The 40,680-nt window shown below is 69.4% G+C and carries 38 protein-coding genes; 29 read left to right on the forward strand and 9 right to left on the reverse strand.

The features are described 5' to 3' along the window. The first annotated feature begins 85 nt into the window (after positions 1 to 85). The 7 genes from hemL (at position 86) to ccsB (ending at position 7,905) form a co-directional block, all read left to right on the forward strand. Positions 86 to 1,402 (forward strand): glutamate-1-semialdehyde 2,1-aminomutase, encoded by a 1,317-nt coding sequence (gene hemL / locus C1J00_RS05320; RefSeq protein WP_102907895.1) that lies wholly within the window; start codon positions 86 to 88, stop codon positions 1,400 to 1,402. A gap of 38 nt (positions 1,403 to 1,440) precedes the next feature. Beyond that, positions 1,441 to 2,088 (forward strand): histidine phosphatase family protein, encoded by a 648-nt coding sequence (locus C1J00_RS05325; RefSeq protein ID WP_102907896.1) that lies wholly within the window; start codon positions 1,441 to 1,443, stop codon positions 2,086 to 2,088. A gap of 195 nt (positions 2,089 to 2,283) precedes the next feature. Beyond that, positions 2,284 to 3,582: a polysaccharide deacetylase family protein gene (locus tag C1J00_RS05330; RefSeq protein WP_102907865.1), complete on the forward strand. Its 1,299-nt coding sequence runs from the start codon at positions 2,284 to 2,286 to the stop codon at positions 3,580 to 3,582. Positions 3,583 to 3,648: 66 nt separating this feature from the next. Then, complete coding sequence (locus C1J00_RS05335; protein WP_102907866.1) at positions 3,649 to 4,296, forward strand: TlpA family protein disulfide reductase; 648 nt, start codon at positions 3,649 to 3,651, stop codon at positions 4,294 to 4,296. A 13-nt stretch (positions 4,297 to 4,309) separates the two neighbouring features. Continuing rightward, positions 4,310 to 5,080, forward strand: a complete 771-nt coding sequence (locus C1J00_RS05340) for a cytochrome c biogenesis CcdA family protein (RefSeq protein ID WP_102907867.1) — start codon at positions 4,310 to 4,312, stop codon at positions 5,078 to 5,080. A 3-nt stretch (positions 5,081 to 5,083) separates the two neighbouring features. After that, on the forward strand, positions 5,084 to 6,829 hold the full coding sequence (gene resB / locus C1J00_RS05345) for a cytochrome c biogenesis protein ResB (RefSeq protein WP_102907868.1): 1,746 nt from the start codon (positions 5,084 to 5,086) through the stop codon (positions 6,827 to 6,829). Beyond that, complete coding sequence (ccsB, locus tag C1J00_RS05350) at positions 6,826 to 7,905, forward strand: c-type cytochrome biogenesis protein CcsB (RefSeq protein ID WP_102907869.1); 1,080 nt, start codon at positions 6,826 to 6,828, stop codon at positions 7,903 to 7,905. Before resB ends, ccsB begins: the two co-directional genes overlap by 4 nt. A 22-nt stretch (positions 7,906 to 7,927) precedes the next feature. Here the strand turns inward: ccsB and C1J00_RS05355 are convergent, their stop codons facing one another. Next, entirely contained in the window at positions 7,928 to 9,325 is a 1,398-nt protein-coding gene (locus tag C1J00_RS05355) for a condensation domain-containing protein (protein WP_102907870.1), read from the reverse strand. Positions 9,326 to 9,459: 134 nt separating this feature from the next. Beyond that, on the reverse strand, positions 9,460 to 9,918 hold the full coding sequence (locus tag C1J00_RS05360; protein ID WP_102907871.1) for a nucleoside deaminase: 459 nt from the start codon (positions 9,916 to 9,918) through the stop codon (positions 9,460 to 9,462). Between the two features lie 78 nt (positions 9,919 to 9,996). On the opposite strand from C1J00_RS05360, the gene C1J00_RS46415 reads away from it, so the two are divergent. The 4 genes from C1J00_RS46415 to C1J00_RS44590 all read left to right on the forward strand — a co-directional run bounded on the left by C1J00_RS46415 (position 9,997) and on the right by C1J00_RS44590 (position 17,945). After that, positions 9,997 to 10,263 carry a hypothetical protein gene (locus C1J00_RS46415; protein WP_245936217.1) on the forward strand — a complete coding sequence of 89 codons (267 nt, stop codon included), beginning with the start codon at positions 9,997 to 9,999 and terminating at the stop codon, positions 10,261 to 10,263. A 26-nt stretch (positions 10,264 to 10,289) separates the two neighbouring features. Continuing rightward, positions 10,290 to 10,520 carry a hypothetical protein gene (locus C1J00_RS46420; protein ID WP_245936218.1) on the forward strand — a complete coding sequence of 77 codons (231 nt, stop codon included), beginning with the start codon at positions 10,290 to 10,292 and terminating at the stop codon, positions 10,518 to 10,520. Positions 10,521 to 11,284: 764 nt separating this feature from the next. Beyond that, positions 11,285 to 17,410 carry a DNRLRE domain-containing protein gene (locus tag C1J00_RS05370; RefSeq protein ID WP_102907872.1) on the forward strand — a complete coding sequence of 2,042 codons (6,126 nt, stop codon included), beginning with the start codon at positions 11,285 to 11,287 and terminating at the stop codon, positions 17,408 to 17,410. A 91-nt stretch (positions 17,411 to 17,501) separates the two neighbouring features. Then, the gene (locus C1J00_RS44590) at positions 17,502 to 17,945 is read left to right on the forward strand and encodes a hypothetical protein (protein WP_146046138.1); all 444 of its coding nucleotides are present in this window, start codon (positions 17,502 to 17,504) and stop codon (positions 17,943 to 17,945) included. A gap of 122 nt (positions 17,946 to 18,067) precedes the next feature. Here C1J00_RS44590 and C1J00_RS05380 read toward each other — a convergent pair whose 3' ends face one another. Beyond that, the gene (locus C1J00_RS05380; RefSeq protein WP_102907874.1) at positions 18,068 to 18,832 is read right to left on the reverse strand and encodes a MerR family transcriptional regulator; all 765 of its coding nucleotides are present in this window, start codon (positions 18,830 to 18,832) and stop codon (positions 18,068 to 18,070) included. 273 nt (positions 18,833 to 19,105) lie between these two features. Between C1J00_RS05380 and C1J00_RS05385 the strand changes: the two genes are divergently transcribed. Next, positions 19,106 to 19,519, forward strand: coding sequence for a DUF6281 family protein (locus C1J00_RS05385; RefSeq protein ID WP_102907875.1), 414 nt, complete (start codon positions 19,106 to 19,108; stop codon positions 19,517 to 19,519). 17 nt (positions 19,520 to 19,536) lie between these two features. Here C1J00_RS05385 and C1J00_RS47850 read toward each other — a convergent pair whose 3' ends face one another. Continuing rightward, on the reverse strand, positions 19,537 to 20,142 hold the full coding sequence (locus C1J00_RS47850; RefSeq protein ID WP_102907876.1) for a DUF7848 domain-containing protein: 606 nt from the start codon (positions 20,140 to 20,142) through the stop codon (positions 19,537 to 19,539). A 104-nt stretch (positions 20,143 to 20,246) separates the two neighbouring features. Between C1J00_RS47850 and C1J00_RS05395 the strand changes: the two genes are divergently transcribed. Then, complete coding sequence (locus tag C1J00_RS05395) at positions 20,247 to 21,209, forward strand: helix-turn-helix domain-containing protein (protein ID WP_180989421.1); 963 nt, start codon at positions 20,247 to 20,249, stop codon at positions 21,207 to 21,209. Further along, complete coding sequence (locus C1J00_RS46430) at positions 21,157 to 21,267, forward strand: DUF397 domain-containing protein (RefSeq protein WP_237305141.1); 111 nt, start codon at positions 21,157 to 21,159, stop codon at positions 21,265 to 21,267. Before C1J00_RS05395 ends, C1J00_RS46430 begins: the two co-directional genes overlap by 53 nt. A 9-nt stretch (positions 21,268 to 21,276) precedes the next feature. On the opposite strand, the gene C1J00_RS05405 is transcribed toward C1J00_RS46430, so the two are convergent. Both C1J00_RS05405 and C1J00_RS05410 read right to left on the reverse strand, forming a co-directional pair. After that, on the reverse strand, positions 21,277 to 21,792 hold the full coding sequence (locus tag C1J00_RS05405; protein WP_102907879.1) for a DinB family protein: 516 nt from the start codon (positions 21,790 to 21,792) through the stop codon (positions 21,277 to 21,279). 63 nt (positions 21,793 to 21,855) lie between these two features. Further along, a complete protein-coding gene (locus C1J00_RS05410; RefSeq protein ID WP_102907880.1) occupies positions 21,856 to 22,185 on the reverse strand; it encodes a PLD nuclease N-terminal domain-containing protein in 330 nt (109 codons plus the stop codon). Between the two features lie 66 nt (positions 22,186 to 22,251). Here C1J00_RS05410 and C1J00_RS05415 point away from each other — a divergent pair, with 66 nt between their 5' ends. Both C1J00_RS05415 and mqnP read left to right on the forward strand, forming a co-directional pair. After that, positions 22,252 to 23,703, forward strand: coding sequence for a menaquinone biosynthesis decarboxylase (locus tag C1J00_RS05415; RefSeq protein WP_102907881.1), 1,452 nt, complete (start codon positions 22,252 to 22,254; stop codon positions 23,701 to 23,703). Continuing rightward, complete coding sequence (gene mqnP, locus C1J00_RS05420; protein ID WP_102907882.1) at positions 23,700 to 24,602, forward strand: menaquinone biosynthesis prenyltransferase MqnP; 903 nt, start codon at positions 23,700 to 23,702, stop codon at positions 24,600 to 24,602. The genes C1J00_RS05415 and mqnP overlap by 4 nt, the downstream gene beginning before the upstream one ends. Here the strand turns inward: mqnP and C1J00_RS05425 are convergent. Further along, on the reverse strand, positions 24,592 to 25,197 hold the full coding sequence (locus C1J00_RS05425; RefSeq protein WP_102907883.1) for a rhomboid family intramembrane serine protease: 606 nt from the start codon (positions 25,195 to 25,197) through the stop codon (positions 24,592 to 24,594). The genes mqnP and C1J00_RS05425 overlap by 11 nt on opposite strands. Before the next feature lie 115 nt (positions 25,198 to 25,312). Here C1J00_RS05425 and C1J00_RS05430 point away from each other — a divergent pair, with 115 nt between their 5' ends. From C1J00_RS05430 to C1J00_RS05465, 9 genes are all read left to right on the forward strand, one after another. Then, positions 25,313 to 25,975 carry a UbiX family flavin prenyltransferase gene (locus C1J00_RS05430; protein WP_062928462.1) on the forward strand — a complete coding sequence of 221 codons (663 nt, stop codon included), beginning with the start codon at positions 25,313 to 25,315 and terminating at the stop codon, positions 25,973 to 25,975. A 58-nt stretch (positions 25,976 to 26,033) separates the two neighbouring features. Then, positions 26,034 to 26,489: an Lrp/AsnC family transcriptional regulator gene (locus C1J00_RS05435; protein ID WP_031141000.1), complete on the forward strand. Its 456-nt coding sequence runs from the start codon at positions 26,034 to 26,036 to the stop codon at positions 26,487 to 26,489. 46 nt (positions 26,490 to 26,535) lie between these two features. After that, entirely contained in the window at positions 26,536 to 27,699 is a 1,164-nt protein-coding gene (gene mqnE / locus C1J00_RS05440) for an aminofutalosine synthase MqnE (RefSeq protein ID WP_102907884.1), read from the forward strand. Positions 27,700 to 27,793: 94 nt separating this feature from the next. Further along, entirely contained in the window at positions 27,794 to 28,444 is a 651-nt protein-coding gene (locus tag C1J00_RS05445) for a UdgX family uracil-DNA binding protein (protein ID WP_102907885.1), read from the forward strand. 16 nt (positions 28,445 to 28,460) lie between these two features. After that, the gene (locus C1J00_RS05450) at positions 28,461 to 28,985 is read left to right on the forward strand and encodes a GNAT family N-acetyltransferase (protein ID WP_102907886.1); all 525 of its coding nucleotides are present in this window, start codon (positions 28,461 to 28,463) and stop codon (positions 28,983 to 28,985) included. A gap of 91 nt (positions 28,986 to 29,076) precedes the next feature. Beyond that, the gene (locus C1J00_RS05455; protein ID WP_102907887.1) at positions 29,077 to 29,376 is read left to right on the forward strand and encodes a DUF4229 domain-containing protein; all 300 of its coding nucleotides are present in this window, start codon (positions 29,077 to 29,079) and stop codon (positions 29,374 to 29,376) included. Positions 29,377 to 29,516: 140 nt separating this feature from the next. Next, positions 29,517 to 29,618, forward strand: coding sequence for a putative leader peptide (locus C1J00_RS47855; RefSeq protein WP_342751661.1), 102 nt, complete (start codon positions 29,517 to 29,519; stop codon positions 29,616 to 29,618). A 69-nt stretch (positions 29,619 to 29,687) separates the two neighbouring features. Beyond that, complete coding sequence (locus C1J00_RS05460; RefSeq protein ID WP_102907888.1) at positions 29,688 to 31,001, forward strand: dicarboxylate/amino acid:cation symporter; 1,314 nt, start codon at positions 29,688 to 29,690, stop codon at positions 30,999 to 31,001. A gap of 97 nt (positions 31,002 to 31,098) precedes the next feature. Next, the gene (locus C1J00_RS05465; protein ID WP_102907889.1) at positions 31,099 to 31,803 is read left to right on the forward strand and encodes a TetR/AcrR family transcriptional regulator; all 705 of its coding nucleotides are present in this window, start codon (positions 31,099 to 31,101) and stop codon (positions 31,801 to 31,803) included. Here C1J00_RS05465 and C1J00_RS05470 read toward each other — a convergent pair. Together C1J00_RS05470 and C1J00_RS05475 are read right to left on the reverse strand one after the other, a co-directional pair. Next, complete coding sequence (locus C1J00_RS05470; protein WP_102907890.1) at positions 31,791 to 32,642, reverse strand: MaoC family dehydratase; 852 nt, start codon at positions 32,640 to 32,642, stop codon at positions 31,791 to 31,793. The two genes, C1J00_RS05465 and C1J00_RS05470, sit on opposite strands and share 13 nt — an antisense overlap. Beyond that, a complete protein-coding gene (locus tag C1J00_RS05475; RefSeq protein WP_102907891.1) occupies positions 32,642 to 33,946 on the reverse strand; it encodes a 3-oxoacyl-ACP reductase in 1,305 nt (434 codons plus the stop codon). Before C1J00_RS05475 ends, C1J00_RS05470 begins: the two co-directional genes overlap by 1 nt. 176 nt (positions 33,947 to 34,122) lie before the next feature. Here C1J00_RS05475 and C1J00_RS05480 point away from each other — a divergent pair, with 176 nt between their 5' ends. The 4 genes from C1J00_RS05480 to C1J00_RS05495 form a co-directional block, all read left to right on the forward strand. Continuing rightward, positions 34,123 to 35,412, forward strand: a complete 1,290-nt coding sequence (locus C1J00_RS05480; RefSeq protein WP_102907892.1) for an acetyl-CoA C-acetyltransferase — start codon at positions 34,123 to 34,125, stop codon at positions 35,410 to 35,412. 231 nt (positions 35,413 to 35,643) lie between these two features. Next, entirely contained in the window at positions 35,644 to 37,563 is a 1,920-nt protein-coding gene (locus C1J00_RS05485) for an AMP-dependent synthetase/ligase (protein WP_180989422.1), read from the forward strand. A 151-nt stretch (positions 37,564 to 37,714) separates the two neighbouring features. Then, the gene (locus C1J00_RS05490) at positions 37,715 to 38,791 is read left to right on the forward strand and encodes a sugar ABC transporter substrate-binding protein (protein ID WP_180989423.1); all 1,077 of its coding nucleotides are present in this window, start codon (positions 37,715 to 37,717) and stop codon (positions 38,789 to 38,791) included. A 359-nt stretch (positions 38,792 to 39,150) separates the two neighbouring features. After that, the coding region (locus C1J00_RS05495) for an FAD-dependent oxidoreductase (protein ID WP_102907894.1) at positions 39,151 to 40,680 on the forward strand (1,530 nt) is incomplete at its 3' end.

Below are 40,680 nucleotides of genomic sequence, written 5' to 3' on the forward strand. Positions count from 1 at the left end.
CCCGCCCACGCCCCTGGCCTACCCTGAACAGGTCACTGGCACCCGGAGCCCGACAGCGTCGGAGAAGGTCGGAGAGTCGCAGGTCATGAGTGAACTGGCATATCCGTATGAAGCCCCGGCCTCGCAGGCTCTTTTCGACCGTGCGGCGGCCGTCACGCCCGGTGGCGTGAACTCACCGGTGCGGGCCTTCCGGGCCGTCGGCGGCACGCCGCGGTTCATGGTGTCGGGCACCGGCCCCTATCTGACCGATGCCGACGGCAGGGAGTACGTCGACCTCGTGTGCTCCTGGGGGCCCATGATCCTCGGGCACTCCCGCCCCGAGGTCATCGCCGCCGTGCAGGACGCCGTCTCCCGCGGTACGTCCTTCGGTACGCCCGGTGAGGGCGAGGTCGCGCTCGCCGAGGAGATGACCGCCCGGGTCGCGCCGCTGGAGCAGGTGCGGCTGGTGTCCAGCGGGACCGAGGCGACCATGTCCGCGATCCGGCTCGCGCGCGGCTTCACCCGGCGCACCAAGGTGATCAAGTTCGCCGGGTGCTACCACGGGCACGTCGACTCGCTGCTCGCCGCGGCCGGCAGCGGCGTCGCCACCTTCGCGCTGCCCGACACGCCGGGCGTCACCGGCGCCCAGGCCGGCGACACCATCGTCCTGCCCTACAACGACCTCGACGCCGTACGCGAGGCCTTCCGGGCCCACCCGGGCGAGGTCGCCTGCGTGATCACCGAGGCCTCCCCGGGCAACATGGGCGTCGTGCCGCCCGCCGAGGGCTTCAACCAGGGCCTGAAGGACCTCTGCGCCGAGAACGGTGCCCTCTACGTCTCCGACGAGGTCATGACCGGCTTCCGGACCAGCCGCGCCGGGTGGTTCGGGGTCGACGGCGTCGTCCCAGACCTGATGACCTTCGGCAAGGTCATGGGCGGCGGCTTCCCCGCGGCGGCCTTCGGCGGACGCGCGGACGTCATGGCCCACCTCGCCCCGGCCGGGCCCGTCTACCAGGCCGGCACCCTCTCCGGTAACCCCGTCGCCACCGCCGCCGGGCTCGCCCAGCTGCGGCTTCTCGACGACGCCGCGTACGCCAAGGTCGACGCCGTGTCGAAGGAGATCCAGGGGCTCGTCACCGAGGCCCTGACCAAGGAGGGCGTCGCGCACCGGCTGCAGACCGCCTCCAACATGTTCTCCGTGTTCTTCACCGACCGGCCCGTGCGGAACTACGAGGACGCCAAGGCGCAGGAGTCCTTCCGCTTCACCGCGTTCTTCCACTCGCTGCTCGCGGACGGCGTCTACCTGCCGCCGTCCTCCTTCGAGTCCTGGTTCGTGTCCACCGCGCACGACGAGCGGGCCGTGCAGCGGATCGCCGACGCCCTTCCGGCGGCGGCCCGGGCGGCTGCGGAGGCGACGGCGTGAGCGACGTGACGGACAAGGACATCACCGTCGTCCACCTCATGCGGCACGGCGAGGTCGCCAACCCGGACGGCATCCTCTACGGCCGTCTCCCCGGCTACCACCTGTCCGACCTGGGCCGCCGGATGGCCGACCGGGTCGCGGAGCATCTGTCCGGCCGCGACGTGACGCATGTGGTCGCCTCGCCGCTGGAGCGGGCGCAGGAGACGGCCGAGCCGATCGCGAAGGCGCACGGGCTCGGCCTCGCCACGGACGAGCGGCTGATCGAGGCCGACAACATCTTCCAGGGCAAGACGTTCGGCGTCGGTGACGGGGCGCTGCGCAAGCCCGGCAACTGGAAGCATCTGGTGAACCCGTTCCGCCCGTCCTGGGGCGAGCCGTACGTCGACCAGGTCGTCCGCATGACGAGCGCGCTGAGCGCGGCGAAGGACAAGGCCCGCGGACACGAGGCGGTCGTGGTCAGTCACCAGCTGCCCATCTGGATCGTCCGGTCCTACGTCGAACGCCGCCGCCTCTGGCACGACCCGCGCAGGCGCCAGTGCACGCTCGCCTCGCTGACGACCTTCACGTACCAGGGCGACCGGATCGTCTCCGTCGGCTACTCGGAGCCGGCCCGCGACCTGGTCCCGGCTCATCTCCTCGCCGGTGCGAAGCCGGTGAAGGGCCAGGGCAAGGCGTTCGGAGCGTAGGTTCGCGGACCTGCGTGCGGGGGCGCTCGGAAGGTGCGTGAGTGCCGTTCGTTCGCCCCCTTTTGATCGTTTACGACTGCTTCCTGATCGTTTACGACTGCTTCGTTACTGAATCTGCGTATATCGGCGGAACCTCCGCGTTCGCCACGTCCTCTGACTGGGTGACCAGCACGACGTGAACGAATCGGGGATGCCATGCGCGCTCTCTCCCGCAGGGGAATGCTCGGACTCGGCGCGGGAGCCGCCGCCGCTGTCTCGCTCGCCGGATGCGGCGGTCTCACGGGCTCGGACGACTCCGGCCACGCCGACGGTTCCGGCGGCGACTCCGCACAGGGCGGATCGAAGCCGAAACCCGAGCCCACCGCCCGGCCCATCGGCGACGGCTCCACCGCCCACACCGGCAAGCAGCCCCGCCAGCCCGGCAGGCCCGAGCCGCTGGAGCCGGGGCAGACCCCGCCGCAGTTCGTCGTGTTCTCCTGGGACGGCGCCGGCGAGGTCGGCAACGGCCTCTTCCCGCGCTTCCTGGACCTCGCCGAGGAGCACGGCGCCAGCATGACCTTCTTCCTGTCCGGGCTGTACCTGCTGCCCGAGTCGAAGAAGCGCCTGTACGACCCGCCCAACAACCCGCGCGGCGCCTCCGACATCGGCTACCTCACCGACGAGCACGTCAAGGACACGCTGAAGAACGTCCGCCGGGCGTGGCTGGAAGGCCACGAGATCGGCACCCACTTCAACGGGCACTTCTGCGGCGAGTCCCACGGCTCGGTCAAGAACTGGACGCCCCGGCAGTGGCGCAGCGAGATCGACCAGGCGAAGTCCTTCGTCAAGGAGTGGCGCACCAACACCGGCTGGACCGAGCTGCCGTCGCTGCCGTTCGACTACGACAAGGAGCTCGTCGGCGGCCGTACGCCCTGTCTGCTCGGCCGGGACAACCTGCTGCCCACCGCCCGCGAGCTCGGCTGGCGCTACGACGCCTCCTCGCCCGGCGGCCTCCAGGTCTGGCCGCGCAAGCGCCAGGGCATCTGGGACCTGCCCCTCCAGCAGATACCTTTCCCCGGCCGCGGCTTCGAGGTCCTGTCGATGGACTACAACATGCTCGCCAACCAGTCCCTCAACTCCACGAAGGCCCCGGCCCACAACTACCCGGGCTGGCGGAAGCAGTCGGCGCAGGCGTACATCCAGGGATTCAAGCGGGCATACGAGACAAACCGGGCACCTTTCTTCATCGGCAACCACTTCGAGCAGTGGAACGGCGGCATCTACATGGACGCCGTCGAGGAGGCCTTCCAGCACATCGCGCGCGAGAAGGAGAAGGGCGCGGATGTGCGTCTCGTCTCCTTCCGGCAGTTCACCGACTGGCTGGACGTGCAGAAGCCCGAGGTGCTCGGCAAGCTCCGCACGCTCGGGGTCGGGCAGCAGCCGGCCGGTGGCTGGCGGGAGTTCACCGGCCAGACCGCAACCCCCAGCGGAAACGCCTCGCGGAACGCCGCCTGAAATGCGGTTTTCCGCCCGCAAGGGGGGTGGGCGAGACCCCCAGAACGGGCATGCGAAACTTTTCACATGAGTGCCGCCAGCGCCCCCCAGCGTTCGAACCGCACGACCCGTGCCACCGAGCTCGCCCGCCGTGTCCGCCGTAGCGCCGCCCTGACCGCCGGTCTCGCCGCGACCGCGCTGCTCGTCTCCGCGTGCGGCTCCGGCGGTACCTCCGGCGGGGGCGGCAACACCAACTTCGTCACCGGCACCGACGGCATCGCCACGGCCGCCGAGGGCGAGCGCACTCCGGCGCCCGAGCTGTCCGGCAAGACCATCGCCGGCAAGACCCTCGACGTCGCCGACTACAAGGGCAAGGTCGTCGTCCTCAACGTCTGGGGTTCCTGGTGCAACCCCTGCCGCGCCGAGGCCAAGTACTTCGCGAAGGTCTCCAAGGCGTACGCCGGCAAGGGCGTGCAGTTCGTCGGCATCAACACCCGCGACACCTCCACCGGCGCCGCCCTCGCCTTCGAGAAGGACTGGGGGATCACCTACCCCAGCCTCTACGACCCGACCGGCAAGCTGCTGCTGCGCTTCAAGAAGGGCACGCTCAACCCGCAGGCGATCCCCTCCACGCTCATCCTCGACCGCGACGGCAAGATCGCGGCCCGCTCGCTGTCCGCGCTCAGCGAGGAACGGCTGCTGAAGATGCTCAAGCCCGTCGTCGCCGAGAAGTGAGCGGAGAAGTGACGTGAGCGCGCTCACCCTCGCCGCGGTCGCGGACCCCAACGGCACCGTGCTCAACGGCGCGCTGCTGGTGGCCCTGCCCATCGCACTGCTCGGCGGACTCGTCTCCTTCTTCTCGCCCTGCGTGCTGCCGCTCGTGCCCGGCTACCTGTCCTACGTCACCGGAGTCAGCGGCACCGACCTGGCCGAGGCCCGGCGGGGGCGGATGGTCGCCGGAGCCTCGCTGTTCGTGCTCGGCTTCACGGCCGTCTTCGTCTCCGGCGGGGCCTTCTTCGGGTACTTCGGCCAGACGCTCCAGGACCAGCGGGGCGTGCTGACCAAGGTGCTGGGCGTCTTGATGATCCTGATGGGCGTCTTCTTCATGGGCCTGATGCCCTGGCTCACCCAGCGCGAGTTCCGTTTTCACAAGAAGCCGGCGACCGGCCTCGTGGGAGCCCCCGTGCTCGGCGCCCTCTTCGGTATCGGCTGGACGCCCTGTATCGGCCCGACCCTGGCCGCCGTGCAGACACTCGCCTGGCAGCAGGGAACCGCCGGTCGCGGGGCGATACTCACCTTCGCGTACTGTCTGGGCCTGGGCGTGCCCTTCGTGCTCGCCGCGGTCGCCTTCCGCAAAGCCCTCGGAGCCTTCGGCTGGATCAAGCGCCACTACGTCTGGGTGATGCGGGTCGGCGGCACCATGATGATCGTGACCGGTCTGCTCCTGCTGACCGGCGCGTGGGACCGCATCGTGCAGGAGATGCAGGTCTGGTCCGACGGCTTCACTGTGGGGATCTGATCGATGAGCAAGACCACCGCCTCCGACCCGGCCCCCTCCGCCGCCGAGGCCCGCGAGCTGGGTGACGCCGGCTCCCAGCTGTCCACCGCCCCCAAGGAGGACGCGCCCAACCTGCCCGCCCTGGGCGTCGTCGGCTGGGCCCGCTGGTTCTGGCGGCAGCTGACCTCCATGCGGGTCGCGCTGCTGCTGCTCCTGCTGCTGTCCCTCGGCGCGATCCCCGGCTCGCTCATCCCGCAGTCCGGCCAGGACGAGACGAAGGTCGCCGACTTCCGCAAGGCCAACCCCACCCTCGGGGACGTCTACGACAAGCTCGGCCTGTTCCACGTCTACAGCTCGGTGTGGTTCTCCGCGATCTACATCCTGCTGTTCGTCTCCCTCATCGGCTGCATCGTGCCCCGCACCTGGCAGTTCGTCGGCCAGCTGCGCGGCCTGCCGCCCGGCGCGCCCCGGCGGCTGAACCGGCTGCCCGCGCACACCACCTGGCGCACCACGGCCGAACCCGAGCAGGTCCAGCAGGCCGCCCTGGCCCTGCTGAAGAAGCGACGCTTCCGCACCCACCTCACCGGGAACGCCGTCGCCGCCGAGAAGGGCTACCTGCGCGAGGTGGGCAACCTCGCCTTCCACATCGCCCTCATCGTGATGCTGACCGCCTTCGCCTGGGGCCAGCTCTTCAAGTCCGAGGGCAACAAGCTCGTCGTCGAGGGCGACGGCTTCTCCAACACCCTCACCCAGTACGACGACTTCAAGTCCGGCAACCTCTTCACGTCCGACGACCTGGTGCCGTTCAGCTTCAACCTGAAGAAGTTCACCGGAACCTACGAGCGCACCGGCCCCAACAAGGGCACCCCGCGGATCTACCAGGCCGACATCACCTACAGCGCGGGCGCCTACGGCAAGGACGAGAACGACACCGTCAGGGTCAACCACCCCCTGGAGATCGGCGACTCCAAGGTCTACCTCGTCAGCCACGGCTACGCCCCCGTGATCACCGTCCGGGACGCCAAGGGCAAGGTCGTCTTCGACGACGCCGTACCGCTGCTGCCGCTGGACGCCAACGTCACCTCCTCCGGCGTCGTCAAGGTCCTCGACGGCTACCGCAACGCCCAGGGCAAGAAGGAACAGCTCGGCTTCAACGCGTTCTTCGTGCCGACCTTCGGCGGCTCCGCCAGCGGCACGATGCTCTCGCAGTTCCCCGCGCTGGACTCACCGCTGCTCGCGCTGTCCGCCTACCACGGCGACCTGGGGGCCGACTCGGGCATCCCGCAGAGCGTGTACCAGATGGACCGGACCAACATGAAGGAGTTCAAGGACTCCCAGGGCAAGCTGTTCAAGAAGCTGCTGAAGCCCGGCGAGACCATGAAGCTCCCGAACGGCGCCGGTTCGGTCACCTTCGGCAAGGACATCAAGGAGTGGGCCGGCTTCCAGGTCGTCCAGCAGCCCGGCAGCGGCTGGGCCCTCGCCGGTGCCCTCGCCGCGATCGGCGGCCTCGCCGCCTCCCTGTTCATCCAGCGCCGCCGCGTCTGGGTGCGCGCGGTCAGGGGCGCCGACGGCGTCACCGTCGTCGAGATGGCCGGCCTCGGCCGCAGCGAGTCCGCCAAGGTCCCCGAGGAACTGGGCGACCTCGCCGGAGTCCTGTACGAGCAGGCACCGGGCGCGCCCGAACCGGACGACCCCACAGATTCCCCCGACACCGACCTGGAGCCGGGTACCGCAACCCCCGTACCTGCCGAAGGGGCTGAGAAGCAGTGACTCTCGCCGCCGCCACCAACGAAAACCTCGCGAGCATCAGCAATGTGCTGATCTACTCCGCGATGGCCGTCTACACCCTGGCCTTCTTCGCGTACATCGCCGAATGGCTCTTCGGCAGCCGCAGCAAGGTCGCCCGGACCGCCGCCGCGCTCACCACCCAACCGGACGCCCAGAAGACCCCGGCCGTCACCGTGAACAAGGCCGGCGGCACCGCCGTGCTGGAGCGGCCGAAGGTCACCGTGCGGGCCGCGGCCGGCCAGCGCGACGTGCCGGACGGCCCCGGGGCACATGGCGGGGACGAACAGGGCGACCTGTACGGCCGGATCGCCATCTCCCTCACGGTGCTCGCCTTCCTGGTCGAGCTGGGCGGGGTCGTCACCCGCGCCCTGTCGGTGGAGCGCGCCCCCTGGGGCAACATGTACGAGTTCAACATCACGTTCTCCACGGTCGCCGTCGGCGTGTACCTCGGGCTGCTGACGCTGAAGAAGAACGTCCGCTGGCTCGGCCTGTTCCTGATCACCTCGGTCCTGCTCGACCTGGGCCTGGCGGTCACGGTCCTCTACACCGCCAGCGACCAGCTGGTCCCGGCCCTGCACTCGTACTGGCTGTACATCCACGTCTCGACGGCGATCTTCTGCGGCGCGGTCTTCTACGTGGGCGCGGTCGGCACGATCCTGTACCTGTTCAAGGACTCCTACGAGAGCAAGCTCGCGAGCGGCGGCACGCCCGGCACCTTCGCGACGTCCGTCCTGGAGCGGCTGCCCTCCTCCGCCTCCCTCGACAAGTTCTCCTACCGCGTCAACGCGGCCGTCTTCCCGCTGTGGACGTTCACGATCATCGCGGGCGCCATCTGGGCCGGTGACGCCTGGGGCCGCTACTGGGGCTGGGACCCGAAGGAGACCTGGTCCTTCATCACCTGGGTCGCCTACGCCTGCTACCTGCACGCCCGCGCAACCGCCGGCTGGAAGGGCCGCAAGGCCGCCTACCTGGCCCTGATCGCCTTCGGCTGCTGGCTGTTCAACTACTACGGCGTGAACATCTTCGTCTCCGGCAAGCACTCCTACGCGGGCGTGTAACGCGCCTCCCTCGGAGCAGCGGTCAGCCCTGCCGGGCGACGCTCCTGATCACCTCCCGCAGCCGGGTCGCGTACCGGGACAGGTTCTCGTGCGCGATGTCGGTGTCCGGGTAGCGGCAGGCGAACCAAAGGCCCTCGTGGACTCTGTTGACCCAGACGCAGACCCGGTCGCCGTACGAGACCCTGACCAGTCCGTAGACCTTCTGCTCGACCCACTGCTCGGAGCCGGGGATGTCGCGGGCGTCGAGGTAGGACACCAGGGAGTACAGGTCGGGAGACGTGGGGCGGAAGTCCGTTCCGATCAGCCGGAGCACCCGCTCGAGGGGTGTGCGGGCCAGCCGCCGGTTGGCGCGCAGCTCGGCGTGTGCGTTCTCCAGGGCTCCATGGAAGTCCCGGACCCCCGCCAGCGGGATCTCCACCGGTGCCCCGCCGACGTACCAGCCCACGGAGTCCGACCACTGGGACGTCACCCGGGTGTGGAACGGCACGACGGTGCGGAAGACGGGCTCCCCGTCCATCTCGTGGAGGATGAGCGCGGTGGCCGCCAGCACGCCGACCGTGCTGCCGCCGTAGGGGCGGCAGTGCGCCTCGAACGCCTCGGCGTCGTCGGCGTCCACCAGCGGCTCGCACAGCGCCTTCTGCCGGGGCAGTCCGCCGTCGCTGCCCAGGCCGAGATCGATGGGGAAGTTCGGCATCTGCCCGTCGCAGTTCTTGATGAACTCTCGCCAGCGGACCACGATGTCATGGCTTTCGTCGAGCTTGTCCGCGTCCGTCCGTTCGGCCTCGCAGAAGTCGACGTAGCTGGCGACGGGTTCCTCCTCCGGGGAACGGCCCGCCGCGACCGCCGCGTAGAGCTCATGGAGGGCGACGGGGATGTTCTGAAGCGAGTAGGCGTCGACGTTGCTGTGGTCGAAGGCCATGTACACGCTGGTGCTGTCATCCCGGACGACCGCCGCGTAGATGAAGTTGGGCCACCGGAGTGCGTCCGCCACGGTGTCGAACCGCTTCTGGAGATGCTCGGCCAGCGCTGCCGCGTCCGTGAAGTCGCCGATGCGTTCCCGGCGCAGGCGCACGTCCTCGCTGTCGAGCGTGTACCGGGTGATCTCGTCGCCGGGCAGCCCGGACCAGACGAAGCCGCTGCGCAGTGTCTCGTGCCGCAGTGTCCAAGCGTGCAGCGCGCCCTGGAGGACGTCCAGTTCCGCCCGGCCCGGGAGATCGAAACACACGCCGATCCAGGTCGGCACGAACAGCCCGTCCTCACGCACGGACCGGGAGGTCCTGATGTGCGACTCCTGGATGTAGGCCGGAGGTCTGGAGTCCTCCGGGAGGCCCTTCACCGCCGCGGCGGCCGCCGGATCGAGTGTCCACTCCACGAGTCGTCCTGGCCGTACCTCACAGTGCCGGATGTCCGTCAAGCGCACGAGGTGTCTCCGTTCGCGGATGGGGTGTCACGATCACGATGTGCCGTGGGGGTGAACAATCCACACCGGATTCCCCGAAGGGTCAGTCGAACGGATGGCATCCCAGGTGGTGAGCGCTCCGGCAGCCGTTCGGGTCATTCCTCTCGGTCGCCGATGTCCTCGCGCCACAGCTCCGGGCGCTCGGTGACGAAGGCGCGCATCAGTTCGATAATCTCGGGGTCGTCCAACAGAACGATCTCCACGCCGTGTCGCGCCAGCCAGTCGAGCCCTCCCCGGAACGTGGTCGCCTCGCCGATCACCACCCGGGAGATGCCGAACTGCCGCACCAGGCCGGAGCAGTACCAGCACGGCGACAGCGTCGTCACCATCGTCGTGCCCCGGTAGGAGCGCTGCCTCCCGGACGCGCGGAAGGCCGCGGTCTCCGCGTGCAGGGACGGATCGCCGTCCTGGACGCGGCGGTTGCGGCCGCGGCCCAGCAGTGTGCCGTCGGCGCCGTACAGCGCGGCCCCGATCGGGATCCCGCCCTCGGCGAGCCCGGTCCGGGCCTCCTCGAAGGCGGTCGTGAGCCATATGCGTGCCTGTGCCGGGTCCATGCCCTCATCCATGACCGCGCACCCCTTCTCTGTAACCGGGCCCGATCATCGCCGCACGGGCGGCGGTCGGTCCCCCTGGTGTGGAGGAACGGCCATGGCCGCTGCCCGGTTCTGGGGGAGCTGCGGGAGGTCTGCCGGCCGCAGGCGAAGCTGGCGAGCCGCAACGGCGAGCACTGGGCGGGCCGGCTGGACATGCGCAGCATCTCCCTGCGGTTCACCCGGCAGTTGGTGCGCAGGCCCGTCACCCCGGACCAGCTCACCTGGACCATGGGGGTGTGCGGAGTGGCGTCCGGCGCCGGGCTGATGATCCCGGGCCTGAGGGGGCCGTGCTGGCCGTCGTCCTGATGTAGCCCTTCCTCCTCTTCGACTGCGTGGACGGCGAAGTCACCCGATGGAAGGGGCAGAACAGCGCATCCGGCATCTACGTCGACCGTCTCGGCGCCTACCTCGCGGACGCGGCGCTCATGGCCGGGGCCGGTTACCGCGTCGCGGAGTCGGGCGTCGGCGGCCGGCTGTCCGTCGGTGTGGCCATCGCGCTCGAGGGCGTCCTGCTGAAGGTGTCTACCGACGTCGTGGCGTCACCCGGGCCCGGCGCGGGCTGATTACCGCGAGGGAAACCCCTGTATTTCCGCGCGGTCTATCTGGGTCTGGTTGTTTCTCTTACGCGGCGTGGGGTTGGTGTGCCGTGGTGGACGAGCCATACGGCAATAAGCGATCCGAGGGCTGGGAGAGTGAAGTTGAGGGCGGTTCGGGTGCCGTGGGTGAGGAGCGTGATGAGTGCGGCGGAGTGGATGGCTGCGGCGATGGTGTACGTGCAGAAGAGTGGTGCGCGAGGGTTCATGGAGGGCTTTCCGAGAGTCTGCCGTTTGAGCATTTGGTTTCGAGCGGGTGGCGGCGGGCCCGGGTGCGATGTCCCGGCCGGTGGCTGGGACCGGGTGGATCTTATCTGCGACTCGGCGGGGAGGTCGGGCGGGTTGGTACGGCGGACCGGTTTGCCACTGACACGCAGTGCTCGGTTTCGGCCATGAGGATAGGTCTTCTTCAGTCAACCTGGCTGGCGTGTTCTAGTCTCTTTGACTGATTCCGTATTGCTGGAATGCAGAGTTCCGAATTCATGACATTGCGCGTTGTGATCAAGGTCATGCGCATTCCCGGGGGCGAGAGCGACCGAGTTGGGCGTTTGGTGATTTTGGTGACCTTGTGTCCCTGGTTACTTTTCCGTTCGTTCACAGTTTCCTCGCAGGTGAAAGACGGGAATGGATTCGTGAGACCTGATGAAGTGATGCCTTCTCCTGAGGAGAGAGGGCGGGTATGGCATGAGCAAAGCCGGAGTCTGCGATGGATATCGGGCGGGCTGGCGGTTCTCATGTCTGTGACGTTGCTGGAGGGAGCGGCTTCAGCTGCTCCTGCGGCCGATGAGGGCCGTTCAGCCAAGAGCGACAGAGCCAAGGTCAAGGGGGTCTCTGTCGCCAAGGACACCGCGTCGGCAAAGGTCGCTGCCCGGTTGTCGGGCCGGCGGGTGGAGGCGCTGAGCGAGCGCACCGAGACGTCGACGACGTGGGTGAACAAGGACGGCAGTCTGACCACCGAGATGGCAGCGGGACCGGTCCGCTTCAAGCGGGACGGCGCGTGGGTCGATGTGGATGCGGACCTTCGGGCCTCGGGGGACGGAGTGGCTCCGGTGGCCCATCCCAACAAGCTGCGCCTGGCGGGCCGCACCGGTACGCCGGCTAAGTCGCTGAAGGCCGCACGGCAGGCCAAGGCCGTGGACCTGGTGACGCTGGGCGAGGGGGACGAACAGATCGCTCTGCAGTGGAAGGGGGGACTGCCCAAGCCGAAACTGGACGGGACTCGGGCGGAGTACTCCAACGCCGTACCCGGGGCGGATGTCGTGGTGGAGGCGACCAGGACCGGGTTCGAGCAGTATGTCGAGCTGAAGGAGCGGCCCGGATCGGAGGCCTACTCCTACACGCTGCCGCTGAAGGCCAAAGGGTTGAAGGTCAAGCAGCTCAAGGACGGTAGCGTCCTGTTCACCGACAAGAAGAGCAAGAAGCGGGCTGTCATGCCCGCGCCGATGATGTGGGATTCGGCCGTCGACAAGCGCTCCGGTGAGTACACCAATCGGGCCAGGGTCGCTATGAAGGTCGTCAGGGCCAAGGGGGGCGTGGACCTGGTCGTCACCCCGGATGCGAAGTTCCTGGCGAACCCTGACACGCGGTACCCGGTCACCATCGACCCGTCGACGTCATCGTTGTCCAATGTCTTCGACACCTATGTGCAGCAGGGCGAGAGCGTCGACCTGTCCACCGACACTGAGCTGGACTTCGGTAACCCCGGCACCACGAACGCCGACGGCACGCCGCGCACCGCGCAGTCCTTCATCACTTGGAACACCAGCGGCGTCCAGGACGCGCTGGTCTCCAGCGCCAAGCTGTCGCTGTGGAACTTCCACTCCGGCAACACCGACTGCAAGCTCTACCCATGGGAGGTGTGGTCCTCGGGTGCGGCCTCGACATCCAGCCGGTGGACCAACCGCCCGGCGATGACGGCGAAGAAGGCCACCTCGAGCGAGACCCGCGGCAACGCCGGCTGTTCGACACAGCCCGACGGGTGGATCAACGCGGATGTGACCTCGCTGGTGCAGGAGTGGGCAACGGCCAAGACCAGCCGCGGCCACATGGGTCTGCGAGCATCCAGCGAGTCGGTAGCTGCGCAGTGGAAGCGGGTCAACTCCGCCAATGCCGCCACTAACCCGCCCAAGCTGGTAGTGAACTACAACTTCCGGCCCAAGACCGGTACCAAGCAGGAGGCCGGGCCGCCGTTCTTCTCATACAACGGCGCCAATGTCGTGAACACGGCTACGCCCACGTTGAGGGACACCTTCGTCGACGCCGACGGAGACAAAGTCAACGGCACTTTCCAGGTGTATGACGCGGCCAGCAACACCCAGATCGGCAGCAACCTGGTCTCCAAGTTCGTGGCCTCCGGATCCGCCGCGTCCGTGACCGTGCCCTCTGGGGTTTTGGCCAACGGCAAGACGTACAAGTTCCGCACCAGCCCGTATGACGGAACCCACTACAACAACGGCTGGTCGGCATGGAAGACGTTCACAGTCGACACCTCCGCCCCGTCCGCACCGACGAAGATCACCTCGACGGACTACCCGTCCGGGCAGTGGGTCAAGGGCGCCGGCCAGGGAGGGACGTTCACCGTCACTCCGCCCGGAAGTGATCACAACTGGCTGGAGTGGTCCCTGGACGGGGTGACCTGGACCAAGGTCGCCACAGGCGGTTCGGGCACGGCCAAGAACATCACCGTCACCCCACCGCGCAACGGCACACACACCCTGCAGGTCCGCTCGGTGGACAAGGCCGACAACAAGTCCGAGGTGCTGGAGTACATCTTCCACGCCGGCTCGGGCGGATTCATCCAGCCCTCCGAGGGTGAGCGCACCGCACGCCGACTGCCGCTAGTCGCCGAGGCCGAGGCCGCCAAGTATGACAAGGTCTCGTTCTCCTGGCGTCGTTCGGAAGCGGACGCCTGGCTGAAGATCCCGGCGGGTGACGTCACCGCGGACGATACCGCGCTCACTGCCTGGCCGGTTGCGCTGACGCAGGGGAAGAACGCGCCTTTGGTGTGGAATGCCACCAGCACTGTCTCCCCAGGTGGAACGATCCAGATCAAGGCCGACTTCACCGGCCCCAACTCCGCATCCTCCAGCACCGCTCCGCTGACAGCGATCGTGGACCGCAATGCCGACGGCGCGGCAACCACCGACACCGGTCCCGGCTCGCTGAACCTGCTCACCGGCAACTACACCCTGTCCGAGACCGACGCCTCGTTCTTCGACATGTCGGTGAGCCGCACCGCTTCTTCCCGCACACCCGACCAGGGCGCCAAGCAGGAGGGCCAGGCTGCCATCTTCGGCAAGGAGTGGGTGTCGGGCACCGTGGCGGACACGACCGAGTCCGACTTCAACCACCTGCAGAAGATCGCCGACAATGCGGTAGCGGTGGTGACGGCCGAGGGCGACGCTCTCAACTTCACCGCCAACTCCGCCAAGACCGGCTGGATCCCCGAGCCGGGCGCGGAAGACTTGGTCCTCAAGGGCAGCGTGAGCGGCACCTTCACCCTGTCCGACACCGAGGGAACGGTCACCACGTTCACCAAGCCCGCCGGCGGCACCACCTGGCAAGTTTCCAGCACTCTGCTGGACGGCCTGGCGAACTCCGTCACCAAGGTGGTCTCCGAGGCGGTGACCATTGGCGGCAAGGTCCTGGCCCGCCCTAAGCGGATCATCGCACCGACCTCGGCGGCGACCGCGGCAACCTGCGAAGCCACCCCGTCCACCAAGGGCTGCCGGGTGTTGGAATTCACCTACGCGACCTCCACCACCGCCACCGGCACCGAAACCGACACCCAGTTCGGCGACTTCACCGGACAGGTCAAGCAGATCCGGCTCTGGGCAACCGCCCCCGGCGCCGCGGCTGCGACTGCGACTGCCGTGGCCACCTACCGCTACGACTCTCAGGGCCGGCTGCGCCAGTCTTGGGACCCCCGCATCGGCCAGCAGGCCGAGACCCAGTACGCCTACCACGAGGGCCGCGTCACCTGGATGCAGCCGCCCGGAGAACTGCCCTACACCTTTACCTACGGCAACGCCGGCAGCGGCACCGCACCCGGCGACGGCATGTTGCTGAAGCTTTCGCGTCCGGCACTCAAGCAGGGCACGGCCAGCACCATCGAGGGGGAGGCAGTCACCAGCATCGTCTACGGCGTCCCGTTGACCGGCACCAAGGCCCCCCACGCCATGGGTGCCTCCAGCATCGTCGCCTGGGGCCAGCTCGACGCACCGAGCGATGCCACTGCCCTCTTCCCTGCCGACGCTGTTCCGCAGTCGAACGACGGCACTGCCCTGACGTCCGGCAGCTACAACCGCGCCATCATCCACTACCTCAACGCCTCCGGCCGTGAGGTCAACACCGTGGAGCCGGGCAAGGTGATCAGCACGACCGAGTACGACCGGTTCGGCAACACCGTCCGCCAGCTGACCGCAGCCAACCGCAAACTCGCCCTCGGCAGCAGCGACGCGCACAAGGACACTCTGACAGACCTGGGAATCATCGCCCGTTCGTCGTCGGAGAGGGCCCACCTACTGTCGACCACTTCGCTCTACAACGAAACCGGCACCCGTGAGTTGGAAGAGTTCGGCCCCATCCACCGCGTGGACCTGAGCGAGGACCTCAAGGAAGGCAGCACCGTCCTGGTCGAGGCCGGCACCTCCGTGCCCGCCCGCACCTGGACCGTCAAGGAGTACGACAACGGCCGGCCCACCGACGGTACCGCCAAGGTCAAGGACCAGGTAACCCTGGAGATCACCGGCGCCCGCGTGCGCGACTACTACTCGATCATGAGTGAGAAGCGCGTCACCGAGACCCAGTACGACTGGGCCAAGGGTCTGCCCACCCTCACCATCCAGGACGCCGGCGGCCTGAACCTCACCACCGCCACCGACTACGACGCCCAAGGCCGCGTCACGTCACAGTCACTGCCCGGCTCCACCGGCAACGACGCAGCCACCCGCATTGCCGAATACTGGGCAGCCGACGGCACCGGCTCCTGCAACGGTCGTCCCGAATGGGCCGACCAGGTGTGCTGGACCGGACCGGCCGGCGCTATCACCGGCGGTGGCTCCAATCCGGCCAACCTGCCCGACACCACCACCGAGTACAACTACTGGGGGCAGTCCACCGAGGTCGTGGACACAGCCAACGACAAGACCCGCACAACGACCACCACCTACGACGCTGCAGGCCGCCCGGAGAAGACCACCACCACGGGCACCTTCGGCCAACCCGTCCCGGAATCCACCACGGAGTACGACCCGGCCACCGGCAGGACCATCAAGGTCACCTCGCCCACTGGCGGAACCATCACCAAGGGCTACGACAAGCTCGGCCGGCTGATCTCCTACACCGACGCCGACGGAGGCAGGACCACCACCGAGTACGACAAGCTGGACCGGCCGGTCAAGAGGGCAGACACCGCCCCCTCGACGGTGACCTACACCTACGACCACACCGCCGAACCACGCGGTCTGGTGACCAAGACCAGAGACTCCGTCGCCGGTGACTTCTCCGCCACCTACGACGCCGACGGATCCGTCGCCACCGAGAAACTCCCCGGCGGCTACACCCTGAATGTCACCGAAGACACCACCGGAGCAAGCACCTCCCGGACCTACATCCGCGACAGCGACGACGTCACCGTCTATGCCGACACCGTCACCGAGAACGTCCACGGCCAGGCCACCAGCCACCAGGGCTGGTCCGCCCAGAGATACACCTACGACAAGGCCGGACGTCTCACAGGAGTCGACGACACCGTCGGCGAGGTCTGTACCCGCCGGACCTACTCCTTTGACCAGCGCAGCAACCGCAAATCACTGGCCACTGCCACCGCGGCCTCCGGCGGTGCCTGTACCTCTACGGGAGCGACCACCACCAACTACACCTATGACAGCGCCGACCGCCTCGTGAACTCCGGCTACAGCTACGACGCGTTCGGCCGCACCTCCGCCCTGCCAGGCAGCACCATCAACTACTACACCAACGACCTCGCCCACCAGCTCACCGCAGACGGCCAGCGCCAGACGTGGCAACTCGACGCCGCCCTGCGCTTCCGCTCCTGGAAGGTCGAAACCGGCAGCGGCACCACCTGGGCGCAGACCGCATCCAAGACCAACCACTACGACAGCGACAGCGACAACCCGCGCTGGATCATCGAGGACAACGCCACCGGAGACCTGACCCGTAACGTGGGGGGCACCTCCGGAGATCTCGCAGCCACTACGAGCAAAACCGGCGACACCGTCCTGCAGCTCACCACCATCCGCGGCGACGTCGCCCTCCAACTGCCGCTGGACACGACCCAGGCACCGACCGCCCTGGACAGTGACGAGTACGGAAACCCCCGTCCGGAGCAGCAGGCCACCCGCTACAACTGGCTCGGGGCCAAACAACGCTCCACCGAGACCCTAACCGGCCTTACCCTTATGGGCGTCCGGCTGTATAACCCCGCTACCGGACGCTTCCTGTCCATCGATCCGGTGTATGGAGGAAGTGCGAATGCCTACGAGTACACGTATGCCGACCCTGTAAACAAGTACGATCTTGACGGTCGCTGGGTGGCTTGGGTGGGCCGCGGTCTCCAGTGGTGCTGGAGGTCCTGTCGGAAGATTGGACCCGCTGTTCGGCGAGCCTGGAACGGCGCCAGGAACATCGTCAGGAAGACCCGCGTTCGCTGTGTGCGATTCCCCAACGCCGGCGGCTTCGGCTGCGACCTCAGGTACAACGGCCGTAGACAGTTCGGCGTCCACTACCACAAGGTGCGCGGAAAGTACCGTCCGCACTACCACCGGCGTCCCGGCATAGGCCGCCATCGGCCCTGGGATCCGGCGCCACGCGGCAAGCCGTGGTGGAAGCGCTGGTAGCTAGGTACCTATCTGTCAGGCTGCGGCGCGACACCTCGTGTTGTGCCGCGGCCTCGGTACTGTGAGCGGGTTGCGACGAAGGGAGTCGAAAATGTCACCAGAATTCCCACTGCATTTCACCGACGAAGAAGGGACGCGGCATGTGATTGACAGCGTCCCTGAGCTTGAAGAAACAATCGAATACGTCGATGACTTCGATCCTCCCTACCGCTGCGAGGACAACGGGGGACGACGCGTCCGAGTCGTTATGTGGGACCTCCAATTGCTCTGCCTGCACATCGTTCCGGAGGATTACGACGGGATGTTGGTTGAGATCGTTGAGTCGACGCATCCGGATGGGACTCGCGAGTGGCTCGAGATGTTCCGCGGCAAGCCTCTCAGGTCGGTGAAGGAGACTTCGAGTGGCGAGCAATACGCCGAGCCCGAGAGGTGGGACTCGACGCCACCCACTCTGTCCGCCCAGGCGGAAGTGTCCACTCTGAGGCCTGAGGAATTCCACGATAAGTGGCTGGGCGTGCGAGGCTTCAGAAGATGACCGATGAGGCGAACAAGGCTCCTTGATCCAGAGTCGGCGTGCCACCTGCTTGTGGGATGCTCCTGGCCCAGCTGCCGGCGGCATCGAGCCGACCCGCTGGGCGCTGGGCGCGCCGGCCGTCATCACGGGACTGATGGTCCCGGCCCGTCTGCTGTCGATCCTGTCGTCGTCCCGGCTGCGGTGAGCCGGTCGAGATAGGCGTGCAGGGCGCCCGCGCCCTCGATCATCACCCTGCTGCGGGCCGTCAGTGCCTGGCCGCGAGCCGCGACGGCCGCCCGCAGCGCCGCGCTGCTGCCCTCGCGCCGCAGCCCCTCCAGCACCGGCCTGATCTGGTCGAACAGATAGTGGCTGCGGCGCAGGGTGTGCACGAGCCGGGCGTCGCGCACATCGGCCGGCTCGTAGACCCGGTAGCCCGTACCGCGCTCGCGCCCGGGTGTGAGCAGCCCGGCCCCCTCCCATACCCGCAGCGCGGAGGTCCGTACGCCCAGCAGCGCCGCCACCTCACCGATGCGCAGCCCGCCCGAACGCGGCAGCGGGGCGGGCGGTTCGGCCGCGAGAAGTTCCAGGGCCTCGCTCGCCGCCCGCAGCGACACCCGCTCCTCGTGCAGGGCGGCATGCGCGGCGTCGACCAGTGCGAGCGCGCCCGGAACGTCCCCCGTGTGCAGGGTCCGCATGATCCCCGCCGACGTCAGGGGACCGTACCCCCGCATCAGCGTCCGGTACGCCAGCAGAGCGTCGCGGTGCACCTCCCCGAAGACGCGGTAGCCGGACGGGGTCCGCGCGGCCTGCGGGAGCACACCGGCGTCCTCGTAGTTGCGGATCTGCTGCGTCGAGACACCGGCCAGCCGGGCCAGGTCGACGGGGCGCAGGCGGTGGTCGTTCGTCATCGATTTGAAGGTTACGGCAGCCGACCGGACGCAAGGTGCTCTCAAGTCTCAACACTGAACTTCAATGGAAGACTTGAAGGACAGCACGACCTGGAGGCGATCCGCGAGGCCTTCGCGACGGCCGGACGTCTGATCGCGGGCCGCTTCTCCTCGGGGACGGCTGGTCTCCCAGGGAGTGCCCGGGAACCGAACCGAACCGATCCGCACTCGCCCACGTCTTCGTAGCGTATGCACCGAGCCGGAGCGCACGCTCCCCGAGGAGGCCCACCACCCATGAAGGCGTCACCGACGCGCGTCGGCCACGGCCCCGCACGGGCGCTGCTCGCGGCGACTCTGCTCTCGCTGTCCGTGGGCTGCACGGCGGCGTCCCCGGACGACGAAGCGCAGCCCCAGGCATCGTGCGCGTACGTCATCGAGTACGACAGCCGCAGATACCTGGGCCGCGAGGAGACCGACGTCCCCGTGGGGGAGTCGCTCGGCAGCGCCACCCGCCCGGCGTGCGACGACACCCCGGGTGACGGCGACGACGGCGAGGGTCCGGCCTTGATGACGGCGTTCGCCCTCCGGGGCGTGGACCCGGCCGTCGCCATCGCGGTGGCCGAGGACCCCGGCGCGTACCGTCTCGCCGTCGCCGACTCGGTCAAGGAACTCCCGTCGGCGCTGCGGAAGATGACCGACGGCCCCTGACGGACACCGGCCGGGCTTCACCCCTGCCGCCGCAGGACCGCGTAGTCGGCGAAGCAGCGGCGGTAGCGCAGGTGCCTCGTCTCCTGGGTGTGCCTGCGCTGCCACTCCTCGACCTCGGCCGGCGCCGAACGGATTCCGGAACCGGCCCCGCAGTCCGCCTCCTCGCCCGAGACGCAGCGCGCCTCGTACTCGGGCAGGGCGGACGGGTCCTGGACGATCGTGTACGGCACGTAGCGGAAGATCCTGTGGCCGGTCGACTCCCCACCGTGCTCCGCGCGTTGGTGGTGGCGCAGCAACATGTTCGCGTCCGTCACGGCGCTACCGTCGAACGCCGCGCGTGCGCGGTCCCGCCGGAGCGCCAGGTCCTCACATACCGCGCACCCGCTCACGGGGGAGGGCGGCCGGGTCGCGTCGGCCGACAGTCCCTCCCTGGAACGGTCGTTGAGCGCGCGCACGCCCGCGCTGAGCCGCTCCTCCGGTGTCGCCTCACGGATCCTCGCCGGGTCCGCCTGCCATTCCCGGCCGCCGCCGACCGGGCGCAGCATCACGTACGGGCCGGTCCTGTCCTGGTACTCGCCGACCTTGCGCGTTTGCGAGTCGTAGACGAGCGTTCCCGGTTCCATTTCGCGCACCTCCGTCACTCTGGGTGTATCGAGCGTTGCGCACGGGAACAGTCCGGTTCAATGCTTGGCGTGTGACACCGGTGCACTGTCACGGAGGGGGAGCCGTGAGCCGACGGAACGGCGGAGCGGACTCGGGGGCGAGTACGGCCGCGGTGTTCGGGGAGGTGCTCCGGCATTTCCGCGAGGCGGCGCTGCTCACGCAGGAGGCGCTGGCGAGGCAGATCCCCTGCGACCGCTCTCATGTGGCGCGGGTGGAGGCCGGTACGAGGGTTCCGCAGGACACGTTCGCCAAGACCTGTGACGAACTTCTGAGTACGGGTGGGGTGTTGGCGCGGCTGTGGGGCCGCATCGACTGGTATCCGCAGGTGGAGCATCCGGATTGGTTCGCGCGCAGGGCGCGTATGGATGCGGAGGCCGTCGCCATCCGCGCCTACCAAACCCAGGTGATACCAGGGTTGTTGCAGACACCCGGCTACGCCGCCGCGCTGTTCAGTCGCCGCCTCGCCGACGTCCAGGATGTGGCGGAGAGGGTCCGGGCGAGGATGAGCCGTCAGCAGCGGTTCCTCGTGGAGGGCGGCCCGTTCTACCTCGTGGTGCTCGACGAAAGCTGTCTGCGGAACATGGTCGGTAGCCCGGAGGTCATGCGGGACCAGTCCGACCACCTGCTTGCCGTGGGGAGCCTGCCCAACATCCGCATCCAGATCGCTCCATCAAACCGCCCGGAGATCGACCGGCCCGATACGTCCCTGTCGTTGATCGAGCTTCCCGACGCCGAGCGGTGGGTGTACTCGGAGTCGCTGGATCGTGGCCACTTCAGCGACGATCCGGCCGTCTTCGCGCAGCACATGCGCACTTATGATTTGCTCAGGGCGGACGCCCTGTCAGCACCTCAGTCCGCCGATCTGATCAGCGACGTGAGGGAAGGGTACGAGGCCGATGACCAGCCACCAGCTCCGCGCGGCGACTTGGATCAAGAGCAGTCACAGCGGCGCCAACGGCGGGGACTGCATAGAAATAGCCCCCGGTTTCCCCGAAACCGTCCCCGTCCGCGACAGCAAGAACCCTGACGGACCTGTCCTGGTCGTCGGCCGGTCCGCCTGGGCGGCGTTCACCGCCGCCCTCTGAGTGCCGGCCTCAGACGCCGGTCCGCCCGTCGACGAGTTCACGCACGACGTCGAGGTGGCCGTTGTGGCGGGACGTCTCCTCGATCAGGTGGAGGATCACCCAGCGGAGGTCGACATGGCGGCCGTCGCCGATGGGGCGCTTGGCCGTCGCGTTCAGGTCGTGCTCGGACACCAGGCGGCGGTAACGGGCGCTCTGCTCCTGGTACTCGGCGAGAAGCCGGGGCAGCGGGATGTCGACCGCGGTCCGCATCTCGGGGTCGGGATCATCGTCGGTCGCCCCCGCGAGCGGCCCGGCAGGCTCCTCGCCCAGGAACATCACCTGGAACCAGTAGTGCTCGACCCAGCGCAGATGGCTGATCAGCCCGCGCAACGTCATCAGCGGTGAATTCGGGAGCGGCGCCTTGCGGGCGTCCTCGGCTGACACGCCCTCGCACTTGGCCAGCGCGGTGTCACGGGCGTAGTCCAGGAAGGTGACCAGCTGCGTACGCTCGTCCCAGGCGGAGGGTGTATCGGTTCGTTGAGTCATCGCGAGGAGCTTCGCGCAGCTCTGAGCGGCTGTCGACTCAATAGATCGGCAGCCGCACAAGCACTATTCCTCGCGCCTGCGCTCGTCGGGGTCCGGATCCGGGTCCGCGTCCTTGTCCTTGTCCAGGGACTTCAGGAAGTCGGGATTGTCGTCGGGCGCCACCCACTGCCTGGAGCGGCCGCCGCGGGCCCCGGACCAGCCGTCGGCGGCGGGGCTGCGCTTCTTGCCGGCGATGAGCCAGGAGATCGACCCGACCAGCGGAAACAGCAGTACGAGGATCGCCCACAGCGGCTTGGGCATGTGGCGGATCTCGTCGTCCTTCGTGCTGATGCAGTCGATGAACGCGTAGACGCTGAGTGCCAGCGGCACGAGGAACATCAGTACCCGGAGCATGCGGCCTCTCAGCGAAAGTGGTGGGTGGTTCCAGGCCAGGGTAGCGGCTCGGGGATACTGGACCCCATGGCTTACGACGATCTTCGCTCCCTGCTCAGGGCGCTGGAGCGCGAGGGCGACCTCAAGCGCATCAAGGCCGAGGTGGACCCGTACCTGGAGGTCGGGGAGATCGTCGACCGGGTGCAGAAGTCCGGCGGCCCCGCCCTGCTCTTCGAGAACGTGCGCGGGTCGAGCATGCCGCTCGCGATGAACGTGTTCGGCACGGACCGGCGGCTGTTGAAGGCGCTGGGCCTCAAGTCGTACGCCGAGATCTCCGAGCGGATCGGCGGGCTGCTGAAGCCCGAGCTGCCGCACGGCTTCGTCGGCGTCCGGGAGGCCTTCGGCAAGCTCGGTGCGATGACCCACGTGCCGCCGAAGAAGGTGAAGGACGGCCCCGTGCAGGAGGTCGTGCTCACCGGGGACGACGTCGACCTCGACCAGCTGCCCGCCCTCTTCACCTGGCCGAAGGACGGCGGGTCGTTCTTCAATCTGGGGCTGACACACACCAAGGACCCGGAGAGCGGCGTACGCAACCTCGGGCTGTACCGGCTCCAGCGGCACGACAAGCGCACCATCGGCATGCACTGGCAGATCCACAAGGACAGCCGGAACCACTACCAGGTGGCCGCGCGCAGGGGCGAGCGGCTGCCCGTCGCGATCGCCTTCGGGTGCCCGCCCGCCGTGACGTACGCCTCCACCGCGCCGCTGCCCGGCGACATCGACGAGTATCTGTTCGCCGGGTTCCTCGCGGGCAAGCGGATCGAGATGGTCGACTGCAAGACCGTGCCGCTCCAGGTGCCGGCGCAGGCCGAGGTCGTGATCGAGGGCTGGCTGGAGCCGGGCGAGATGCTGCCCGAGGGTCCGTTCGGCGACCACACCGGCTTCTACACGCCGCAGGAGCCCTTCCCGGCGCTGAAGATCGACTGCGTGACGATGCGGAAGCGGCCGCTGCTCCAGTCGATCGTCGTGGGCCGCCCGCCGACGGAGGACGGGCCGCTGGGCCGGGCGACGGAACGCTTCTTCCTGCCGCTGCTGAAGATCATCGTGCCGGACATCGTCGACTACCACCTGCCGGAGGCGGGCGGCTTCCACAACTGCGCGATCGTCTCGATCGACAAGAAGTACCCGAAGCACGCCCAGAAGGTGATGCACGCCGTCTGGGGCGCCCACATGATGTCCCTGACCAAGCTGATCGTGGTCGTCGACTCCGACTGTGACGTGCATGATCTGCACGAGGTCGCCTGGCGGGCGCTGGGCAACACGGACTACGCCCGCGACCTGTCGGTCGTCGAGGGCCCCGTCGACCACCTCGACCACGCCTCGTACCAGCAGTTCTGGGGAGGCAAGGCCGGGATCGACGCGACGAAGAAGTGGCCCGAGGAGGGCTACACCCGCGACGGCGGCTGGCCGGACATGGTGGAGTCGGACCCGGAGACGGCCGCGAAGGTGGACCGCCGCTGGAAGGAGTACGGCCTGTGAGTTCCGCTTCCGCCGCGATCCCGCAGCCGGGACGCACCAAGGCCTTCCTGCGGCTGGTGATGATCGAGCACTCGGTCTTCGCGCTGCCCTTCGCCTACATCGCCGCGCTCACGGCGATGTTCCAGTGGGACAAGAACATCCACTGGGGCAAGCTGCTGCTGGTCACCGTCTGCATGGTGGGCCTGCGTACGTTCGCCATGGCCGTCAACCGGATCATCGACCGGGAGATCGACGCCCGTAACCCGCGCACGGCGCAGCGCGAACTGGTGACGGGCGCGATGTCGGTGAAGCACGCCTGGACGGGTGCGCTCATCGCCCTCGTCGTCTTCCTCGGCGCGGCGGCCCTGCTCAACCCGCTGTGCCTGGCGCTGGCCCCCATCGCGGTGATCCCGATGGTGGTCTATCCGTACGGCAAGCGGTTCACGAACTTCCCGCAGGCCATCCTCGGCCTCGCCCAGGCCATGGGCCCGGTCGGCGGCTGGCTGGCGATCTCGGGGGAGTGGTCCTGGGACGCGGTGATCCTCGGTCTCGCCGTCGGGATCTGGATCGGCGGCTTCGACCTGATCTACGCCTGCCAGGACGTGGAGACCGACCGTGAGATCGGCGTCATGTCCGTCCCGGCGCGCTTCGGCATCCCGGCGGCCGTGTGGGGCGCCCGGGTCTGCCACGCCCTCACGACGGCCCTCTTCGTCTGGTACGGCCTCGCCACCGGCGCGGGCGCCTTCTTCTGGCTGGGCCTGCTCATCGTCGCCGGGGCGTTCCTCTACGAGCACTCGATCGTCCGCCCGCACGATCTCTCCCGGGTGAACCGCGCGTTCTTCAGCGTCAACGGCTTCATCGGGATCGCCCTGTTCGTGTGCGCGTTGCTGGATCTGCTGGTGCGCGGCCTCACCGTGTGAGCGCGGGCGGCGCCGCCGGGTCGCGGCGGAACACGAACGCCGCCGCGACACCCGCCAGCAGGCCCAGCAGATGGCCCTGCCAGCTGACGCCCGTCTGGGTCGGGGCCAGACCCGCCAGGATCGAGCCGCCCCAGATCGCGGCGACCAGGACGCCCGCCAGGACGCCCAGGGGGCGGCGCTCGACGAAGCCGCTGACCAGGAGGAATCCGAAGAGGCCGAAGATCACGCCGGAGGCGCCCGCGGTGTTGGTGCGGTCCGGGGCTATGAGCCAGACGCCCAGGCCGTCGACGACGATGATCAGCGCGCAGACGAGCAGGAACCGGCGCAGGCCCGCGAGCGCGGCGAGAAAACCGAGGACCAGCAGCGGCACGGTGTTCGCCGCCAGATGGGCGAAGCCGAAGTGGATGAAGGACGAGGGGACGACATCGACCAGCTCGGAAGGGTCGCGGGGGGTGACGCCGAAGCCGTCCAGCGCGTGGCCCGTGGCCACGTCGACCACTTCCAGCAGCCACAGCAGCGCGACCCAGGCGAGCATCAGCTTGCCCGCGGCCAGCGCACGATCGCTCGTCGACCACCCGGCTCCGGAACCTGACATGGCGACCCCCAGTGCTCGCTCGTCCCCTTCGTGCAACGGCCCGCACCCCTTGGCCGGTTCCCACCCTGCGGCGCCGGATAGGCTCGGTGTTGTGAACCCAGTCAAGCCAGGCGAGATGCCGCGTACGCCTTGGATCGTAGGGGTGTCCGGGGCCTCCGGCACCCCGTATGCCGCTGCCGTGCTGCGGGCCCTCCTCGCCGCCGGAGAGAGCGTCGATCTTGTGGTGTCCCGGGCCTCCCGGCTGACCCTGCTGGACGAGACCGGGATCTCCTTCCGGGACGCCCACTGGCAGGCCGACCTGCGGGAATGGCTGTCCCGGGGCGCGGACGGCAAGCCGGACACCTTCTCCGTCGACATCGGCGCCGTACGACACTGGAGCGCCGGCGACCTGGCCGCCGGGCCCTCCTCGGGGTCGTATCCCACCAAGGGCATGCTCATCGTGCCCGCCTCGACGGCGAGCGTGGCCGGGGTCGCGCTCGGCCTGTCGAAGGACCTGCTCCAGCGGGCGGCGAGCGTGACCCTCAAGGAGGGACGCAAGCTGATCGTGGCCGTGCGTGAGACCCCGCTGAACGGCCAGACCCTGCGGCACCTGGTCACCCTCGACGACGCGGGCGCCACCGTCGTGCCCGCCTCACCCGCCTTCTACGCGGGCGCGACGCACATCCAGGACCTGGTGGACTTCGTCGCCGGACGCGTACTCGACGCGGCGGGCGTGCCGCACCGGCTCTACCGCCGTTGGCAAGGTGAACTCGGCGGCGGTGCGCACCGCGACGGCTGAGAGCACACCCGAACCTCATCGGACACAACGACAACTTCAGCGGAAGGCTTCGATCGCAATGGACGCGGTGGACAGGCAGCTCATCCAGGCCCTGAGGGAGAACGGCCGGGCCTCCTACGCGGAGCTGGGACGCCTCGTCGGACTGTCGGGACCCAGTGTCACCGACCGCATCAACCGGCTGGAGGCCGCCGGAGTCATCACCGGCTACCGGGCCACCGTCGACGCCGCCTCGCTCGGCCTCGGCGTCACCGCCCTGATCGGCATCTCACTCTCCGACGCAACCGACCACGAGGACGTGGCACAGCGCCTCAAGGATCTCTCGGAGATCGAGGACTGCTGGTTCATCGCGGGCGAGGACTCGTACATGCTCAAGGTGCGGGCGGCGGACGTGGACGGCCTGGAGAAGATGATCCGGCGGCTCAGCGGTATCGAGGGCGTGTCCCGCACGCGTACGACGATCGTGCTCTCCACGAAGTGGGAGAACCGGGTCGGGGAGCTGCCCGAGGAGGAGTAGCGGCGTGGTCGTACGGTGGGGGACGTCTTCGGAGAAAGGTGTGGGCATGGATCTCGGGCTCAAGCGCGAGCTGGAGGAGAAGGTCAGGGCGGGTGTCCGTCTGAGCCGTGAGGACGGCATCGCGCTGTACGAGTCGGACGACCTGGCCTGGCTCGGCGGCCTGGCGCACGAGGTGCGCACCCGCAAGAACGGCGATGTCGTGCACTTCAACGTCAACCGCCACCTCAACATGACGAACGTGTGCACCGCCTCGTGTGCGTACTGCTCCTTCCAGCGCAAGCCGGGGGAGAAGGACGCGTACACGATGCGCATCGAGGAGGCGGTCAAGCTCGCCAAGGCGATGGAGGGCGAGAACCTCACCGAGCTGCACATCGTCAACGGGCTGCACCCGAACCTGCCGTGGCGGTACTACCCGCGGTCGCTGCGCGAGCTGAAGGCGGCGCTGCCGGAGGTCTCCCTGAAGGCGTTCACGGCGACGGAGATCCACCACTTCGAGACCATCTCGGGGATGAGCGCGTCGGAGATCCTCGACGAGCTCATCGACGCCGGTCTCGAGTCCCTCACCGGTGGTGGCGCCGAGATCTTCGACTGGGAGGTCCGGCAGCACATCGTGGACCACCGGACCCACTGGGAGGACTGGTCCCGGATCCACCGGCTCGCGCACGAGAAGGGTCTGAAGACCCCGAGCACGATGCTGTACGGGCACATCGAGGAGCCCCGTCACCGGGTGGACCACGTGCTGCGGCTGCGTGAGCTGCAGGACGAGACCGGCGGCTTCCAGGTCTTCATTCCGCTGCGGTACCAGCACGACTTCGTCGACATGCAGGACGGCAAGGTGCGCAATCGCCTCCAGGCGCGGACGCAGATGGCGACCGGTGCCGAGGCGTTGAAGACCTTCGCGGTGTCGCGGCTGCTGTTCGACAACGTGCCGCATGTGAAGGTGTTCTGGGTGATGCACGGGGTGCAGACGGCGCAGCTCGCGCTTCAGCACGGCGCGGACGACATGGACGGGTCCGTCGTCGAGTACAAGATCACACATGACGCGGACAACTACGGGACGCCGAACAAGCTGACGCGTGAGGATCTGCTCGATCTGATCCGTGATGCCGGGTTCCGGCCGGTGGAGCGGAACACGCGGTACGAGATCATCCGTGAGTACGAGGGGCCTGACCCGGAGCGTCGCGAGTCGCCTCAGCCGATGCGGGTGTGATCGCCTCTTCAGGTGCGTGGGGGGTTGCTCGCGCCCACGCGGCGGAGCCGCATGTCGATGGGGTCCCGCGCCCCTGAGGGGGTACCCGGAGGGCATGGTCAGGACCTCGGCGCCTGAGGACGCCTACACCGCTGAGCCCTTCTTGCCCGAGCGGGGTGGTCTTCCCGCCCTGCGGAAGGCCGCTGCCGAATGCCGGGGATGTCCGTTGCACCGGGACGCCACCCAGACCGTGTTCGGTGCCGGGAGCCAGGACGCCCGGGTCATGCTCGTGGGGGAGCAGCCCGGGGACCAGGAGGACCGGCAGGGCAAGCCCTTCGTCGGGCCCGCCGGGAAGCTGCTGGACCGGGCCTTGGAGGAGGCCGGCATCGATCCCTCCGAGGCCTACGTCACCAATGCCGTGAAGCACTTCAAGTTCACGCGGGCCGAGCCCCGCAAGCGGCGGATCCACAAGGCTCCGAACCTGCGGGAGATGACGGCGTGCGGGCCCTGGCTGGCCGCGGAGCTCTCGGTCGTGGAGCCGGAGCTGATCGTCGTGCTGGGGGCCACCGCCGGGAAGGCGCTGCTCGGGTCCTCGTTCCGGGTCACGCAGGTGCGCGGGACGGTGCTGGAGGAGGATGTCCACGGGCGGCCGGAGCGGCTGGTGCCGACCGTGCACCCGTCCTCGGTGCTGCGGTCCGACGACCGGGAGGCGGCGTACCGGGGGCTGGTGTCGGACCTGCACGTGGCGGCCGACGCACTGTCGTAATGGCTACAATCCTTCCATGCCCCTTACCTATACGCTCGGTCCCGCCGTCACCCCCGAGCTGCGGGACGGCCTGCTCGACCTGTGGACCGATGTCTCCAACGCCGGAGGAGCGGTCGGGTTCGTGCCGCCCGTGACGCGCGAGGAGATCCGCCCCGTGCTGGTGCAGCACTTCGCGTCGATGGCGGACGGCCGGGCCAAGCTCCTCGTCGGACACGACGAGGCGGGGCAGGTCGCGGCGACCGCGTTCCTGACCTTCAACACGCACCACCTGATGACGCACTGGCTGTGGCTGTACACGGTGATGGTGCACCCGCGGCACCAGGGCAAGGGGTACGGCCGCGAGCTGCTCGCCGCCGCCGCGGACGCCGCCCGGGCGATGGACGGGATCGAGGCGATCCGGTTGACCTGCCGGGGCGGACTCGGTCTCGAGCGGTTCTACGAGTCCTGCGGCTACAAGGAGGTCGGGCGCATCCCCGGCGCGATCCGGGTGGCGCCGGGGGACGACCGCGAGGACGTCATCATGCTGCGCTCCCCGGCCTGACCCCCCTGCAAGATCGGCCGCCCGGCGTGCTTCACTGGACGGTGCCCCTTTGGGTGCGTTCCGACCGTTCGAACCGGAAGAGTGGATTGAGATGCTCCGCTACACGCTGATGCGCCTCGGAATCTTCGTGGGCTGCCTCGTGGTCGTCTGGGGCGCCGTCTACTCCGGTATCGCCCCGCGTGGGCTCGGCAGCAGCAACGGGCTGTGGGTCGTGCTGCTCGCCCTGCTCATCTCCGCGCCGATCAGCTTCGTGGTGCTGCGCAAGGAGCGGGACCGGGCGTCCGTGCAGGTCGCGCAGCGGGTGGACCGGATGAAGGCCAACCTGGACGCGAACCGCAGCCAGGAGGACGGGGCCGACGACACCGCCCGCGCCCAGGGACAGGCCTCGTAAGGCCCCTCACACACGTTCCAGCGCCTCGTTTCCGTACATGCTCGGAAACGGGGCGCTTTGCGTTGTATGGGTGTGTGTGGGTCGTCACCTATCAAAGCCAGGCTTTGAGGTCCCCAAAGTTCAGGTGTTAAGGTCGTTGTATGAAGTCAGCAGTCGCGCCCCCCTCGCCTCTGAGCGTTCCGCTCGTGGCGCGGCTGCACGTGGATCTCTGTCGGTGCGCGTCCGCTTTCTGTCGTCCCTGACGTAGCGCAACCCCCTCCGCCGTCTCCCACGTCAGTTCCCCCAACGCGTCCCCCCAACGGAGTCAGTCCGTGTCCTCATACACGAAGTCCTTCAAGGTGCCCTTCTGGGCCCAGATACTCGCCGGTCTCGTCCTGGGTGTGCTGCTCGGCTGGCTCGCGCGCGACCAGGACCTGTCCTGGCTGGTCACCACCCTGGAGAAGGTCGGCGACACCTTCATCGGGCTGTTGAAGCTCGCGGTCGCCCCGCTCGTCTTCTTCGCGATCCTGGTCTCGATCACCAATCTGCGGAAGGTCAACAACGCGGCCCGCCTGGCCTCGCGCACCCTCCTCTGGTTCATGATCACCTCGCTGATCGCGGTGAGCATCGGCCTGATCATCGGTCTGGTCACCAACCCGGGCGCCGGTACCGGCCTCACGCCGAAGGACGGCGGGAAGCCCGAGAGCACCGGTTCCTGGATCGACTTCCTGACCGGAATCGTCCCGACCGACGTCATCACGCCGTTCACCGAGCTGAACGTGCTGCAGATCGTCTTCATGGCAGCCGTCGCCGGTATCGCCGCGCTCCAGCTCGGCGAGAAGGCCCAGCCGATCCTCACCCTGAGCGAGTCCGTGCTCAGCCTGCTCCAGAAGGCGCTGTGGTGGGTCATCCGGCTCGCCCCGATCGGCACGATCGGCCTCATCGGCCACGCCATCGCCACCTACGGATGGGACCTGATCGGCAAGTACGCGACGTTCACCGCCGACATCTACGTCGGCTGCCTCATCGTGATGTTCGGCGTCTACCCGACGCTGCTCGCGACCGTCGCCAAGGTCAACCCGGTCCAGTTCTTCAAGGGCGCCTGGCCCGCGATCCAGCTGGCGTTCGTCTCCCGCTCCTCCGTCGGCACCATGCCGCTGACGCAGAAGGTCACCGAGCGGCTGGGCGTGCCGAAGGAGTACGCGTCCTTCGCGGTGCCGTTCGGCGCGACGACCAAGATGGACGGCTGCGCCGCGATCTACCCGGCGATCGCCGCGATCTTCGTCGCCCAGATCTTCGACATCCAGCTGGGCGTCGGCGACTACCTGCTGATCGCGTTCGTCTCCGTGGTCGGCTCCGCCGCCACGGCCGGCCTCACCGGCGCGACGGTCATGCTGACCCTCACCCTGTCCACCCTCGGCCTGCCGATGGAGGGCGTGGGCCTGCTCCTCGCGATCGACCCGATCCTGGACATGATCCGCACCGCGACCAACGTCGCCGGGCAGGCGCTGATCCCGGTGCTGGTCTCCGCCCGCGAGAACCTGCTCGACCGCGACGCGTACGCCACGGCCGACGGCTCCTCCCTGGACGAGCCGCTCGACGAGGAGCCGCGCGACAGGGCCGAGCCGGTCCCCGCGACCGCCTGACCGGCCGGACGGGCCGCACGAGTCGACGGGCCCCCTGGGCGGTCCTTCCCCGGCTTCCGGGGCGAGGGCCCTCCAGGGGGCCCGTACGCTAAGCGGTATGGGTGCCGTGAAGACCAAGCGGATGCCGCGCGCGGTCCGTGAACAGCAGATGCTGGACGCCGCCGTGCAGATTTTCGGCCAACGGGGCTACATGGCCGCGTCGATGGACGAGATCGCCGAACTGGCCGGTGTGTCCAAGCCGTTGGTGTACCTGTACCTCAACTCCAAGGAAGACCTCTTCACCGCCTGCATCCGCCGGGAGGCGGGGGCCCTCGTCGAAGCGGTACGGGCCGGGGTCCGCCGTGACCTGCCGGCCGACCGGCAACTCTGGGAAGGCCTCGGCGCCTTCTTCACGCACACCGGCGAGAACCCGGACGCGTGGTCGGTCCTGCATCTCCAGGCACGTACCCACGGCGAGCCGTTCGCCGCCGAGGTCACCGCCATGCGCGAGGAGATCGTCGCGTTCGTGACCCAGCTGATCCTCGCCGGGGCCCGCGAGGCCCTCCCCCAAGCTCTCGGCTGCGCTCGAGCAGGGAGGTACCCCCATGACCCCGACCAGCCCGAGCGCGAGGTGGCCGGGCTCGCCGAGGCCCTGGTCGGCGCCGCCGAGTCGCTCGCCGCCTGGGCCAACGCCACCCCGGGCGTCACCGCCCGCCAGGCCGCGGCCACCCTGATGAACTTCGCCTGGGCGGGGCTCGGCGACCTCATGGCCGGGCGGCCCTGGGCGCCCCCAGAGGAGCCGACGGGCCCTCACGCCGGGTAGACGTCCCCCGTCACATGGATCCGGTCCTCGCGGCCACGCAGTTCGAACCGGCCGTCCCGCGCCGCGTACGTCACCGTCCCGGGCAGCAGGACCGGTGCCCTGAACTCCGCCCGGAGATGGCAGCACTCCGTGACGCCGTGCGCGGCCAGGCAGCGGGCCACGGTCCACATGCCGTGGGCGATGGCCCGGGGGAAGCCGAACAGCCGGGCCGTGAGCGGGTGCAGGTGGATCGGGTTGCGGTCCCCGGACGCGGCCCCGTAGCGCCGGCCGACGTCCCCGGCGAGCCGCCACTCGGCGACGGAGGGCAGCGGCTCGCGTACCCCGGCCTCCCGGGGAGCGGCGGTCAGCCGGTGCGTGCGGTGCCGGGCCAGGTACGTGCTCCTCGACTCCCACACGAGCTCCCCGCCGCCGCGCACCTCGGTGACGACCATCGCCTCCGTGCCGCGCCGGTGCGGGACCAACCCCTCGACGTGCACGGAGAGTTCGTACGCGCCGCTCGCCGGCATCCGGGCGTGCCGCGTGACGGTGATCGACGTGTGGACGAGACCGAGCAGCGGCAGCGGGAAGTCCCGGCCGCTCATCAGCCGCATGGCCAGGGGAAACCCGAGCACGTGCGGATACGTCACCGGCAGCGCGTCCTCCCCGGTGGGGAACCCGCAGACCCGCTCGTACGCCGCGAGCCGCACGAGGTCGACGCGCAGGCCGGGCAGGACGAGCCGGGTGCGGGGGAACTCCACGTCGGAACGGGGGCGTTTGAAGGGGGAGAGCAGGGCGCCGCGGGCCAGGAGCGGGGCGAGGGCGGGAGGCCCGGTGAGCACGAGGGCGGTGGAGTCGGCCATCACGCCCCCAGCAGGCTCTGGCCGCAGACGCGGACGACCTGGCCGTTGACCGCGCCCGAGGCCGGGTGGGCCAGCCAGGCGGTGGTCTCGGCGACATCGACCGGGAGGCCGGCCTGGGCGAGGGAGTTCATACGGCGGCCGGCCTCGCGGATGAACAGCGGGACGGCGGCCGTCATCTTCGTCTCGATGAAGCCGGGCGCGACCGCGTTGACCGTCACGCCGTGCTCTTCGAGCGCGCGCGGCGCGAGGGAGCGGACCAGGCCGACGACGCCCGCCTTGCTCGCGGCGTAGTTGGTCTGGCCGGCGTTGCCGGCGATCCCCGCGATGGAGGCGGTGGCGACGATCCGGCCGCCGCGCTTCAGCGTCCCGTCCTTCAGCAGGGCGTCCGTGGTGCGCAGCACGCTCGCCAGGTTCACCTCGAGGACGGAGATCCAGCGTTCGGCCGACATGTTCACCAGACGCCGGTCGCGCGTGATGCCCGCGTTGTGGATCAGCAGGTCCAGGCCGCCGGGTAGGGCCTCGGCGATCCGCGCGCCCGCGTCGGCGGCCGTCATGTCGAGCAGCAGCGCGGTGCCGCCGAGCCGGTCGGCGACGCGCCGGGCGTCCTGCCCGGCCTGCGGCACATCGAGCACCACGACCCGGGCGCCGTCCCGGGCGAGGGTCTCGGCGACCGCCTCGCCGATGCCGCGGGCGGCGCCGGTGACGAGAGCCGTGCGGCCGGCCAGGGGGCGGCCCTCGTGGGGAGGAGTCGTCTCCTGGGGGGCTCCCACCTCGATGACCTGCCCGCTGACGTATGCCGATCTGGGCGACAGCAGGAAACGGAGCGTGGACTCCGCGGCGGCGGCGTCCGTGAGCCGGACCAGGTTCACCGTCCTGCCCCGGCCGATCTCCTTGCCGAGGGAGCGCGTGAAGCCCTCCAGAGCCTGCTGCGCCGCGGCCTGGTGGTGGTCGGCGGAGTCGAGGGGCGCGCCGAGCACCACCACGCGCCCGCTCGGAGCGACCGACCGCAGGACGGGATGCAGGGCGGCGTGCACCTCCGCCAGGGCCTCCACGTCCCGCACTCCGGTCGCGTCCAGGACGACGGCGGCCGCGCGGTCGGAGCCGGCCGGGCCGAGGCCCGTGCGGGCCAGGACCGGTGCCAGGCCGAGGGCGGAGCGGCCGGCGGTGAGGTGCAGCAGGCCGCCGTCCAGGACGGGCCGCTCGGGGGACCAGCGGGCCAGCGCCGCGGGCTGCGGCAGCCCCAGCCGGCGAGTGAGGAAGCGGCCGGGCGCGGTACCCGTGAAGCGCAGATAGCGGTCGGCCATGACGACTCCCAGTTCCCGACGACGGCTCGCTGAAAAAGGCTCGCTGGAGCCCCGCTCGTGCTCGGAGCCCCGCTCGTGCGTGAGGCCCCACTCCTGCGTGGTCGACCCCACTCCTGCTTACTCTGGAGTAAGGTTACCGGAGGTAAGGCTACGTCACGGACGAGGAGCAGGTCGAGATGAGCCCCCAGCAACTGTCACAGTCGGTGCGACGCGTGGCGATCGTCGGCGGAGCGCGCATCCCCTTCGCCCGCTCCGACGGCCCCTACGCCACCGCCTCCAACCAGCAGATGCTCACCGCCGCCCTCGACGGCCTCGTCGAGCGCTACGGGCTCCGGGAGCCGGGCGCGGTCGGCGAGTTCGTCGCCGGCGCCGTGCTCAAGCACGCCCGCGACTTCAACCTCGCCCGCGAGACCGTCCTCGGCTCGGAACTCCACCCGAGCACCCCCGCCTACGACGTCCAGCAGGCCTGCGGCACCGGCCTCCAGGCCGTCATCGCCGCCGCCAACAAGATCGCCCTCGGACAGACGGACTCGGCCGTCGCGGGCGGCGCCGACACCGCCAGCGACGCACCCCTGGGCGTCAACGACACCCTGCGCCGCATCCTCCTGGAGGTCCGCCGGGCGAAGTCGCCGGGCGCCCGCCTGAAGGCCCTGGCGAAGGTGCGCCCGGGCCACCTCGTCCCCGACATCCCGCGCAACGCCGAGCCGCGCACCGGCCTGTCCATGGGTGAACACGCAGCCGTCACCGCCCGCGCCTGGGGCATCGCCCGCGCGGCGCAGGACGAACTCGCGGCCACCAGTCACCAGCGGCTGGCGGCGGCGTACGAACGCGGCTTCTTCCAGGACCTGGTCGTCCCCTTCCGCGGCCTGGCCCGCGACCAGAACCTGCGCCCCGGCTCGACGGTGGAGAAACTGGCATCCCTGAAGCCGGTGTTCGGGCTCGACCATCCCGACCCGACCATGACGGCCGGGAACTCCACCCCGCTGACGGACGGCGCCGCCACCGTCCTGCTGGCGAGCGAGGAGTGGGCCCGGGAGCGGGGCCTTGAGCCGCTGGTGTACCTCACGGCGTACGAGACGGCGGCCGTCGACTTCGTGGGCGGCGACGTGGCCGGCGGCGAGGACGGACTGCTCATGGCGCCCGCCCACGCCGTCCCGCACATGCTGGAGCGGGCCGGCCTCGGCCTGGACGACTTCGACCTCGTCGAGATCCACGAGGCGTTCGCCTCCCAGGTGCTGGCGACGCTCGCCGCCTGGGACAAGCGGGGCCTGGGCACGGTGGACCGCGCCCGGCTGAACGTCGTCGGCTCCTCCCTCGCGACCGGCCACCCCTTCGCCGCCACCGGAGCCCGCATCATCGCCACGCTGGCCCGCCTCCTCGCCGAACGGGACGCCCCCGCCCGCGGCCTGATCTCCGTCTGCGCGGCGGGCGGGCAGGGGGTGACGGCGATCCTGGAGCGGACCTGAGCTCGGTGGGAGTACGGAACATGAGGAACCCTCACGTAACCCCCGAGATTGCACAGGCCCGGCTCCGGACCCTCCCCGAATTCGCACAAACCCGCCATGTGAACGCCGTACGATCCCGTTCCTACCGTCAGTAACCCCTTTCGGAGGGTTCAGCCGGTTGAGCGCCTCGGCGTGCGAGGCACGTACGTCATGCAGCAAGCAGTTCTTCGCTGCACGCCCCAGGAGCCGCCCGTGTCCACTGCCTACCCCTCCTCCGCCTATGGCGACGCGTACGGAGGGCCGGTCCTGGTCGAGCCAGAGGTGCGACGGATGGACGGGGCGGTACGGGAGGCCTCCGTACCGCCGCTGGCCCCGCCGTGGACGCACGGGTCGCTCGCCGACCTGCCCTTCGACAACGCGAACACGCACCCGGACGCCGTGGTGCTCAGTCGCAAGGACGCCGACGGGCACTGGCGCGACGTCACGGCGACGCGGTTCGCCGACCAGGTGAGAGCCGTGGCGAAGGGCCTGATCGCCGAGGGCCTGATGCCGGGCGACCGGGTCGCCGTGATGGCCCGCACCATCTACGCGTGGACGGTCCTGGACTTCGCCGCCTGGGCGGCCGGACTGGTCACCGTCCCCGTCTACCCCACCTCCTCCATCTTCCAGGCCCGCTGGATCCTCCAGGACTCCGGAGCGGTCGCCCTGGTCACCGAGACCGCCGCGCAGGCCGCCGCCCTCGGCCCCGAGCGCGAACGCCTGCCCGACCTCAAGCACCTGTGGGTCGTCGAGAAGGGCCACGTGGACCGGCTCACCGAAACCGGTGCGCACCTGCCCGACCAGGAGGTCGAGGTGCGGCGCGGCATGCTCGCCCCCGACACCATCGCCACCCTCGTCTACACCTCGGGCACCACCGGCCGCCCCAAGGGCTGCGCGCTCACCCACGGCAACTTCTTCGCCGAGGTCGACAACGCCATCGAGCTGCTCTACCCCGTCTTCCGGGCGAAGACCAGCGAAGAGGCCTCAGTCCTGCTGTTCCTGCCGATGTCCCACGTCTTCGGCCGCATGGTGGCGGTCGCCTGCATCCGCGCCCGCGTCCGGCTCGGCCACGCCCCCAGCATCAAGGCCGATCGACTGCTCCCCGACCTGGCCGGCTTCCGGCCGACCTGCCTGATCGCCATCCCGTACATGCTGGAGAAGGTCTTCAACTCGGCCCGTGCCAAGGCCGAGGCGGGCGGCCGGGTCTCCTCGTTCGACCGCGCGGCCGGGGTGGCGCAGCGCTACGGAGAGGCCTTGGCGGCCCAGCAGGCGGGCACCGGCCCCGGCCCCTCCCGCGCCCTCAAGACCGCCCGGGCCTTCTACGACCCCCTGGTCTACCGCCGCATCCGCAACGCCATGGGCGGCAGGGTCCGCTACGCCATCTGCGGCGGCTCCCCGCTCGGCAGCCGCCTGGCCGCGTTCTACGCCGGCGCCGGCATCGAGATCTTCGAGGGCTACGGCCTGACCGAGAGCACCGGCGCGAGCACCGTCACCCCGCCCCTGAAACCCCGGCTGGGCACCGTCGGCTGGCCGCTGCCCGGCACCCGCGTCCGTATCGCGGCGGACGGGGAGATCCTCGTCGGCGGTGACCACGTGCTGCGCGGCTACTGGGACCCGCAGGCCGGCGGCGTCGTCCCCGCCGCCCCCGACGGCTGGCTCGCCACCGGCGACCTCGGCGAACTGGACGACGAGGGATACCTGACGATCACCGGCCGCAAGAAGGAGATGCTCATCACCGCGGGCGGCAAGTCCGTCGCCCCGGCACCGCTGGAGAACTGGCTGCGCTCACACCCGCTGATCTCCCAGTGCCTCGTCCTGGGCGACGGCCGCCCCTTCGTCTCGGCGCTGATCACCCTCGACCCGGACGGCATCACGCACTGGCGCCAGATGAACGGCAAACACCCCGTCCCCGCCACGCTCCTCGTCGACGACGAGGAACTGCGCGCCGTCCTCCAGCGCGCCGTCGACGAGGCCAACAAGATGGTCTCCCGCCCGGAGTCCATCCGCCGCTTCGTCATCCTCCCCGAGGACTTCACCGAGGAGGCGGGCCATCTGACCCCGTCGATGAAGCTCCGCCGCGAGGCCGTGCTGCGCGCGTTCGCCACCGAAGTGGAGGGTCTGTACACGCAGTGAGGCACCTTTGCGATCTCTTCACACGTGGTTCTTGACGACGCACGGCGTCTGCCCGTTGGCTTTCGACCACCTCGTCACGATGCTCCCCCATCGGAAGGCACCACCAGTGATAGCGCGCAACCCCCGTCAGGCCGCCGTGCGGCACGTCTCCATGGCCCTGGCGGTCTCCGTGTCGGCCCTGGCCCTCACCGCCTGCGGCGATGGCGGGAGTGACGACACCGCCGTGAAGAAGGGCAACGACATCACGGTGGGTCTGCTGCTGCCCGACCGGGACACGGCACGCTTCGAGAAGTTCGACTACCCGCTGATCCGGGAGGAGGTCGCGTCCCTCACGGAGAACAAGGGCAAGGTCCGCTACGCCAACGCCGAGGCCAGCGTCACCAGACAGAGCGAACAGTTCCAGAAGATGATCGCCGACAAGGTGGACGTCATCCTCGTCGACGCGCTGAACTCCAAGACCATCGCCACGGACGTGCAGAAGGCCAAGGACGCCGGCATCCCGGTCATCGCCTACGACCGGCTCGCCGAGGGCCCGATCGACGCCTACGTCTCCCACGACAACGAACTCGTCGGCCAGGTGCAGGGCCGCGCCATCGTCGGGGAACTCGGCGACAAGGCCGAGAAGAGCAAGGTCGTCATGATGAACGGCGACCCCGGCGACCCGAACACGGCACGGTTCAAGGACGGCGCGCTGAGCGAGCTCCAGGGCCAGGTGAACATCGTCAAGGAGTACGACACCAAGGAGTGGAAGCCCGCGATCGCCAAGGCCAACATGAAGAAGGCGATCCAGTCCGTCGGACTGAACGACATCGCCGCCGTCTACTCGGCCAACGACGGCATGGCGGGCGCCGTCATCGAGGCGATGCGGGAGGCCGGAGCCACGAAGATGCCGCCGGTGACCGGGCAGGACGCCAACCTCGACGCGGTGCAGCGGATCGTGTCCGGCGAGCAGTACATGACCGTCTACAAGTCGTTCCTGTTGGAGGCGACGAACGCCGCGAAGATCGCGGTGGCCAAGGTGCAGGGCCGTTCGATCGAGTTCGCCGCGCTGACCCGGGAGACGGTCGACAGCCCGACGGCGAAGAACATCCCGGCGATGCTGGTGCCGGTGGTGGCCCTCACCAAGGACAACATCAAGGACACGGTGATCACCGACGGTGTGTACACCGTCAAGGACATCTGCACGTCCGAGTACAAGGCGGACTGCGCGGCCATCGGCCTCGACTAGGGCCTGGCGTTTGGATCACGCCGCAGACGCGGGGTCTGGCACGCACATCTGCCGCGTTGTCGTCGGTTGCCGACTCCCCCACGCTCGGCTGCGCTCGCGCGGGAGGGGCCCCCATCGCGTCGACGCCCTCCTCCGCCTTGCAGCTGCACGCACCAGACCCCGCTCACCGGCGCTGAACAGCACCGCCGATTTCCTGCGGCCTGATCCAGACGACAGGCCCTAGCGGACGCGCTCGGTGCCGGCCGCGTGGGCCTTGGGGCTCCGGCCGGCGGAGTGGGTGTCCGCACGGGTCTTGACTTCGCGAGGCCCCCGCGCGACATTCCCCACTCCTTTCGCGTTCTCGTCGGGCTGGAGCGGCCATGACCACTCGTACGGACACCGCAGGAACCGCCGAAGGCCCGTCCCGAAGACGACTGCTGGCCGGGGCCGCCGGCGCCGGCCTCGCGGTCGCCGCGGGCGTCCAACAGGGCGCCCGGGCGGCCGACTTACCCCCGCTCGGCACCTACGACGTCGTCGTCATCGGCTCCGGCGCCGCGGGCATGACCGCCGCGCTGACCGCGGCGCGCCAGGGCCTGAGCTGCGTCGTCGTGGAGAAGGCGCCGACCTTCGGCGGTTCGGCCGCCCGCTCCGGCGCCGGGATCTGGGTCCCCAACAACTCCGTGATCCTCGCGGCCGGGGTCCCGGACACGCCCGCGAAGGCCGCCGCCTACCTCGCCGCGGTCGTCGGCCCGGAGGTCCCCGCCGACCGGCAGCGGGCGTTCCTCACCCACGGCCCGGCGGCCATCTCCTTCGTCATGGCCAACAGCCCGCTCCGGTTCCGCTGGATGGAGGGCTACAGCGACTACTACCCCGAGCTGCCGGGAGGCCTGCCGAACGGCCGCTCCATCGAGCCGGACCAGTTCGACGGCAACCTCCTGGGCGCCGAGTTGGCGCATCTGAACCCGCCGTACATGGACGTCCCCGCCGGCATGGTCGTCTTCAGCGCCGACTACAAGTGGGTCGCCCTGGCCGCCGTGAACGCCCGGGGCGCGGCCGTCGCGGCCCAGTGCCTCGCCCGCGGCGTGAAGGCGGCGACACTCGGCCAGAAACCCCTGACGATGGGCCAGGCGTTGGCGGCGGGCCTGCGGGCGGGTCTGCGATCGGCCGGGGTCCCGGTCTGGCTGAACACGCCCCTGACGGACCTGCACGTCGAGAACGGCACGGTCACGGGAGCCGTCGTCACCCGTGACGGCGCCCCCGGCCTGGTCCGCGCCCGCCGGGGCGTGATCGTCGGCTCGGGCGGCTTCGAACACAACGCGGCGATGCGGAAACGCTTTCAGCGCCAGCCCATCGGAACGGAGTGGACCGTCGGGGCCAAGGAGAACACCGGCGACGGCATCCGGGCGGGGGAGCGGCTGGGCGCGGCGCTCGACCTGATGGAGGACGCGTGGTGGGGCCCGGCGATCCCGATCCCCGGCCGGCCGTACTTCTGCCTCGCCGAACGCACCCTGCCCGGCGGGCTGCTGGTGAACGGCTCGGGCCGGCGCTTCGTCAACGAGGCCGCGCCCTACAGCGACGTCGTGCACACCATGTACGACGTCCACGACACCGACCCGGCCATCCCGTGCTGGCTCGTCGTCGACCAGAACTACCGCAACCGGTACCTCTTCAAGGACGTCCTGCCGACGCTGCCCTTCCCCGACTCCTGGTACGACTCCGGGGCGGCGCACAAGGAGTGGACCCTGGACGCGCTGGCCGCCTCCATCGGCGTCCCCGCAGCGGCCCTGCGCACCAGCGTGAACCGCTTCAACGCCCAGGCACGACAGGGCGAGGACCCCGACTTCCACCGGGGCGACAGCGCCTACGACCACTACTACACCGACCCGTCGGTCCACCCCAACCCCTGCCTG

Source organism: Streptomyces cahuitamycinicus (assembly GCF_002891435.1).
Lineage (GTDB): Bacteria > Actinomycetota > Actinomycetes > Streptomycetales > Streptomycetaceae > Streptomyces > Streptomyces cahuitamycinicus.

Excerpts from the sequence above, each read along its gene's own strand:
- hemL (WP_102907895.1), top strand. The coding sequence starts at position 86 with ATGAGTGAACTGGCATATCCGTATGAAGCCCCGGCCTCGCAGGCTCTT.
- C1J00_RS05325 (WP_102907896.1), top strand. The coding sequence starts at position 1,441 with ATGCGGCACGGCGAGGTCGCCAACCCGGACGGCATCCTCTACGGCCGT.
- C1J00_RS05330 (WP_102907865.1), top strand. The coding sequence starts at position 2,284 with ATGCGCGCTCTCTCCCGCAGGGGAATGCTCGGACTCGGCGCGGGAGCC.
- C1J00_RS05335 (WP_102907866.1), top strand. The coding sequence starts at position 3,649 with ATGAGTGCCGCCAGCGCCCCCCAGCGTTCGAACCGCACGACCCGTGCC.
- resB (WP_102907868.1), top strand. The coding sequence starts at position 5,084 with ATGAGCAAGACCACCGCCTCCGACCCGGCCCCCTCCGCCGCCGAGGCC.
- C1J00_RS05360 (WP_102907871.1), bottom strand. The coding sequence starts at position 9,918 with ATGGACCCGGCACAGGCACGCATATGGCTCACGACCGCCTTCGAGGAG.
- C1J00_RS05370 (WP_102907872.1), top strand. The coding sequence starts at position 11,285 with ATGTCTGTGACGTTGCTGGAGGGAGCGGCTTCAGCTGCTCCTGCGGCC.
- C1J00_RS44590 (WP_146046138.1), top strand. The coding sequence starts at position 17,502 with ATGTCACCAGAATTCCCACTGCATTTCACCGACGAAGAAGGGACGCGG.
- C1J00_RS05380 (WP_102907874.1), bottom strand. The coding sequence starts at position 18,832 with ATGACGAACGACCACCGCCTGCGCCCCGTCGACCTGGCCCGGCTGGCC.
- C1J00_RS05385 (WP_102907875.1), top strand. The coding sequence starts at position 19,106 with ATGAAGGCGTCACCGACGCGCGTCGGCCACGGCCCCGCACGGGCGCTG.
- C1J00_RS47850 (WP_102907876.1), bottom strand. The coding sequence starts at position 20,142 with ATGGAACCGGGAACGCTCGTCTACGACTCGCAAACGCGCAAGGTCGGC.
- C1J00_RS05405 (WP_102907879.1), bottom strand. The coding sequence starts at position 21,792 with ATGACTCAACGAACCGATACACCCTCCGCCTGGGACGAGCGTACGCAG.
- C1J00_RS05410 (WP_102907880.1), bottom strand. The coding sequence starts at position 22,185 with ATGCTCCGGGTACTGATGTTCCTCGTGCCGCTGGCACTCAGCGTCTAC.
- C1J00_RS05415 (WP_102907881.1), top strand. The coding sequence starts at position 22,252 with ATGGCTTACGACGATCTTCGCTCCCTGCTCAGGGCGCTGGAGCGCGAG.
- C1J00_RS05425 (WP_102907883.1), bottom strand. The coding sequence starts at position 25,197 with ATGTCAGGTTCCGGAGCCGGGTGGTCGACGAGCGATCGTGCGCTGGCC.
- C1J00_RS05430 (WP_062928462.1), top strand. The coding sequence starts at position 25,313 with ATGCCGCGTACGCCTTGGATCGTAGGGGTGTCCGGGGCCTCCGGCACC.
- C1J00_RS05435 (WP_031141000.1), top strand. The coding sequence starts at position 26,034 with ATGGACGCGGTGGACAGGCAGCTCATCCAGGCCCTGAGGGAGAACGGC.
- mqnE (WP_102907884.1), top strand. The coding sequence starts at position 26,536 with ATGGATCTCGGGCTCAAGCGCGAGCTGGAGGAGAAGGTCAGGGCGGGT.
- C1J00_RS05445 (WP_102907885.1), top strand. The coding sequence starts at position 27,794 with ATGGTCAGGACCTCGGCGCCTGAGGACGCCTACACCGCTGAGCCCTTC.
- C1J00_RS05450 (WP_102907886.1), top strand. The coding sequence starts at position 28,461 with ATGCCCCTTACCTATACGCTCGGTCCCGCCGTCACCCCCGAGCTGCGG.
- C1J00_RS05455 (WP_102907887.1), top strand. The coding sequence starts at position 29,077 with ATGCTCCGCTACACGCTGATGCGCCTCGGAATCTTCGTGGGCTGCCTC.
- C1J00_RS47855 (WP_342751661.1), top strand. The coding sequence starts at position 29,517 with ATGAAGTCAGCAGTCGCGCCCCCCTCGCCTCTGAGCGTTCCGCTCGTG.
- C1J00_RS05465 (WP_102907889.1), top strand. The coding sequence starts at position 31,099 with ATGGGTGCCGTGAAGACCAAGCGGATGCCGCGCGCGGTCCGTGAACAG.
- C1J00_RS05470 (WP_102907890.1), bottom strand. The coding sequence starts at position 32,642 with ATGGCCGACTCCACCGCCCTCGTGCTCACCGGGCCTCCCGCCCTCGCC.
- C1J00_RS05475 (WP_102907891.1), bottom strand. The coding sequence starts at position 33,946 with ATGGCCGACCGCTATCTGCGCTTCACGGGTACCGCGCCCGGCCGCTTC.
- C1J00_RS05480 (WP_102907892.1), top strand. The coding sequence starts at position 34,123 with ATGAGCCCCCAGCAACTGTCACAGTCGGTGCGACGCGTGGCGATCGTC.
- C1J00_RS05490 (WP_180989423.1), top strand. The coding sequence starts at position 37,715 with ATGGCCCTGGCGGTCTCCGTGTCGGCCCTGGCCCTCACCGCCTGCGGC.